The organism is Kitasatospora sp. NPDC001683 (genome assembly GCF_053596495.1).
The window spans coordinates 1-57053 of sequence record NZ_JBSFGK010000036.1 but is presented as its reverse complement, the minus strand read 5'-3'; the positions used below and the strand labels follow the sequence as shown (position 1 = coordinate 57053).

The window sequence follows — 57053 nt, the reverse complement described above, 5'->3', positions numbered from 1 at the left end:
CGGCCATCCGGGCCGAGGCGGCGGCGGAGGCAGAACGCATCCGGCAGGAGGCCGTCCGGAACGCGGAGCGGATCGTCGAACTCGCCCACGCCCGGGCTCTGCGGGTCCGCGCGGAGGCCGCCGCCGTGGCCGGGCACGCGGCATCGGCCAGGGCAGCCGAGCTGGCCGCCGACGCGGAACAGGCCGCGGACCGGATCCGCAGCCGGGCCCGCGAGCGGATGCCCGCGCTGGCCGACCGGGCGGCGGCACTGGCGTTGGAACCGGCCGACGACCCCGGGAGGCACCGGTGGCAGCAGGCTGGGTCGGCGGAGTGACCAGGGCCCGGGGACTGCTGTCCCGCTGCCTCGGCCACCGCGAAGCCGGGGAACTCGCGGCAGCAGGCACGCTCACCGAGGCCGTACGGCGGCTGGCCGCGACGCCGTACCGGCGCTTCCTCCCGCCGGACCCGGACCTGGCCGAGGCGCAGCGGGCGGTCTCGGCGGCCCTGCTGTGGCAGCTGAGGGTCCTCGCGGGCTGGCTGCCCCGCAGCGGGGCGCAGGTCGTACGGACCCTCGCCGCCGGCTTCGAGACCGCCAACATCGAGGACCTGCTGCGCTCCTTCACCGGCCCGGCCCCGCGCCGGCCGTACGCGCTCGGCGCGCTGGCCACCGCCTGGCGCCGGGCCGCCCACGCACGCACACCGGAGGAACTGCGCGCGGCCCTGGCGGCATCGGCATGGGGCGACCCCGGGGGCGCGGATCCGGCGACGGTGGCGGTGGCCCTGCGTCTGTCGGCAGCCCATCGGACGGCCGATACCGTGCCGCCCGCCCGGCGGTGGGCCCAGGGCCGGGCCGCCCTGCTGGCGGCGCGCACGCTGTTCGTCGTCGGCCGCCCGCTTCCCGGGAACGCCGGTCGGCAGGCGGCGCGCCTGCTCGGCCGCGGCGTGTTGGCCGCCGCGTCGTTCGAGGAGTTCCGCCGCGCGCTGCCCGCGGACGCGCGGTGGGCGCTGGACGGAATCGAGGCCCCCGGCGACCTGTGGCGGGCCGAGACCCGGTGGTGGACGGTCGTCGACCGGGAGGGCCGTGACCTCCTGCGCGGCGCGCAGTACGGCCTTCCGCCGGTGGTGGGGGCTGTCGCGATCCTGTCCGCGGACGCCTGGCGGGTGCGCGCCGCACTGGAAGTGGTCGCGCACGGCGGCGCGACGCCGGAGGTGGCGGATGCGCTGGGCTGAGGCGATGATGCCGGTGCGCATGCAGCGGGTGGCGATCGTCGCCCCGAGCGCCGTGCTGCGCGAGACCCTCCTGCTGGTCGCCGACGCGGGCTGCGTCGAGGTCGACCGGATCGAGGACGCCGCCCCGGGCCCGGCGGGTCGGCGGCTCCGACGGCTGCCCGCCGCACCGCGTCAGCCGGCGGCCCTGTCCGACGCCCTGCCGGATCTCGACCGCCTGGAACGGGAGGCGCGGCTGGACCTCCTCGCGGGCGAGGCCCAGGTGGAGGAGCGGGCGGCGAGTGCCGTCCACCGGGGCGAGGTGGCCGCGCTCGCCGGATGGTGCCCGGCGGACCGGGTCGCCGGGCTCGCGGAGGCGCTGGCCGTCACCGGCGGCGGCCTGGTGCCCCTTCGCGCACCGCGCGGCGTCGACCCGCCCACCCTGCTGCGCGACCGGGGACCGCTCCGCCGCGCCTTCTCGCCGCTCGTGCGCACCTACGGCACGGCGCCGTACCGGGACCTCGACCCGACCTGGCCGGCCGGGATCGCGTACGTCGTGATGTTCGGCCTCATGTTCGGCGACGTCGGCCACGGGGTGTTGCTGCTGCTGGCCGCGCTGGTGCTGCGGAGCGGACGGCCCCGGCGGCTGGCGCGGCTGCGCCCCGTGTGGCCGTTCCTGGCGGGGGCCGGGCTCTGCGGTGCGCTGGCGGGCGTGGCGTTCGGGGAGTTCTTCGGGCCGACCGGGGTGCTGCCGGTGCTGTGGCTGTCGCCGTTGGACCAGCCGGGACGGCTCCTGGCGGCGGGCGTGGGTCTGGGCGGGGTTCTGCTCGTCCTCGCCCATGTGGCCGGTGGGGTGAACCGGTGGCGCGAGGGCGGCCTCGCCAGGGCGCTGTACGCGACGTCCGGGGTGGCGGGCCTGGCGCTCTTCCTTGGCCTGGGGGCCGTCGGTGGCGGCGCGTACCTGCGGTCGCCCGGACTCGTGGCGGGCGGGGCGGCGCTCCTCCTGGCCGGGCTCGGGCTGGCCGGCGCGGGCCTGTTCGGCGCGAGCGCGGGCGGGGCGGGCGGGGTGCTGCAGACGGCCGTCGAGCTCTTCGACGCCGTCCTGCGGCTCTTCGCGAACACGGTCTCCTTCTCCCGCCTGGCCGCCTTCGGACTCACCCACGCGGCGCTCGGACAGGTGGTGTGGCGCGGCACCGCCGCACTGGCCGGACACGGCTCCTGGGGCATGCCGGCGGCCGCGCTGCTCTTCGCCGTCGGCACCGCTCTCACCTTCACGCTGGAGGCGCTGGTGGCCGGGATCCAGGCGCTGCGGCTGGAGTACTACGAGCTGTTCTCCCGCGTCTTCCAAAGCCTGGGGCGGCCGTTCCGCCCCTGGCACGTGCCCGTCCTGCGTACGGAGGTGCCCCGTTGATCGCCTGGTTGATCGCGCTGCCCGTCCTCGCCGCCGTGCTCGGAGCGGCCCGGCTGCTGGCCCGCCGTCGAGGAAGGGCGGCCCTGCGCTGGCTGCTCGGCGTCAACGCCGCCGTCCTGGCCGGCGCGCTCGCCCTGCTGGTGACCGTGCTCGCCGACCCCGCCGGTGCCGCCGGGCCGGCCGCCGCGACGGGCTCCGGGTCGGGCTCGGCGGCGCTGATCGGGGCGAGCATCGCGGTGGCCGGCGCCTCGATCGGCGCGGCGATCGCCGTCGCGTACACCGGCGCCGCAGCGATCGCCGCGCTGAGCGAACGACCCGAACTCTTCGGCCGGGCGATGGTGATCGTCGGCCTGGCCGAGGGCATCGCGGTGTACGGGCTGGTGGTGGCGGTCCTGCTGATCGGAAAGGCCTGACGGTGGGCGGCGTGGTCGCCATCGGGGCGCGGACCGAGGTGGCCGGGCTGGCCCTGGCCGGTGTCACCGTGCTCGTCGCCGAGCGGCCGGAGGAGGCCGTGGCCGCCTGGGAGGCCCTGCCCGAGGGAACGGCGCTGGTCCTGGTCGGCCGGGCGGCGGCGCGGGAGCTCGGCCCGGCCAGGCTCGACGTGACCGGGCCCCTGACGGCGGTGCTGCCGTGACCGGACGGGCCGGCGGCACCGACGCGCTGGCACCCGTCCGCGCCGAACTGCTGCGCGCCGCGCGGGCCGACGCCGAGCAGGCGCTCGCCGAGGCCCATCGCGACGCCGAGCACGCTCTCGCCGCCGCACGCGCCGAGGCGGCGGCCGTGCTGGACCGAGCTGTCCGGGCGGGGACGGAGGAGGGCCGCAAAGCCGCTGCGGAGGCGGTCGGCCGCGCCACCCGTGCTGCCCGGGCGCGAGAGCTGGCGGCCCAGGGCGAGGCCTACGCCGAGCTGTGCCACCGGGTGGCCGAGCGCGTCCGGGAGCGGTACGAGAGCGAGCCCGGTGCGGCGGAGTCGCTGGCCCGGCGGGCCCGGGACCTGCTCGGACCGGACGCCCGGATCACCGCCCACCCCGACGGCGGACTGCTGGCCACTGCCCCCGGCCGCCTGGTGGACCTCGGACTGCCCGCGCTGGTACGGCACGGGCTCGACCGGCTCGGCCCGGAGGCCGGGACGCTCTGGCAGCCGGACGACGGCGAGGGGAGGCGGGGTGGCTGACCCGGGCTCGTCGAGGGTCCTGCGCGTCGCCGGTCCACTGGTCGAGGTGGTCTGCGAGGGCGGCGTCGCCATGCACGACGTGGTGCTGCTCGGTCCGGAGGGTCTGCCGGGCGAGGTGGTGGCCATCGCCGGGGACGTGGCGAGTGTGCAGGCGTACGAGTACACCGGCGGGCTGGCTCCGGGGCACCTGGCCCGCCCGACGGGCCGGCCGCTGAGGGCGCCGCTCGGCCCGTGGTTACTCGGCGGCGTCTTCGACGGTTTGCTGCGCCCGCTCACCGGAGCCGGCGGCTGGCTGCTTCCGGGTAGCGGCACCGAGGCCGACGGGCGGACCTGGCGCTTCGTCCCCGCGGCGGCGCCGGGCGATGAGGCCGTGCCGGGCGGCGTCCTGGGGGAGTGGGCCGGGGGATCGATGCCGCTGCGGGTCCTGGTGCCGCCGGACGTGTCCGGACCGGTGGAGCGGGTCGCCCCGGAAGGACCGTACGGTGCGGACGAGGTGCTCGCCGTGGTGGGTGGCGCGCCGGTCCAGGCCGGCGCCGAGTGGCCGATCCGTCGGCCCCGGCCCGTGCGGGAGCGGCTGGACGTGGCCGAGCCGCTGCACACCGGCCAGCGGGTGATCGACCTGCTCTTCCCGGTGGCCCGGGGCGGGACGGTCGCGGTGCCCGGCGGCTTCGGCACCGGGAAGACCGTCCTGCTGCAGCAGATCGCCAAGTGGTGCGACGCCGACGTCATCGTCTACGTGGGATGCGGCGAGCGGGGCAACGAACTGGCCGAAGTAATGGCCGAGTTCACGGAACTCGACGACCCGAGGACCGGCGGCCGACTGGTCGACCGGACGGTGGTGGTCGCCAACACCTCCAACATGCCGATGATGGCCAGGGAGGCGAGCGTGCACACCGGCGTGACCGTCGCCGAGTACTTCCGCGACATGGGCCTGGACGTCGTTGTGATCGCCGACTCGACCTCCCGCTGGGCCGAGGCGCTGCGCGAATTCTCCTCCAGAATGGGCGAGTTGCCAGCCGAGGAGGGCTACCCGGCCGACCTCGCCTCGGAGCTCGCGGCGTTCTACGAACGCGCCGGGGCAGTGCGCACCCTCGGCGGCACCCGCGGGTCAGTCACCGTCCTCGGCGCCGTCTCCCCGCCCGGCGGGGACCTGACCGAGCCCGTCACCGCCCACACTGAGCGCTTCGTCCGCGGCCTCTGGACGCTCGACCGCGAACTCGCCTACGCCCGGCACTATCCGGCAGTGTCGTGGTCCGGCTCGTTCGCCCGCGACGCCGCCGCGCTCGGCGCGGCGCACGCGCGGGCGGGGGACCCGGGCTGGGGCGAGCGCCGCTCCCGCGTCGCCGCCCTGCTCACCGAGGCAGACCGGCTGGCCGACCTGGTCGACCTGGTCGGCATCGCTGCGCTCCCGGGCCCCGAGCGGGTGAGCGTGCTCGCCGGACGGCTGGTCCGGGAAGGCCTGCTTCAGCAGAGCGCGCTGTCGGCGCACGACGCGTACTGCTCCCCGGAGAAGACGGCGGCACTGGCGGACGCCGTGCTCGCGGTGGTCGCGCGGTGCCGGGAACTGGTCGACGCCGGCACACCGGCCGAGACGATCGAGGAGACCGACTTCACCCCGCTGCTGCGCGCCCGCGAGGCGGCCGGGCCCCGGGACGCCGACGCCGTGGCCGTCGGCTGCGCGGCGGTGCTCAGCGCGCTCGGGGAGCCACGGTGACGGTCTTCAGCGAGGTCGAGTTCACGAACGTGCGGGAGCTGCGCGGGCCGCTCCTCGTGGTGGGCGGCGTGGCCGGAGTGGGGTGGGACGAGTTCGTGGAGATCACCCTCGGTTCGGGCGAACGACGCCACGGCCTCGTCCTGGAGGTGGACCGGGACCTGGCGGTGGTGCAGGTCCTGGAGGACACCGCGGGTATGGACCCGGCCGCCACCCGGGCAGCGTTCACGGGCGGCCCGCTGCGCGTCCCGGTCGGTCCCGCGTGGCTCGGCCGGGTGTGCAACGGCAGAGGCGAGCCGATCGACGGCGGTCCGCCGGTCCTCGGCCCCGCGTCGGTGGCGGTCGGCGGCGCCCCCGTCAACCCCGTCCGGCGCGAGCCGCCCGCCGAACCGGTGCTGACCGGGGTCGGCGCGATCGACGTGCTCACCACCCTGGTGCGCGGGCAGAAGCTGCCGGTGTTCTCGGCCGCCGGGCTGCCCCACCTCGAACTCGCCGTGCAGGTGGCCGCCCAGGCCGTCAGCGGCGGCGAGGCCTTCAGCGTGGTGTTCGCCGGCATGGGCCTCACCCACGCGGACGCGGCCTTCGCCCGGAACGGCCTCGCCGGGCGCGCCGGCACCGGGGAGCTGACGCTGCTGCTGAACACCGCCGACGACCCGGTGATCGAGCGGCTGCTCACCCCACGCATCGCCCTCACCGTGGCCGAGCACCTCGCCTTCGAGGGCGGACGGCACGTCCTGGTGGTGATGACCGACATGACCGCGTACGCCGAGGCCCTGCGCGAGGTGTCGGCCGCGCGCGGCGAGGTTCCCGCCCGGCGGGCCTACCCGGGCTACCTCTACAGCGACCTGGCCTCCCTGTACGAGCGCTGCGGCCGGATCCGGGGCCGGCCCGGCTCGGTCACCCTCCTCCCGGTGCTCACCATGCCCGCCGGGGACATCACGCATCCGGTGCCCGACCTGACCGGCTACATCACGGAGGGGCAGATCGTGCTCTCCCGGGAGGCGCACGCACGCGGCGTCTACCCGCCGGTGGATGCGCTCTCCTCGCTCTCCCGGCTGATGCGCAAGGGTGCGGGGCCGGGCCGGACCAGGTCCGACCACCTCGACGTGGCCGCACAGCTCCTGGCCGCGCTCGCGCGAGCCCGGCAGGTGCGCGAACTCGCCGACCTGGTCGGCCGCTCGGCGCTGAGCCCGACCGACCTGCGCTACCTCGACCTGGACGAGGCCTTCCCGCAGCGGTTCCTCGCCCAGCGGCCGGACGAGGACCGGCCGCTGGCGGACGCGCTGGACCGCGCCTGGGACGTCCTGCTCACCCTGCCCCGCAGCCAGCTCGCCATGCTGCCCCCCGAGCAGCTCGACGCGCACGGTGCGTCATGACCTCGCGCCGGCACGCCCCGCCGGGCCGGGCGGCCCGGTTGCGGCTGCGGCACAGCCTGGACGTCGCCCTGCGCGGGGCCGACCTGCTCGACCGCAAACTGCGGGTGCTGCTGGAGCGGCACGGGCAGCTGAGGCAGGACGAGGAGACGGCCGAGGCACGGTGGCGGGAGCGGCTGGCGGAGGCCGAGACGTGGCTCCTGCGTGGCCTGCTGGTGAGTGGGGAGGGCGCGCTGGCCGCGGCGGCCGTGGCCGATCGGGCGGACGTGGTTGTCGAGTGGACCGTCTCCATGGGGGTGCACCACCCGTCCGGCGTCTCCTGCACCGACGCCGTCCGGGCCGCGCACGAGCCCGCCCCGGGCAACACCGCGCTGGTGCACGCCGAGGCGGCCTACCGAGAGGCGGTCCGGGCGGCCGCCGCCTATGCCGCGCACCGGACGGCGGCCCGGCTGGTAGGGGAGGAGACGGCTCGGACCCGCCGTCGGGTCCGGGCCCTGCGCCGGCACTGGATCCCACGGCTGACCGCCGAACTCGCCGCCGTGGAGCAGGCGGTGGAGCAGGCCGAGCACGAGGACGCGGTCCGCCGCCGCTGGGCGGCGGACCGGACGCGTGGTCAGGCGTGACGCCCGCGCACGATCACCACGGGGCACGGGGCGTGCTGGGCGCAGTGCCGGCCCACGGAGCCCAGGAGGGCCCCGGTGAAGCCGCCGAGTCCTCGGCTGCCGACCACCAGGAGGGTCACGCTCTCGTCGCCGGCGGCCTTCAGCAGCACCTGGGCGGGCGTGCCCTCCTCGGCTCGGGCGGTGATCGTCACCGGGGGCTTGGGCCCGACGGCCTTGTCGATGCTCTCGGTCAGGACCTTGCACGCGATGTCCCGGAGGGCCTGCGGGTCGCCGACCGAGACACCGCTGCCCGTTCCGGAGAACGGCGGCTCCCATGCGATGACCGCCTCCACCCGGGAACCGGTCAGCTCCGCCTGGTGCACCGCCCAGCGCAGGGCGCGCCGGGACGGCTCCGAGCCTCCCCCAGCCTTCGGCCGGGGGGACCCCCATCGCCGACGAGGATCGTGTCGTGGGTCGTGCTGCCGTCGGTCATGAAGTCGCCTCCTCGATCCGGGCCGGTGGCCCGGGAGTTCATGTCCACAGCTGTCCCTGAAGCGGATTCACTGGCCGTTCGTCCGGGCCGAAGGGCTGGTTCGGGCCCTGGCCGTGGCCGTCTCCGAACGGCGCGGGCGCCACCGGGACCGCCGGTATGACGGGGGTGTTCGCACCGGCTGACGTGCGTTCCTCGGCGACGAAGCGCGTCAGGGCCCGGGCGCTGTCGAGGAACTGGGCGGGGAAGACGATGGTGGAGTTCTTCTCGGCAGCGATCTCGGCGAGGATCTGGAGGTTGCGCAGTTGGAGGGCGATGGGGTGGTCGGCGATGACGTCGGCGGCCTCGGCGAGGCGCCCGGCGCTGAGGGCCTCGCCCTCGGCGGCGATGATCTTGGCGCGTTTCTCGCGTTCGGCCTCCGCCTGCCGGGCCATCGCCCGCTGCATGCTCGGCGGGAGTTCGATGTCCTTCAGTTCCACGACCAGGACGAGGACGCCCCACTGCTGGGTGAGGCCGTCGAGGATCTCCTTGATCTGCTCGTTGAGGGTCTCGGTGTCGGTGAGCACCTGGTCGAGCAGGGAGCGGCCGACCACGTTGCGGACGGTGGTCTGGGCGATCTGCCCGATCGCGCTGGCGACGTCCTCGATCTCGACGATCGACTTCACCGGGTCGACCCGGCGGAAGTAGGCGACCGCCGCGACGCCGATGGAGACGTTGTCCCGGGTGATGACCTGTTGGGACGGGATCGGCATGGTCACCGTCCGCAGGGTGACCTTCCACATCCGGTCCGCCAGCGGGATCATGAATCGGATCCCCGGCTTGCGGATCCCGCGCAGCCGGCCCAGCCGGAACACCACCCCGCGCTCGTACTGCCGCACGACGGCGACTCCCAGATTCGGCACGGCGGCCACCTCCTCGAAGCATCGGCACCTCCAGCCTGGCCCGCAGGCGGTGGACGGAGGTGGGGCCGATCGGCCCTGACGGACCGAGGCGAACGGGCACCGATGAACGACCGGACGCCGTCTCGCGGAGGCCAGGAAGCCGCCGGACGATGGGGGGGAGCGGGCCCGGACACCGGCTCGCGGTCCGGAAGGAGCCGCCGTGGACGGCGACGTGGTCCAGGAACGTGCACCGGGGGTGGTAGCCGACATGGGCGGGGGCCGGGCGCCCGGGCGAGACCCCGTCTGGGAGCGGGCCCGGGCGCAGCTCGACGGGCTGCCCGGACAGCGTGGGCTGAACATCGCGTACGAGGCCGTCGACCGGCACGTGGCAGCCGGACACGGGAACAAGGTCGCACTTCGCTGCATCGCCGCGGACCGTACGGTCACCCCGGTTTCGTACGCCGAACTCGCCCGGCGCAGCAACCGATTCGCCAACGGGCTGCGGGCCCTCGGTGTCGGGAAGGGGGAGCGGGTCGCGTCACTGCTCGGCCGCTGCCCGGAGCTGTACGTGTCCGTCCTGGGGACGCTGAAGAACACCTCGGTGTTCTGCCCGCTGTTTCCCGCCTTCGGCCCGGCGCCGGTGGCGGAGCGGCTGCGGCTCGGGGAGGTGCGGGTCCTGGTCACCACTGCGGAGCTGTACCGCCGCAAGGTGGCGGACGGACGCGACGGGTTGCCCGGACTGGACCACGTCCTGATCGTCGGCCCGGGTACCGGGGAGCTGCCCGGAACCATCGCGTTCGACGATCTGACGTCCGGCGCGTCCGAGGACTTCACGATCCCGGAGACCGATCCCGAGGACATGGCGCTGCTGCACTTCACCAGCGGGACGACCGGCAAGCCGAAGGGCGCGGTCCACGTGCACGAGGCCGTCGTCGCCCACCACGCGACCGCCGCGCTGGCGCTCGACCTGCGCCCGGACGACGTGTTCTGGTGCACCGCAGACCCGGGCTGGGTGACCGGCACCTCCTACGGGATCATCGCGCCGCTCACCCACGGGGTGACCATGGTCGTCGACGCGGGCGAGTACGAGGCCCGGCGCTGGTACGGCATCCTGGCCGAGCAGCGGGTGAACGTCTGGTACACCGCGCCGACGGCGATCCGGATGCTGATGCGGATGAGCCCCCGGGGCAGCCCGCCGGACCTGCCGCGTTCCTTCGACCTGTCGGCGCTGCGCTTCATCGCCAGCGTGGGTGAGCCGCTCAACCCCGAGGCGGTGCGCTGGGGGGCGGAGATCCTCGGCCTGCCGATCCACGACAACTGGTGGCAGACGGAGACCGGCTGCATCATGATCGCCAACGTGGCCGGTGCCGAGATCAGGCCTGGCTCGATGGGCTTGCCGTTGCCTGGTGTGACGGCGGGTGTCCTCGCCCGCGGGCCGAACGGGCGCGCGGAGGTCACCGACGGCAGGGTCCGGGTGCTGGACGAACCGGGGGCGGAGGGCGAGCTGGCTCTGCGGCCCGGCTGGCCGTCGATGTTCCGCGGCTACCTCGGCGCTGAGGAACGCTACCGGTCCTGCTTCGCCGACGGCTGGTACCTCACCGGGGACGTGGTCCGGCGTGACGTCGACGGCTACTACTGGTTCGTCGGGCGGGCGGACGACGTGATCAAGTCAGCCGGGCACCTGATCGGCCCGTTCGAGGTCGAGAGCACGCTGATGGAGCACCCTGCGGTGGCCGAGGCAGGGGTGATCGGCCGTCCCGACCCAGTGGTTGGGGAGGTCGTCAAGGCCTTCGTCTCGCTCAAGCCCGGGTTCGAGGCGGGCGACCGACTCGCCCGGGACCTCACCGCGTTCGCCCGGCGGCGGCTCGGCCCGGCCATCGCCCCGCGCGAGATCGCCTTCGACCAGCACTTGCCGAAGACCCGCAGTGGCAAGGTCATGCGGAGGCTGCTGCGGGCCCGTGAACTGGGTCTGCCCGAGGGCGATCTGTCGACCCTGGAGGAGACGAAATGACCCGCAGGACGGCGGCCGACCCGCACCGCGGTAGCCTCGGGCCGCCGGGCGGCCGCGAACACCGGCACGACCTGCTGCGGGAGATGCTGCGCATCCGCCGCTTCGAGGAGCGGTGCGTCGAGTTGTACAGCGCCGGAGAGATCCGCGGCTTCGTCCATCTGTGCATCGGCGAGGAGGCCGTCTCCGTCGGCGTTCACCAGGCGCTCACGCCCGAGGACTCCGTGGTCACCACGTACCGCGAACACGGCCACGCGCTGGCCAGAGGCATTCCCATGGCGGCGGTGCTGGCCGAGATGCTCGGCCGGGTCACCGGCTGCAGCCGGGGCCGGGGCGGGTCGATGCACCTGTTCGACGTCGGCCGCCGGTTCTACGGCGGCCACGGAATCGTCGCCGGGGGCATACCGGTGGCGGCCGGCCTGGCGCTGGCCGACCGGATGCGAGGCCGGCCGAACCTCACGTGCTGCTTCTTCGGCGACGGCGCGGTCGCCGAGGGCGAGTTCCACGAGACCGCCAACCTCGCCGCGCTCTGGGACCTGCCGCTGCTGATGGTCTGCGAGAACAACCTGTACGCCATGGGCACCCCGCTGGCCCGTGAGCACGCCCAGATCGACCTGGCCGCCCGGGCGGCCTCCTACGGGCTGGTCGCCTGGGCCGTGGACGGCATGGACGTCCTGGCCGTCGAACGGGCCGTCCGGCGCGCGGCGCAGGCCGTCCGGGAGGGAGCCGGCCCCTACTTCCTCGAACTGCGCACCTACCGCTTCCGCGCGCACTCCATGTACGACCCGGACCTCTACCGCGACAAGGCCGAGATCGAGCAATGGAAGCAGCGAGACCCGATCACCCTCCTCACCGACCGGATGCGCGCCGAGGACGGCTTCGACGACGCCGGGCTCGATCTCGTCGAGAAGGAGGTCTCCGAGGAACTGGAGCGGGCTGTGGAGGAGGCCGGGAAAGGCGGGCTGGAACCTCCGGAGGACCTGCTGCGCTTCGTGCACAGCCCGGCGGGGGAACGGCCGTGACCGGGGCGAAAGCAGCTCGGGAGCCGACCTACCGGGACGCGCTCAGGGAGGCGCTGCGCGAGGCCCTGGCGGCCGACGAGCGGGTGTTCCTGATGGGCGAGGACGTCGGACGGTACGGCGGTGCCTTCGGCGTCAGCCTCGGACTGCTCGACGAGTTCGGACCCGACCGCGTCCGCGACACACCACTGTCCGAGTCGGCCTTCGTGGGCGCCGGCGTCGGCGCGGCCATCGCCGGCCTGCGGCCGATCGTCGAGGTGATGACCGTCAACTTCAGCCTCCTCGCCCTGGACCAGATCCTGAACAACGCCGCGACGCTGCTGCACATGTCCGGCGGACAGGTCGCCGTGCCGCTGGTGATCCGGATGACCACCGGCGCCGGCCGACAGCTCGCCGCCCAGCACTCGCACAGCCTCGAAGGCTGGTACGCCCACATCCCGGGCATCCGGGTGCTGGCCCCGGCCACCCTGGACGACGCCCGGTACATGCTGGCGCCCGCGCTGGCGGATCCCGATCCGGTGGTGATCTTCGAACACGGCTCCCTCTACAACGTCACCGGCACCCCGGACCCGGGCGCCGCTCCGGTTGACCTCGACAGCGCCGCCGTCCGCCGCGCCGGGAGCGACGTCACCCTCATCACCCACGGCGGCTCGCTCGGCAAGGCACTGGAGGCCGCCGAGCGGCTGGCCACGGACAGCATCGAGGCCGAGGTCGTCGACCTGCGGACCCTCCGCCCGCTGGACGACGCGACGGCCCTGGCCTCCGTCGCCCGCACCCACCGGGCCGTGGTGATCGACGAGGGCTGGCGCACGGCGGGGCTGTCGGCCGAGGTGGCGGCACGGATCGCCGAGCAGGGGTTCTACGACCTGGACGCGCCGGTGGAGCGGGTGTGCGGGGCCGAGGTGCCGGTGCCGTACGCCCGGCAGCTGGAGGAGGCCGCCCTTCCGCAGGTCGCGGGCATCGTGGCGGCGGCCCGGCGGGCGGTCGGTTGAGATGGCCGAGTTCACCATGCCAGCCCTCGGCGCCGACATGACCGAGGGGACGCTCCTGGAATGGCTGGTTCACCCGGGGGACCGGGTGGCCCGCGGCGACATCGTGGCCGTCGTGGACACGGCCAAGGCGGCGATCGAGGTCGAGTGCTTCGAGACCGGCACGGTCGAGCGGCTGCTGGTCGAACCCGGGGCGACGGTCCCGGTGGGCGCTGCCATGGCCGTCATCGACACCGTGAAGCCCGCGCCCGAGCCGGCACCGGGACTGGCGCCCGAGCCGACGCGGGCCGGCGGGCCGGGAGCCACACCGCTCGTCCGACACCTGGCCGAGGACAGCGGGGTGGACCTCGCCGCCGTGCACGGGACCGGCCCCGGCGGACGGATCACCCGGGCCGATGTCGTGGCCGCGGTGCCGGGCAAGTGGACCGGGAAGCGGCAGGTGGCGCCACGGCGCCCGGCCACCGGTGCGCAGGCACTGCCGTCCGGGTCCCGGGTCCGGGCGACGCCGCTGGCCCGGCGCATCGCGGCGGAGGCCGGGCTCGACCTCGCCACCGTGACGGGAACGGGCACGGATGGAGCGGTCCGGGTGTCCGACGTCCGGGCCGTCATCGGCACGGCGTCCCCGCCCCCGCCCCCGCCCCCGGCACCGTCCCCGGAGAGCGCGCAGACGCGGGCCGCAGCGGACCGGCAGCAGGCGATGCGCCGAGCCGTCGGCGACCTGATGGCCCGCTCCAAGCGGGAGATCCCGCACTACTACCTCTCCACCACCGTGGGCCTCTCCCCCGCAATCGACTGGCTTCGCGCGCGCAACCGTCAACTCCCGGTGTCCGAACGGCTGGTGCCCGCCGCCCTGCTACTCAAAGCCGCGGCCCTGGCGGCTCGCGAGGTGCCGCAGCTCAACGGCTTCTGGACCGACGGCGGTTTCGTCCGCGCGCCCGCGGTCCACCTTGGCGTGGCCGTCGCACCGCGCGGCGGCGGGCTGGTCGCACCGGCCATCCACGACGCCGCCGACCTGTCGCTGGCCGAGCTGATGGCACGGCTGCGGGACCTGGTGACCCGGGCGCGCGCCGGGCGGCTGCGCGGCTCCGAGACCACCGACCCGACGATCACCGTCACGAGCCTGGGAGACCAGGGAGTGGAGGCCGTCTTCGGCGTCATCTACCCGCCACAGGTCGCGCTCGTGGGTCTCGGCAGGGTCGTCGAACGGCCCTGGGCCGTCGACGGCATGCTCGGCGTCCGCCCGGTGGTGACCGCCACCCTCTCCGCGGACCACCGTGCCAGCGACGGGGCGACCGGCGCCCGCTACCTGGCGGCGCTCGACCGGCTGCTGCAGAAACCGGAGGAGCTTTGACATCCCTCCCCGCCCTCAAGGGGCGGGTATTCCTCCCGCGCCTGCGGCACGGACGCCCGTGGACCGCTGGTCGCCGAGGTGGGTTCCCCGTTCAACGGGCCGTGCCTGGCGTGGGATCGCCGCACCAGGACTGACCGGCCCTCCAGGGGCGTTTAGCCTGTCCGCCTGCCCGGCGGCCAGGATGTTGCGAGCAGCATTGAGGTCACGGTCATGCAGCACACCACACGCACCGCAGGCCCACTCGCGCACCGCGAGGGGTTTGGGTCCGTCGCGGTGCCCACAGCCCGAGCAGAGCTGGGAGGACGGGAACGCGCGGTGCACGATGCCGACCGTGCGCCCGTACCGGGCGGCCTTCTCCTCGAGGAGTCGCCGGAAGGTGGACCATCCGGCGTCGTGGACGGACTTGGCCAGGCGGCCTCGGGCGAGGCCGTGCACGTTCAGGTCCTCCAGGTACACCGCTTGGGTTTCGCGGATGATCCTGGTGGTCTGCTGGTGCAGCCAGTCCATGCGGGTGTCGGCCACCTTGGCGTGGGCCTTGGCGACCTTGCGCCGGGCCTTGGCCCGGTTCTTCGACCCCTTGGCCTTGCGGGACAGCTCCCGCTGCGCGGCCTTGAGCCTCTTCTCCGCCTTGCGGAGGAAGCGAGGGTTGTCGATCACCGAGCCGTCGGAGAGGACGGCGTAGGTGGTCAGCCCGAGATCGATGCCGACCTCGGCATCGATCTCGGGAAGGTGGACCGGTTCCACGTCCACGACGAAGCTCGCGTGATAGCGGCCGGACGGGTCCAGAACGATCGTCACGGACGACGGGTCGGCGGGCAGCGCCCGCGACCACTTCACCCGCACATCGCCGATCTTCGCCAGGTTCAGCTTGCCGTTGGACCGGATGCGGAACCCGTTGTGGGTGAACCGCAGGCTCTGCCGAGAGTGGCGCTTCGACTTGAACCGTGGCAAGCCGACCGGCCGGCCCTGCCGCTTGCCGGACACCGAGTCGAAGAAGTTGCGGTAAGCCGATGCCAGGTCCCGGAGGGACTGGATCAGCGGGTCCACCCCGACCGAGGCCAGCCACCCCCGCTCGGCGGTCCTCTTCGCCGACGTGATCACCAGCTTCTGAAGATCCGCGCTCTTGGGGTACGGCGCCCTGTCCTTGCGGGCCTCCTTCCGCACCGCGAGAGCGTCGTTGTACACCACCCGCGCACACCCGAACGTCCGGGCCAGCGCAGCGCGCTGACCCGACGTCGGGTAGATGCGATAGGAGTACCTCAGGTGCACACGATCAACCTACCGACAGGCACTGACAACGGCTCACGTCAGAACCTCCGAAGACCACTCCGCCGCTTCGCGGCTCCGAGCCAAGGACCTTCCCCCACCCTCCGGGTGGGGGACCCCCATCTCCCCGGCCTGGAGGCCGGGGCATCCTAGGAGATCAAAGGTGAACCACGACCAGGCCCTGGCCCTCCTCCAGGAGGTGCTGACTGAGATCGTCCCGGACGCGGACTTCGGGCGGATCGGACCGGACATCGACCTGCGGGAGACGCTCGAACTCGATTCCATCGACTTCCTCACCCTCGTTGAGCGGCTGTCCGAACGGGCGGGGTGCCGGATCGACGAGGACGACTATCCGCGCCTGACCACCCTCGCGGACGGCGCGGCCCTCCTGGCCGAGCGAACCTGAGCGCGCGGCCGGGGCGGTGCCGCTCGTCGACGACCGGCACGGCGGAGATGCCGTGGCGGTGGAACAGCCCGGCAATCTCCTTGAAGGTGGTCTCGCGGTGCGCGACGACCATGTTCCGGGTCATCACGTCATGAATGGTGCGCTGCTACCTGGTCTCCTCTTCCGGGACGGGCCGGTCAGACCAGGCGGGCGCCCCAGGCGCGGGCTCGGTCGAGTTCACCGGCGCGCAGCGGGCCGTCGGTGCCCTCGACGATGAAGCCCTCGGGTTCGGCGACCACGTCGTAGTGGTGTCGGGAGAGCCGCTGGGCGATGCCGTCGGCTGCGCTGCCGGCCAGTGGGGTGCCGACGCGGGTGTCGAACGCGGCGGCGTAGGTGCCGGGTTCGGTGTTCGGGAGGTCGTGGAACCAGGAGCGCAGGCCCGGTCCCTCGGCGGTCTGCCGGGCTTCGGCGGTGGCGTTCTCGCGGCCTTCCTTGCGGTTCTCGGCCGCGACGGCCATCCGGCGGCTGAGCCCGGAGGACATGCCGTGGATGTGGGTCGGGCCGCCGACCACCAGCAGGTCCGCGGACCGGGTCACGTCGGCGATGGCTTCGGCCACCGGGAGGCAGTCGACGGACGCGGTGGGGTCGGCCTGGTGGACGCCCTCGGCGATGGCCTCGGCGATCTCGCGGGTGTTGCCGTACATGCTTTCGTACACGATCACGGTGTGCATGGTCTCCACCTTTCGTCACCACCAGGCTCGCGCCGTGAGCGCGGTCCGCAGGTGGGCCGTTCGGCCCGGATCGGCCACCGGACGGTCTTGCGGCGGTCAGCCGTGCGGGACGACCTCGACCGGGCAGTGGACGTGGTGGATCGCGGCATGGGCCACCGGGCCGAGGTGGGTGCCGAGCGGTAGCCAGCGGGTGCGGCGGCCGACGACGAGCAGCCGGGCCGTCGCCGCAGTGTCCACGAGGACGGCTGCAGTGTGGCCCCGGACGAGGTCGGCGGCCACGTCCAGCTGGGGGCAGCGGGCCCGCCAGGGCTGGCACGCTGGTAGGTCTCGTCGCTCCCGACCACGTCCCGCGCCGGCCCGGGCCAGGCGTGGAGAAGTACGAGAGAGCACCTGCGGCACTGCGCCTCGTGGACGGCCTACGCGGTGGCGGCGAGGCTTTCGGGCGAGTTGTCGAATCCGACGACGACGGGAGGGTTCACGGTGTGCTCCTCAGTCCCGTGGCGAGTCGATCGTGGCGGCCAGGCTCCAGGCCGCCTGCGGGAACGGCCGGTCGAGCCGGATGCCGAGACCGTGGTCCACGACCGAGGATCGGCGGGAGCGACGACCGCTGCCTCCCGGCGTCGGCTCGGCTCAGCGCCGGGGAGTGGGCACGATCACGATCGGGCAGTGCGCGCGGTGCAGCAGGCCGTGCGGGACGGAGCCCAGCCGCATGCCGGTGAAACCGCCCTGCCCGCGGCGGCCGACGACCACGGCGAGGGCGTGCTCGGACGCGGCGCCCAGCTCCTCGACCGGGTGGCCGTGCACCAGTTCGTGGGTGACGGTCACGTCGGGGTGGCGCTCGTGCCGTCCGGCGGTGGACTCGACGAGCAGCCGGCGGAGGATCCGTTCGGTGGCAGGCTCGTCGAGGTTGCCGACTGGTGGGCGCTGCCACACCCAGATGGCGCGCAGGGCGGCCCGCCGTTCGGCGGCGAGGTCGAGTGCGAAGGCGACGGCGGCCTGCGAGGACGGGCTGCCGTCCACACCGACCACGACGTACGGCGGGTCCTGGGTGACGTGCTCGGGGTCGCGGACGACCACGACCGGGCAGGGGGACTGGGCGCTCACCGGGACGGTCACCGAGTAGGTGCTCAGCAGCTCGGCCGTCCGCCCCAGCCGACGGGAGCCCAGGACCATCAGCTCGGCGTGGACGGACTCCCTGTACAGCACCAGGGCCGGGAAGTCCTCGTCGACGGCCGTGATGAGCTCCAGACCGGGGTGCCGTTCGCGGGCCGTGCTGGCGGCCCGGTCGAGCGCCTGGTCAGCGCGCTGGCGCAGGGCCTTGCGGTAGCGGCCCTCGTCGAAGACGCCGAACTCATGGAACAGGGAGGGGGCGGCGTGCACCAGCCGCAGCGGCAGTCCGCGGCGGTGGGCTTCGTCGGCGGCCCAGACGGCGGTCATCCGGCCGGTGTCGAGCGCGTCGACGCCGAGGACGACGGGACGGCGCGGGCCGTCCGAACTCACGGGTGTCATGGCTCCTCCTCGGACCAGACGACCGGACCTCGCTCCCACGTTAGGCAGGCCCGGTGCCCGGCACGAGGGCCGACCGGCTCAGGGCCGTGAGCCTGGCGGCCCCGCCTGTGACATCCCTGACCGGCGACTCAGGCCGGCTCTTGGAAGCCTGGGGACGGACGGTCGACGGCGGCAGAGTGGAACACGGGCCGAACGAGGAGGTGGCCACTACGCTCCGGATCGAGGTTGTCGCCCGGCCGACCGGTCCAGGCTCCCTGGTGTGCCAATTCCCGAACCCGCCGTGAGAGCTGCGCTGGACTGGTTCATAGGGAAGGGTGACCAGCGGCTTGAGCGGGGCGTTCGTCCGAACATGCTGCTCTACGCCGCTGTTCCCATGGCATCCCATGATCCGTTGGCCTGGCATCGCATGTCCGCATTACTGGTCATGGTTCTTGTGGAGGATCACGAGTACCGGAAGGCTCTTGATGAGCTTGCCGCCGCCGCGGTCCCTCGGCTGTTCGGCTCGGGCCGAAGCCAATGGGACTCCTGATCCGAGGTGACCGGCGTTTCCGGGCGGCGCGTGCTTACAGGACGAGCACCCGCTCGCCCGAGCGCGGGACCACGGCCGTCCAGCCGAGTTCGCGATCGATCCGGTCTCGCAGGGCTTCCGAGCCCTCGGGCTCGCCGTGGACGAGGTAGACCGCGCTCGGTGGCGGGGCCGTCCGCAGCCATTCGATGATCTCGGCGGCGTCGGCGTGCGCGGAGAAGGCGGGGACGTTGACGACCTCGGCGCGCACCGGCACGTAGGTGCCGTACATCTTCAGCGTGCGCGCGCCGTCCACCAGGTCGCGGGCGCGGGTGCCCTCGGCGGCGTAGCCGACCACGACGGCGGTGTTGCGGGCGTCGGGCAGCAGGCGGGCGAGGTGGTGGACGACGCGGCCGCCGGTGGCCATGCCGGAGGCGGAGACGATGACGGCCGGGCCGTGGGCGTGGTCCAGGGCGAGCGAGTCCTGGAGCGAGTGGATGAGGGTGAACGGTTCCGGGTCGAGGGCGGTCGGGCCCTCGGCGAGGACGTCCGGGCGCAGCTGGTCGGAGGCGGCGGTGAAGGCCTCCCGGTAGATCTGCAGGGTGGCGAGCGCCATCGGACTGTCCACGTACACGGGCACGTTGGCCGGCAGGCGGCCGGCCCGGCGCAGTTCGGTGAGCTGGTGCAGGACGACCTCGGTGCGGTCGACGGCGAAGGACGGGATGACCACAGTGCCGCCGCGCGCGAGGGTCCGTTCCAGCGCGCGGGCGAACCATTCGCGGGCGGCGGTCTCCTCGTGGTGCCGGTGGCCGTACGTGGACTCCATGAGCAGGACGTCGGCGCCGGCGAAGGGCTCGGGCGGGCGCAGTAGCGGGTGGACGGGGCGGCCGAGGTCGCCGCTGGCGGCCAGCGTGTGGCCGTCCTCCAGGGTGAGGTGGGCCCAGGCGGAGCCGAGGATGTGCCCGGCGCGGTGCAGGCGGAGCACGATGCCCGCGGTGATCTCGACGTCGGTGTCCAGCGGGACGGGGTCGAACATCCGCAGCGCGTTCTCGACGTCCTTTTCGTCGTAGAGCGGCTCGGCGGGCCGGTGCTTGGACCAGCCGTGTTCGTTGGCGTGGTCGGCCTCCTCCTGGAGCAGGTGGGCGCTGTCGCGCAGGATCAGCTCGGCGATCCGGGCGGTGTCGGGGGTGGTGAGCACCGGCCCGCGGAATCCGTCCCGGACGAGGCGGGGCAGGTAGCCGCAGTGGTCCAGGTGGGCGTGGGTGAGCACGACGGCCTGGACGTCGGCGGGGTCGAGCGGCAGCGGGCGCCGGTTGCGGCGGCGGAGCTCGGCCAGGCCCTGGAACAGGCCGCAGTCGATCATCAGGCGGGCGTGGTCGGTCTCGACCAGGAACTTGCTGCCGGTGACGGTGCCCACGCCGCCGAGGAAGGTCAGCAGGCCCGGTCGGGGCTGTGGTCGGGGCTGCTGCGGTTTGGATTGGCCGGTGTCCGTGGTCATGGCCGCCTCCAGCACGGTACGAGGTTTCCCCATCGTCCCGCCGCCAGGCCGCGTTGTCCTGGGCCGAACCGGCCCTGGCGGCAGGGACCGTCCGGCCCTGTGCGGGCGCCCGCGGCGGGCGGACAGTGAAGGCGGGACCACCGGAGAAGGAGTGAGGACGATGCAGCACCGCAGCGTCGGCGACGTGATGACCCGTGAGGTCGCCACGGCCCGGCCCGACACGCCGTTCAAGGAGATCGCGGCGCTGTTCCACCGCAACGACATCACCACGATCCCGGTGATCGACGACCAGGGCTGCCCGCTCCGCGGAGTGGCTGGAACGGCCCACGGCCGCCGACAGGCGCTGCTCTCGGTCGGGCTGGCGCGCTGGAACGAGATGCTGGACCTGCCCCACCTCCACGAGGTCCAGCGGATCGTGGCCGCCCTCGCCGAGCTGGGCGAGAACGTGAGCCGCACCCGGCCCGCCCTCTACGGAGCGGCCGGGTTCGGCGCGCGTCTGCGGTCTGTCGAAGCCCATGGCGAGCTGATCCTGGTCGATCTCCCGCGTCTCTACTTCGGTGCCTAGGACCTGACCTCACGCTGAGGACCCCGAACATCCCAGCCGGGAGAGCCGAACCGTGGAACGCAACCGCTACGCGGACCTCCTGCGCGTGGGGGCGATCGGCACGGTCGTCCTCGGCCACTGGCTGGTGACGAACCCCACCTACCGCGACGGGCGGCTCTCGGGCCAGGACGCGTTGCAGTACGTCGTCTGGGGACGCTGGCTGACACTGCTGTTCCAGGTGATGCCGGTCGTCTTCCTGGTCGGAGGCTTCGCCAACACGGCCTCGTGGACCGAGCACTGCGGCCACGGCGGGGACTGGGTGAGCTGGGTGCGCCGACGTGCCCTCCGGCTGCTCTGGCCCGCCACGGTGTATCTGGCCGCGGCCTTCCTCGGGGTCGCCGCGGCCCGGGCGAGCGGCACAGGTCGGGGTGAACTGGCGCAGACCGGTTGGTACATCGCCCTGCACCTGTGGTTCCTGCCGGTCTACCTGCTGCTGATCGCTCTCACTCCCGTGCTCCTCGCCGCGCATCACCGGTGGGGTCTCCGGCTGCCCTTCGTGATGGCGATCGCCGCCGCGGCCGTGGATCTCGCGGTACTCGGCCCGCGTCTGCCAGTGGTCGGCTTCGCCAACTACCTGCTGGTGTGGGGCTCCATGCACCAGTAGGGATTCGCCTGGCACGACGGTCAACTCACCAGCGGTCGCCGCCCGTTCGTGATGGCCGCGGCCGGTGCGGCTCTCCTCGCGGGCCTGCTGGCCTGGGGCCCGTTCCCGATGGACATGGTCGGTACCGGCAGCCGCGCCGGCAACACCACGCCGCCGTCCATCGCCCTGCTCGCCTTCGCCGCGACCCAGTGCGGCCTCCTCCTGGCGGCGGAGCCCTCCGGGCAGCGTCTGCTCGCCACAGCGAAGCGGCGGAACCGGCTCGCCCGCCTCAACCGGGCGGTGATGACGGTCTACCCGTGGCACCCCGTCCCGGTGGTGATCGTCACGATCACGCTCTACCCGCCGGGGCTCGTGTCCCAGCCCGCTGTCGGCTCCTGGCAGTGGTGGGCACTGCGCCCGCTCTGGCTCGCCGTCCTGGCCCTTCTGCTCGCCCTACTGACCCTGGCCGTGCAACGGGCGCAGCGACCGCTGCGTCGCCTTGCCACCGACCCGGGAGACGGCGGGCGCAGGTCCCCGCGAACTGCCCAAGCGTATGCGCCCGCGACTCGTCGGAATCGACAGCAGCGGCCCGGACGCCGAACCCGAGCGCGCGCTGTTGGAAGAGGAACTCGGCTACCTCTTCCGCGGCCGGCTATCCGCCCGTGGCCAACGCCTGCGTGGAACGGTTCCGGCCCGCCGTGCCCGCGGCAGCGGCGCGGCCGAGGGGCTCACGGACACGATCGCCGCCCTGCGCCGGGGCCAGGCCGAAGCCGTCCTGATCGATGACCCGTTCGACCTGCACCGGCGGCTGTGGGTCGGCATGACGCCGAAGCAGATCGGCCTGACAAGGTATGAGTTGACAGACATCGGAATCGAGTCCAGCTGGGAGGAACCGGCCGACGCCGCACTGATCCGCGCGGTCGTAGGCACCGGCGCGGAACTCGTCGTCGTCCCCCACGACGAACTCCCCCTCCCCGACGCGCTGGGGGCGCTTCTGGGGTACCCCGACGCCGCCGGGTGAACTTGACACAAGGGTCGGACGAGCGCGACCCGCCCTGGGCGCGCGAACGGCCCGACGCCGATCCCGCGGGCACCGGGGGACCGGCACCGGGCCGTCCTACCTTCGCCATGATGGAACCTGCAAGGTGGGCTCCCTACGCCGGAATTGCCCGGATCAGGTGGTGGAGGTCGCCATCGGGGGCTCGTCGACACCCTTCCGGCCTCTCAGCCCGACCGTCGAGATCGGCCCCGAACAGCGCAGTTTGACCATCCGGAGCCGCTCCGGCCGAGCTCCCTCGCTCGCCCTGCAGGCCAACTCCCATGCTACTCGCGCCCCGTCGCGGTACCAGGGCCGAACGGCCCGCCGTACCGGCCGCCCGGCCCCGCGCGAGAACGGGTCGGTCGGGTCGCGCGCCTGCGGGGCGATGTGCTGGGCCATGGCCTGGCTGACCCGTCCATGCACGGCGCGCAGTACCGGTCGGTCTCGGCGTCTGCGGCCATCGCCGTCGAAGCCGCGGCTGTGCCCGGCGGCAGGGCCGCGTCGAGATCGCGGATCCGTCCTTTCTCAACCGGCTCGCCCTGCCGGTCGCCCTGGCCGACACGGTCGGCCCGGACTCTCCGCTGACCAACAAGAGCTCAACCTCTCCTCCGCTGGCAACGGCCCCTGATCGCGCACGTCCTAGGGTGGTGGGTGTTGGGCGAGCGTGCCGGACGGGAGCCGCGATCATGTGTGAGGTGTTGCTGCGGGCGAGAGCCCCGTGTACTCGGGGCGGTCCCTGGGTGACCATGGCCGCCGCGGTGGGGCTGCTCGCGTCCGTCGCCTACAGTTCGTTCCTGCTGCAGTGGGTGGTGGGCTCGCGGCTGAGCGTGATCCGGTCGTACGTCAGCGAGCTGTCCGTGGCGGGCCAGCCCGGGGCCGTGGTGTTCCGTGTGGGCGACACGATCGGCGGGGTGGGCCTGGTCGTCCTCGCGTCGGGCCTCGCGACCTCGTGCGTCCGGGGGAGCCGGCGGGCGGTGGCCGCCGCGATCGCCCTCGCGGTCACCGGGCTGAGCTCGGCCGCCGACGGCGTGTGGCCGATGCCCTGCGCGCCGTCGGCCGACCCGGTCTGCCGAGCCCTGGACCGGAGCACCGTCACGGCGCAGCTCGCCCAGACTCACACGTTGACCAGCCTGCTGGAGTTCACGGCTGCGGTGATCGCCGCCGTACTCTTCGGCGCCGTGCTGCTCGGGCTGCCGGGTCACCACCGGCTCGGCCTGTTCACCCTGGCGGCCGGGCTCGCGGTGGGGGCCCTGGGGCTCGGGGAGATCGCGATGGTGCTGGTCGGCTCGCGGGCGGTCGGCGTTCCCGAGCGTGCCCAGGTCCTGTTCGTCTCCCTCTTCTGTTCGGTTCTCAGTTTCCACGTCCTGCGCCGCCGCCGACCCTCGGCGCGGCGGGTGCCGACGAGCCGGTCGGCCGTCGTGGGCCCGTCCGCGAACCCGGAGTGATGCCGAGGGAACCGGCGGGCCCGGTATCCGCCCGGCGGTCGTTGGCGGACGGACCGCCGACCCGTGGCCGGGTCCCGGCAGGCGGGGGTTATCAGCCTCCGAGCCGAGTGATCCGCACCGCGGGGCGGAGGGACTCGGCCACCTCCCGATCGAACGGTTCGATGCCGGGGGTGAGCATCGATGCGACAGCTGTGGCCACCCCGAGCGCGCAGGCGTCGACCGGATCGTCGCCTTCGGCCAAGCGGGTGACGATTGCGGCGATCATGGCGTCCCCGGCTCCGGCGTCGCTGAGGGGCTCTCCGGGCGGTGGCGGCGCATGCAGCTCCATGTGCCGCTGAACGGTCGAGCACAGCGCTCCGAGTTCCCCGAGGGTGGTGATGGCGATCTCGGATGCTCCGGCGGCGAGCAGCTGCTCGTTGACTGCGCGGGCGTCGTCGAAGCTCCGCACGGCCCGGCCGGCGAGGTAGGCGGCCTCGCTACGGTTGCATCTACGCAGGAAGACGGCCTCGTGCAGCGACTCGCGCAGGGCCGGTCCCGAGGTGTCCAGTAGCAGTCTGGAGCCGGCTCCCCTGACCCGGCGGGCGACGGTCGTGTAGAAGTCGTCGGGCAGGCCGCCGGGCAGACTGCCACTGGCTACGACATACGGGTGAGCGCCCGCTGCCCGCTCCAGCACGTCCAGGCAGCGCCGTCCCTCGTCGTCGTCGAGTCGCGGGCCGTGCGGCACGATGTGATAGCTGCGGCGTGACTCGGTCTCGAACAGTACGAACGCTTCGCGGGTTTCACCCGCGATCCCGAGGGCGAGGTGGTCGACGCCCTCCTCGTCCAGTAGCCGGTTCAGGCGCTGGCCGATCTCCTGGCCAGCGGTGTGGAAGGCGGTTGCCCGCCCCCCGAACCGCGCCACGCCGCGGGCGACGTTGATCCCTCCGCCGCCGGCGGCCACGTACCTGACCCGGGCGCGGGTCTTGCCGATGTCCACCAGATGGCCGACGTCGCAGCAGATGTCGACCGTAGGGTTCAGCGTGAGGGTGAGAATCGGTGGCGCACTCCCGGGCGGCGAACTTCTTCCTTCGCTCCCCGCCGCGGGCTGACCAGGTACCCCGGCGACGCTCATCGCAGTGGCCCGGCGGTTGTTGTCACCACAGCCACCGCCTGACGTCCCGACTGCTCAGCGCTGGCCCACCCGTTGTCGTAGTCGGCCACGACTTTCAGCAGACCGTCGGTGACGTTGATGGTGGTCAGCGTGAGGTGGACGATGGATGCCCGGAGGTTCGCCGCGATGCCAATACGTGCCGGCGGGCTGCCGACCGGGCGCGGGAACGAGCACCACCGGCACAGGCGTCCGCGCAGCAGATCGCCAGCCATCTCCAACCTCCTCACTCAGGCCGGATACGCCTTCCATACTGGTGCGCGAGCCGGGATCGCGCGATCTGGAGTGCGCTTCCGTTGGCGGCGGCGCGTGCGCTGGCCCGTGAATCGGGGTGACTGGCAGCGCGCAGCATCGGTTACTAGCACTAGGGCCTGTTGCGAAAGTGTTGGCCGTGATCACTTCGCCTATGCGTCGAGCGATCTACTGTCACTCCGTCATGCAAGGATCCTTGACCATGATCTCCGCCGAGCAAGTGATCAACCGTGCTGGTGACGAAGGCGTGATGCCGTTGCTCACTCTGGACGAGTTCTTCGACGGTAACGACAACGAAGGATGCATCGCGCCGAACCAATGGGGCTATGGGCGGTCTGCTCTCGCGGAACTGGCCGAGCGTTTCCGCGCCATCGAGAGGCGCGAGGACGTCGCCTGGGTCCGGGTGCAACTGCACCCGGAGACATTGGAGATGGATGAACTCGCCGGTGAGGCCGTCGCCATCTGCACCACGGCGGACGAGAGTGTCTGCGCTGCGTGGATCGAGGGGTTCGAGGCCAGCGGTGTGATCCCAGAGCTGGTAGATGTCTTTCGTGACATTCCGGAGGTGCCACCCGGCGCGACTGTGTGGTCCATTGTGTGGGACTAGGCTCGGCGGCGATGGTGCTGGTCACAGCCACTCGTTGATGACGGCGACCAGCACCGTCGCCTCGTAGCGGACGGCGAGCTTGTCGTACCTCGTGGCCACGGCCCGGTGGCGCTTGAGGCGATTGATCCCGCATTCCACCGCGTGGCGCTCGCGGTAGTCGGCCTTGTCGAACTTCGGCGGCCGACCGCCGCGCGAGCCGAGCTTGAGGCGGTTGCGGATCTGGTCCTTCTTCTCGGGGATGGTGCAGCGGATCCCGCGTCTGCGCAGGTAGGCGCGGTTGGCGCGGGACCCGTATGCCTTGTCGGCACGCACCTTGTCCGGCTTGGTGCGTGGGCGACCCCGGCGGAGCCGGGGCACCCGAATGCGCCCCAGCACCGTCTGGAACTGCGGGGAGTCACCGCGCTGCCCGGCGGTGACGACCAGCGCCAGGGCCCGCTGTCCCTGCTCGACTGCCAGGTGCAGCTTGGTGGTCAGCCCGCCCCGCGACCGGCCCAGCCCATGGTCGGCCGGCTCGACGACGACACCGCCGGGCGGCTCCTTCTGCAGGTCCCCCTTTTGCGTGCCCCGGCGGCGTGCTGGTGGCCCGGGCCACCGTGGAGTCCACGGACACATCCCAGGTGATCAGCCCCTTGGCGTCGGCGTCGGCCTGCAACTGCTCCAGGATCCGCTGCCAGGTGCCGTTACGCTGCCACCGCCGGAACAGGTCGTAACACCGGTCCCACGGCCCGTACCGCTCAGGTATGTCTCGCCAGGGCGCCCCGGTCCGGGTTCGCCACCGTATGCCGTCGATCAGCTGCCGACGGGTCCACACCGGCGGGCGGCCCGGCTTCTTGCCCATCGGCAACAGGGGCTCCAGCAGTTCCCACTGGCCGCTCGTCAGATCACCACGCCACACAGAGCAAGATCATCTCACGGCCAAGACCGACTTTCGCAACAGGCCCTAGCTCGGTTCCGTCGCTGCTTGGGCAGTGTTCAGTGGGCTCTGCCTTCTGAGCCGGAGCCGGTGGACCCTGTTGGCCGGTGCGGCGACGTCGGGTGTCCGTGCGTCGGCTGTCGGCTCCCGGCAGACGGAGCGGGCCGGACCGCCGAGCTCGGTTGCCGAGCTCGGCGCCTGGTGATCTACTCGAAGAAGTACGTTCACCCGTATGGAGCACTCGCCAGGTGCCCGGCGAAGCACGGCGCACGAAGCCGCCTGTCGGCCATGGGGCCTGGGTTCCACCAGCCCGCGGTGTGGTGAGAGGCCGTGCTGCTCAACTCAACCAGAGGAGAGGAGCGCGGTCATGACGACCACGGCCACGAGCAGCGGCCCCGCGCGGCAACTGCGCCACGACTGGCGCCACGAATACGCCTACACCCTCGGAGAACAGGCCTTCGTCTACGGCTTTCCCTACATCTACAACGCCCGGCTCCGCTACGACTGGGTGACCCGGAAGCCCGAAACGGACATGACCCCGCACTCCGCGGTCAACCACTTCTGGCACGCTCGCAAGCTCTTCGACGACTCCGACCGGGAAGGCCGGGCCCCCAACAACGACACTCTCTACTCGGCTGCCTGGGTCGATCTGAGCGAGGGCCCCGTCATCCTCTCCCACCCGGAGATGGGCGATCGCTACTTCACTTTCGAACTGGTGGCCATCACCTCGGACAACTACGACTACGTCGGTAGGCGAGCGACGGGATCCCGGGCCGGTGACTTCGCACTCATCGGCCCGGGCTGGCGGGGGACGCTGCCCGAAGGAGTGCGCCGCACCGCGACGGCCGCCAGCCCCTGGATCATCGTCCTCGGCCGTACCCTCATCGAAGGCGAGCACGACCTGCCCGCCGTCCACGCGTTGCAGGACCAGTACCGACTGACTCCACTCCAGCTGTTCGGTAAAGACAACGCCACGCTGCCGGAGCGCCACGACGTGCTGGAACCCGTCGATCCGGCGCAGGATCCGCTCGGGGCGTGGAAGACGCTGAACGCGATGCTGGCCGAGAACCCTCCTCCGGAGCACCACGAACTCCTGCTGAGACAGTTCGCGCAGCTCGGCGTCGGGCCTGGCCTGGACGTCGAGTCCCAGCCCGAATCGGTCAAGGCGGGCCTGGTCGCTGCCGCCGCCTCCGGCCTGCCCATGCTCGAACAGCAACTGCTCAGCGGCGACTGGGCCAAGACGATCAACGGCTGGCGTTACCCGCCGCCGCAGATGGGCCACTTCGGGGACGACTTCCTCAAGCGTGCCGCCGAGCAGGCCCTCTTCGGTGTCGCCGCCAACGATCTCGACGAAGCGATCTACCTCGTCGCCTTCCACGACGCCGCAGGCGAGAGGCTCTCCACCGGCCGCTACGAGATCCGTTTCGAACCGGGACAGCTGCCCCCGGTCGACGCGTTCTGGTCCCTCACCGCCTACGACGAGAACCGGAACCTGATCACCAACCCGATCGACCGCTACTCGATCGGCGACCGCACCCCGGGGCTGGCCACCGACCTCGCTGGCGGCCTGACCATCTCCATGCGTCCCGACTCGCCCGGCCCCGGCCGGGAGGCCAACTGGCTGCCGATACCGTCGCAGGACACCTGGTTCGTCATCCTGCGCATGTACCTGCCGCGCGCCGAGGTCATCGACGCGCACTGGTCCTGTCCGCCGATCACGCGTCTCCCCTGAGGGCGCCCGGACCGGAGATCCGCCGGGCCGAGCACAGCGGTGAAGGTCCGGGCGACCTGCCAGCCGCAGCTCGACGGTACCGGACTTCACAGCACGCCGGGGCGAGCACCGCCCCCAAGGAGCTCCGAGGAACGTTTCTGTCTGAGCATCCAGGAGGAACCCGATGTCCGGTCCACCGCTGCCACCACCGCGCGGCCCGATCTCCGAGGCGGTGTGCGCCCGGCTGTCCGGCGGTTCGCCCGGGATCGGCACGGCGCCGGATGTCCGCGACGCGCAGAAGTCCGATCCGTGGGCCGAGGACTTCCAGCTCGCCCTCTACGTCTGCCACGAACTGCACTACCAGGACTTCGCGGGGGTGGACACGGAGTGGGAGTGGGATCACGGACTGCTGCGGCTGCGCCGGGAACTCGAGCGTTCCTTCCTGGCCGGACTGCGGGAACCGCGAGCACGTCGAAGCCGACGCCGTCCACGAGCAGCTCGTGCGGCACGGTGTCATCCGCCCGCTGCTGCAGGACGAACCGGAGCTGGAGCCGGACATCGCCTTCGGCCTGGCGTCCGGGTGTCCGGTGGAGGGCGACCTCGGCGACCATCTGCTGCAGAACTGGCGGCAGGGCCTCAGCTCACTGCGGGGCGGGCGGCTCGACGGACGGGCCCGGCGTCCGGCGGAGGCGGTGGCTGGTGTCGCAGAACGGGTACCGCCGGCTGCGTCGGCAGGTGCACAGCGCCACGACGGGGCGCTCGGAGCGGACCGTCGAGCCGTCAGGCAGGACGACCTCCACCGGCCCCTCGACCAGCACAGGCCCTGACCCGGTCAGCCGCACCAGCCGCGGCTCGCGTTCACCCGAGGCGGACAGCGCGCACCACCGCCAGCTCCTCATCGCGCCGGCCGGGCGGTATCAGCCCGCGTTGCTCGAACCATTCGGCCCGGGCGGACATCACCGGCCCGAACGCCTGCCGACGGCGGGCGACGACCGAAGCGGCCAGACCGGACCTCCGAAGCGCGGCCGTGGTCCGGTCGATGTCCGCCAGCGACGACTGGACCGGCAGCAGTACGCCCCCGGGCCTCAGCAGGCGCGGGGCCTGGACACAGATCCGGTCCAGCAACAGTCGACCGTCCCAGCCGGCTGCCCAGGACCGGGCGGTGCCGCGTGGCGGCGCGTCCCGGCTCGGTGCGGGGACGTAGGGCGGATTGCTGACCACCAGGTCGAACCACCGTCCAGCCACGGGGGTGCCGAGGTCCCCGTGGCGCGGCCGGATCCGGCAGCGGTTCAGCTGAGCGTTCGCCCAGGCGGTGGCCAGAGCCAGCCATGACACGTCAACGGCGGTCACCCGGGCCCCGGCCTGGGCGGCCACGACGGCGACCGCCCCAGTGCCGGTGCCCAACTCCAGGAGCAGCGCAGTCCCGCTCGCAGGCCAGGCAATCGATCAGCAGAGCGGTGTCACCCTGCACCGGATACACCCCCGGCAGCTGCGACAGGCGCATACACCTGCCCCGAAAGGATCCGTTCCGTCGCCACCGGCCCTACGCCCGGAGCCCCTTGCGCCGGGGCATGACCACATGGGCCGTGACCGCCACCACGAGCGGCAGCAGGCTGACGGTCAGCATGGTCAGCCGCAGCCCGTCGGCGACGTCCGGTCCGAGGCTCAGCTCGGCCGTCTGCCGGAGCAGATTGGAGTCGTATCCGGCGCTCCCCGGGCTGAGCGCCATTCCGCTGCGCACGGCGTCCACGGCCTGTACGGCCTGGGTCACCGACAATCCACGCGACTTGGCGTCCGCCAGCAACCGCCGGTGGAAGAAGGCGTCGAAGAGCAGCAGGTAGACGGTGGGTCCGAACGCGTAGCCCGTCATCCCGAACGCCGACTGCACCGAGGCCACCGTCCCGGAATGCCCGGGCGGCGCGTGGGACAGGACCGTCTCGGACACCGCCGTGGCGGTGACCAGCGACCCCAGACCGCACAGCCAGGTGGTCGGCACGAGCAGCCAGAGCGCCATCGCTGGGCTGACGGTGCCTGCCATCAGCAGCCCGCTCGCCGCCATCAGCAAAAGGCCGGCGACCATCACCGGCCGCGGGGAGCACTTCCCGACCAGGCGGCCGGCCAGCACCACGGCACTGGCGATCAGCAGTGTGCCGGGCAGGTACAGCAGGCCGATGGCCTGGGGGGACAGCGACAGCACCATGCTGCCGAACTGGCCCAGGACGACACCGTACCCGGCAACGAGGAAGTTCAACGTGAGGGTCGCGGCCAGGGCCACAGCGAACGCGGGGCTGCGGAACAGCGCCAGATCCACGGCGGGCTCGGCGGCGCGGCGTTCATGGAGCACGAAGAGCGCGGCGGCGGCCACGCTGATCACCAGCGGCAGCCAGGCCCCGGGCTGGGAGACGCTGTTCTGCGCCGCGGCCAGACCGATGACGAGGGCCAGTAGGGCCACTCCGACAAGCGCGACTCCGACCACGTCGAGCCTCCGGCGCTGCTGGACACGGGACTCCGGAACATACCGGGCCGTCAGCCGGAGCGAAACCAGGCACAGCAGCGGGGCGACCAGGAACAGGCACCGCCAACCGACGGCCGCCACCGCCCAGCCCGTGAACGCGGGGGTCACCCCGCACATGATCGTCTCGACCGCCACGAAGACGCCGATCGCCGCCGGCCGCTTCTCCGCGGGCAACGACACCTTCAGCAGGGCCAGCGGCACTCCCAGCAGCGCGGTCATCCCCAGACCGTCCAGGAAGCGTATGGCCAGCAGGAAGCTGTAGCCGGGAGAGAACACGGAGAGCAGGTTGACGACCGTGACGGTCACCAGCCCCAGCCTCAGCAGCCGCTTCAGCCCGTAGACGTCCCCGAGGCCGCCCACGGCGAGGACGGCAGCGGCCATCACCAGCGTCGCCGCTCCACCCAGCAACCCGACGAGCTGCGGCGGCACCTGGAACGCCCGGCTCACCTGCGGCAGGTTCAGGTTGAGCACCAGCGGGTCGACGGCCGTGACCGCGTAGGCGGCGGCGAGCCCGAGGACGATCGGCAAGTTCGTCGCACTGGTCCGTGAGCGAGCCGCTGGCACCGCAACCTCCCGTGCTCCCCACATCACCTGCCGGTCGACGTTAGCCTGGCCACTGCGCCCCGTCGGGTCTTTCAGGGGCCGACACGCGCGGCGGACGATCGTTCGCGTAGCTCGGGGACGCCGCACGACAGCCGGTCGCCGATGTCGGGGGCGGTCGCGGCAGGGCACCCGCCGGGTGGTGCCGCCGAGCTCCGACCGGGGTGCGCACAGGCCTCAACCCGGTGTGAGCGTCACCACCAAAACATCGCGATACGCGGGACGACCTCGGTCCACGGGGCGTACCGGCGACACGCTGTGCAGGGTCCGGCGGTCGTCTCCGAGCAGCACGGCTCCCGGCTCGCCGAGCGTGGCAGTCAACAGCAGCCCTCCGTCCGGATCGAACACGGAGCTCTCACCTCCGACGGCGTTCTGCCGACCGATCAGGAGGGAGGACACCAAGGTGACACCGTCGCGGTGCGGGCCCTCCGGTGTGGGCAGTCCGTCCACCTCCGGGGAAGCGACGACCCGGAAGGGGTGCACCTTCGCGTTCCACACCGCCGGGTCGTCCAGTGCCGTCGCCACCTGTCCCAACAGTCGCAGCACCGCTCGGAACAAGGGGTCGGCTACGAAGGAGCCGGTCAGGGGCTCGAAAGTGCGCTCCACGCCGACGTAGAGCGGATTGCTGTCCTCCGGCTGCACGAAAGCGGCCTGCAGCAGCAGCCTGATCCGCTCCACCGCAGGCGTGAGCAAGAACTGCCCGTAACGGCGCAACCGGCGCGCGCCCAGAGCCGAGGAGCAGCTGTCCACGCTCAGTTGGTCCCAGTGGGTACGGAAGCGTTCCCAGTCCCCCTCCCGCACACCGAGGCACGATGTCGTGACGGCGGCGGGCACGAGGTGGGCACCGCCGGAGATCAGGGCTGCTCGGGCGGCCTCCAGGGGATGGTCCGAATTCGGCTCTTTCGTCTGCGGCGAAGACTTCCGCGTCATCGGGGACTCCTCGATGGGGCATGCCGGGCTCATCGTCGCTGTGCATGGCGGGGCGGTCAGGGGCGAGTGGGCGGCGAGGACTTCCAGCAAGTCCGGCTCGGTGACGGCGCGCTGGATACGGGGCGCCGGCCGCGTGAGACGGTCGGCGAAGACCAGCGCAATCTCGGCGTCTGCTGCGGAATGGCCGACCCCCATCAGACGCGATGGGCCGTACCGCGGTTCTTCACCGATTTCACGTACAGGAGGAAGTCTTTCGCCATGGCAAGCACCTGTCGGTTGGTCATGGCCGACGCGAGGTCGGTGCGGTAGTCGGGGTACTGCAGCACGTCCCGGGCACTGAATTCCGAAGCAGCCCGTGCGTAAACGCGGTACGCGTTGTCGGTGGACGGGTAGGAGGTGACCGACGGGGTCTGGACAGGCTTGACTCCGTCTGTGTAGAAGGGCTCGTTGACCACTCTGCGCCCGAAGTCCTCGTTGCCCCCGCCAGGTCGTGGTAGTAGCTGAAACCGATCTCGTCACCGGCGATGGGGCGAGGTGAGGTGAAGCTCATCGTCTGAGCCTTGGTGGCCCGGCGCATGCGGTGAACCGGCTTGTTCTCTCGAACAGTTCGTCGAACTCGGCGGCCATCGGCTCCCGTCACGGGGAGGCCCGCTCCAGCTGCCTTCCGAGCCCTTATCGCACAACCAGAGTCATTGCGACTCACTCCATCGAGGGATGGATCGGGACTGCTGTCCTGGCCCTGGCAGATCGCACGCATGGCCCCGGTGGCGGCGGCGTCGAAGACGTGCATGGTCAGGTGGTGTTCGGCGGTGAGGACCAGGGCGAGTTCGCCCGCGGTGGTCGTCGGTTACGACGTGACGTACGCGCACGAACGCTACGTGCGCTCCGGGAAGATCATCACGGCGGCGGGAGTGTCGGCCGGACTGGACATGGCCCTGTACCTGGCGTCGCTGATCGCCGGGGACACCACGGCGAAGGCGGTCCAACTGGCCGTGGAGTAGGCTCCGCAGCCCCCTTCCACTCCGGCGACGCCACGCAGGCCACGCCCCGGCTCAAGGAACCGGCCCTACGGCTGCTCGCCCAGTCCCAGGTGTGACGAGACGGAGGCACGACGGCTCGGCAACGGCACCCGCCTGACCCACGCCTGCGGTCCGCTCAACTGAGCCCGTGCGCCCGGTCGTTCGGGCCCCACACCCGGCGGCCGGGCGCCGGTCGGTCGGCGGCGCTGCCCTGGCCTCGCGACACACCAGAGTGGGCAGCTGAGGTCAGCTCCGGAGGAACTCCAGGAGGTCCTGGTTGAACCGCTCCTTCTCCCCGGGGACGACGGAGATGCCGTGGCCGGCGCCCTCGTAGACCTTGAGGACGGCGCCGGGGACGATCTGCGCGGTCTTGCGGCCGGTGGCGTCGATCGGCACGATCTGGTCGTCGTCGCCGTGCACGACGAGGGTGGGGACGTCGAACTTCTTCAGGTCCTCGGTGAAGTCCGTCTCCGCGAAGGCGGTCACGCAGTCCACGCCCGCCTTGATGCTCTGCTGCATGGCCAGCAGCCAGTAGGTGTCCAGGTTGCCCTGGGTGACGCTGTTCCCGGGGCGGTTGGCGCCGAAGAACGCGGGCGCGAAGTCCTTCCAGAACTGGGAGCGTTCCTTGAGGATGCCACCCCGGATGCTGTCGAAGACCTCGGCCGGGACCCCCTCGGGGTTGCTGTCGGTCTTGAGCATCAGCGGCGGGATCGCCGACAGCAGGAGCGCCTTGCCGACCCGGTCGGTGCCGTGGCGCCCGATGTACCGGGCGAGTTCGCCGCCGCCCATGGAGTGGCCCACCAGGGTGACGTCCCGCAGGTCGAGCGCGTTGATCAGGTCGTTCAGGTCGTCCGCGAAGGTGTCGAAGTCGTATCCGGTCCAGGGCTGGGCGGAGCGGCCGTGGCCCCGGCGGTCGTGGGCGACGCCGCGGAAGCCGTGGTCGGCGACGAGCTTCAGCTGGTCCTCCCAGGCGTCCGCGTTCAGCGGCCAGCCGTGGATGAAGACGACCGGGCGTCCGCTGCCCCAGTCCTTGTAGAAGATCTCGACACCGTCGCGCGTCGTCACAGTGGGCATGGAGTGCTTCTCCTCGTCGGGTCGGCCGGCCGTCCGGGGGAGTGTCCTGTGGACGCGGAGGCGGCCGCGGTCAACGGGGACAGCCTGGCGGTGCCGATCGGAACCCCACGGGAGGTTCCACCGAACGTGGCGTGTCGTCTCCCCGGACCCGGCCGGTGTGTGCCGGCCCGCTCCCGGTGACGTCCGCTCCTGCCTACCCTGCCGCTCCCCGCTAATTCACCGATAAGATGACCAAAGGTGTGCCGGGAAGTCTGGTCGGCTCGGGGGACGACTGCGGCGAGCGTGCGGCAGTGACCCCGCTCGTCGTGATGAGGTTTTCGCCCCGATGCACGTTGTGGGGATCGTTCTCGTCCTGGTGGTGCTGGCCACGGCCGTGGCCACTTTCGCCCGGCGCCTGCGGGTGCCCGCGCCCTCGCTGCTGGTCCTGGCCGGTGTCGGGGTGGCGCTGATACCCGGCGTCCCCGCGCTGCACGTCCCGCCGCAGGTCATCGGCATGGTGGTCCTGCCCCCGCTGCTGTACGCCTCCGCCGAGGAGCTGTCCCTGCGGGACCTGCGCACGGTCTGGCGTCCGGTGACGATCCTCTCCTTCGGCCTGGTCTTCGCCTCCGCCGCCGCCGTCGGCTTCACGGCCGTCGCCGTCGCCGGGCTGCCGCCCGCCATGGCGTTCGTCCTCGGTGCCGTACTCTCCAGCACCGACCCGGTGGCCGTCACCGCGCTCGGGCGCCGGCTGGCGCTGCCGGGGCGCGTCCAGGTGCTGGTGCAGGCGGAGAGCCTGTTCAACGACGCCACCTCACTGGTGCTGTTCAAGGTGGCCGTCGGCATCGCGGTGGCCGTCGGCGCCTCGGCGAGCATGCCCGCGGCCGGCGGGGAGTTCCTGCTGCTCGGCGGCGGCGGAAGCCTCGTCGGCGCCGCCGTCGCGGGCCTGGTGTGGCTGCTGCGCCGCCGCACCACCGACCCGGTGCTGGAGACGGTGATCGCGCTGGTCACCCCGTACGCCGCCTACGTGCTGGCCGAATCCGTGCACACCTCCGGCGTCACCTCGGTGGTGGTCGCGGGCGTGCTGCTCGGCCGCTCCGGCCACCGCCTCACCGACGCCCACATCCGCCTCCAGCTGGGTGCCGTGTACGCGGTCGTGGTGTTCCTGCTGGAGAGCGTGGTCTTCTCGATCGTCGGCCTGGAGCTGCCCACCCTGGTCCGTGCCCTGCCGGCCGGCACCGGGCTCTGGCCGCTGCAGGCACTCGCGCTCGCCGCCGTGCTGATCGCGGTCCGGGTGCTCTCCACGCTGCCGCTGACCCGCGCGGTCAAGCCCACGCAGGGTCGGCTGTCGTGGCGGGTCGCCGGGGTGGTCACCTGGGCCGGTACCCGGGGAGTCATGCCGCTGGCCGCGGCCCTGTCCATCCCGCTGGTCGCCGACGACGGGACCAAGCTCGCGGGACGTCCCCTGGTCCTGGTCCTGACCACCGCTGTCGTGGTGTTCACCCTCGTCGTCCAGGGGCTCACCCTCGCTGCCGTCGTCAACCGCTCCGGCCTCGCCCTCGAACCCGAACACACCGTCCGCGAGGAGGACGACGCCCGCGACGCCCTCAACCGGGCCGCGCTCGACCACGTCGAACACCTCGCCGAGCTGGAGAGCCTGCCGGACACCGCCATCGACCGGGTGCGCCGGGGGCTCACCGCCCGCCTCGACCGCACCCCCGGGACCCCGGACGGCACCACCGCCGACGCCGCCTACCGGCAACTGCGGCACGAGGTCATCGCCGTCCAGAGCACCGAGCTGCACCGCCTCTACGACGAACACCGCATCAGCGACACCACGCGCCGCCGCCTCCAGCACGACCTCGACCGGGAGGAAGCCGCCCTCGGCATCCGGTGACGGCGGGCCGGGCGGCCCGCGGCCTGTGGGGCAGCTCATCTGCCTGAACCCCAGCCCACCCCCCGGCCTCAAGCGTGGCCCTGCCGGTCGAGTGGATCCGAGCCCTGTTCTCCGGTCCAGTCGACCGTCAGCCACTCCTCCCGCTCGCCCACCTCGGTGCCGAACGCGGCGCAGGCGGTGGTGAACCGTGTGCGGATCCACTCCCACTCCTCGCCGCGGGCGGGGCGGGTGTGGCAGAAGTCCAGGACCAACGGCAGCGCCTCCAGGCGGACAGGTGCCAGGTGCGCCCGGTCCGGCCCGTCCAGGGTGACCAGGAAGAGCAGGCCGAGATCGTTGCGCAGCACCGGATCGACCGCGTAGTCGTCGATGAAGTCGCCCAGGTCGTACAGCACGCGGTCGGCGACGCCGTGGAACACGTGCGCGGAGTGTCCGGCGACCAGCGTCGCCCCGGCGGCCAGCAGCTGCGGGGCCGCCGCGCGCACGTGCGGCGGCGGCCGGGAGGTCATGTTGGGGCCCCAGTGCGGGGTGACCAGCACCGCGTCGGCCTCCTGGGCGGCCCGGGCCACCAGCGCGGTGAGCCAGTCGGGCACCCCCGTCCACAGGTCGGCCCACGCCACTCCCGGACGCTCCGCCGCGGCCGCGTAGTCCACCGGGTGGTCGGTGACCCCGACCACCGCCAGCCGCACCCCGCGGGCCTCCAACACGGCGAACTCCCGCGCCTCGGCCACGTCCCGCCCGGCGCCGACCGCCCGGACCCCGGCCCGTTCCAGCAGCTCCCCGGTGTCGAGCAGGGCGTCGACGCCGTAGTCCAGGGCGTGGTTGTTGGCCAGCGTCACGCAGTCCACCCCCAGCTCGGCGAGGACGGCGGCCGCCGAGGGCGGGGCCCGGAAGAAGAACGGCTTGCGCGGGTCAGGCCACCGCTCCCCGCGGCCGGAGAGGCAGCACTCCAGGTTGAGCACGACCAGATCGGCCCCCGCCAGTGCCTGTTGCACCTCCGGGGAGAGCACCGTCCCCGGTGTCGGCGAGCGCCGCAGTTCCTCGGCGACGGCGCGCCCGAGCATCGTGTCGCCGGCCAGTGCCACCGTGAGCGCCATCGGTGAGCGTCGCCTCCGCTCTTGTGCCTGCGGATCGGGGGTCGCGGATCGCGCCCCGCCACTCAAGGCTCGGCCCGTACTCCGTCACAGGCAAGCTCCCCCCCGGGGCAGGTCAGGGCGAGGACGAACCTGCTGCCGCGCGAGCGCCGGAGGCTACGGACGTGGACCGGGCTCCGGGAGTCATTCGAGGTCGTCCCAGGTCCATGGAGGGGCGGCGCTTCCGTCGGGTTCACGCCCGAACCGGAAGCGGCTCCTGTTGTCGCCGAACTCCATGAACTGGTCGATCATTCCTGCGGCGGGAAGGCGCGCGACCAGGGCGGCGGCCTGCTCGTGCGCGTCGATCCACTGCAGGGTGTTCAGCAGTTCGGTGACCGCGTCCGGGTCATCGAGGACAACCCGGTCGGCGGCCCGTGCGGCCGGCGTGGCGATCTGCTCCTTCGCCGGGACCTCCCACAGCAGCTCGATCAGCGCGTACGGGTCGTCGAGGCCGGTAGGCGGGGCAGGGACCTGGCGTGCCGGGGGCCGGGCCTGCTGCGGCGTTCCGGGCTCTTGCGGGCGTTCGAGGGCGCCGGACCCGCCTGAGCGGTGGTCCGAACCCGCGCGGGCCGCGGGGCTCCTCGCGGCCAGGGCTCCGGCCTGCTGGTCCGCTCCGAGGTCGAGCAGAGTGCGCACCAGCCAGGCCACTCCGGACGGGTCGTCGAGGCCGGCGTGTGCGGCGGGATCGCGGGCCAGCAGTCGAGCGACCTGCTCCGTTTCCCCCAGCTCCGACAGGCCGTTCAGGAGGGCGGCCACTCCGGACGGGTTGTCGAGGCCGGCGTGGGCGGCGGGATCGCGGGCCAGCAGTCGAGCGACCTGCTCCGTTTCCCCCAGCTTCCACAGGTCCTTCAGGAGGGCGGCCACTCCGGACGGGTCGTCGAGGCCGGCGTGACCGGCGGCCCGTGCGGCCAGGGTGGCGGCCTGCTCCTTCGCCCCGAACACCCGCAGGCTGTCCAGCATTTCGGCCAGCCCGCCCGGGTCGTCGAGGGCCACGTGGGCGGCGGCCCGTTCGGCCAGGGCGGCGAACTGCTCCTTCGCCCCCGCGACCCACAGGCTGTCCAGCAGCCAGGCCACCGCCGAGGAGTCGGCGAGTCCGAGATGATCGGCGACCCAGCGGGCCGGGCGGTGATCGGTCGGATCGAGGTGTTGGAAGTGACCGAGGAGGCTCCGTGCGGCCTTGGGGTCGCCTTGTGCGGCGGCCAGTTTGTGGAGTTGGGCAGCGTCCCGGTAGAGGCCGCGGTCCCGGGCACGGTTTCCGAGCACGACCAGATCGCGCTGGTCGGCGTGCTGGGCGGCGGAGGTCCAGAAGTCGACGGGTGGTATCCGGTCGGAGCGGTGGTGGCGACCGTACTGCTCGAGGTGGTCGGCCAGCCGGTAGTGCGAAGCGGGGGAGGACCGCTTCGCGGGGGTACCGGTGGCGGCCGCGCGGCGGCCGCGCTGGTTGCGGGTGTCCGTTCTGACCGGACTCAGGATGCCCGGGATGCCGTTGCCTCCAGCGGCGGCGTACTGCAGGGCGTGCTCGAGCCAGTCGTCGTCGAGGGCATCGAACTCGGTTCCCGTGAGGTAGGCGGGGACGGCCGCCTCCAGCCAGGCCATTGGGATGTCGGGGCCCGCTCCCAGCCGGCGGGCGTCCATCGCGGCGTGGATCAGGGCACGGGCCGCTCCTCGGGCCCGGGAGTAGCGCTCCATCAGGAACGGCGTGCCGGCGAGGTACTGGGTCACCTGGGCGTCGCGTGCTCGTTCGGCGGCCTCCGTCAGCCGTGGATCGGCGTCGGCGGCGCCGGTGAGGGCCGCCAGGTCGGTGCGGGTGAACGCGTCGGGCACGTCGATCACGTGCCCCTGCAGCAGGCGGCGGGTGTCGATGCGCGGATCCGGCTGGTTCGGCCGATCCGGCTCGGCGCGGGCGGTCAGTCGCTTCCAGTGGTCGGGCCACAAGGTGGCCAGCACCAGGACGGGAGCCCGCGACGCGTCGTTCAGCAGCTCGCGCAGGGCCCGTGCGACCCGCTCACCGGACGGTTCCGGGCCGAGGTACAGCTGCGCCTCGTTCATCCACACCACGGTCCTGGGCGCGACGTCCGAAAGGCCGGCCAGGAGGGCATCGGGACGGTCGGGGCTGATGGGGTGCCACAACCGCCAATCGCCGGGCAGCGCTCTGACGGCCTCCCACAGGGCGCGGGACTTGCCCGTGGCGGACGCCCCGACCAGAACCGCGGTTCCGCTGGTGCCGGCCAGCGCGGCGGCGACGACCGTCCGCAGGCGGGTGTCGTGCTCGCGCGGAACGTAGCGGGGCAGGACCCCGAATCGGGTCCGGGCATCACCGGTCTCGAGAGCCGGGTGCACCTCCAGGTCGGCCAGGACGAGGTTGTCGTCGAACTCGCCGATCGGCCGTCCCACCCCTTTGGCCATCCCGGCTCGCACCCACAACTCGCCCACCTGCCGGGCCAGTTCTCCTTCGTCCCGACGGGCGCGGCGGGCCAGGACGGTGGCGACGGCGACGACGTCGGCCTGCTGGGGTGGAAACGTCGGTTCGCTGATGACCCGTCGGACGGTGTCCCGGCTCGGTGCCCCCGGCAGCCGGTCGTCCTCGGCGACGTCTCCGGCGATCTCGTCCAGACTCGGTGCGCCCGCCGCCAGGTACACCTCGAACAGCGAGTCCTTCAGTTCCCGCAGCGCAACCGGCCACCCCACCCGCGCGCGCCCCAGCACTCGAGGCCGCCGTGAGCCCGTACGGTTTCCTCCCTCGTCGCCATTCATCGCACCATCATCCTCCAACTCGGCACGCGGGTAAGCCTGACCGGTGCCGAGATGGCGGGTAGTCGCCGTTGCGTCGCAACTCGGAGTCGATCTTCGCGGCGCGGTCAGTGTGGACGGTGAGCCGGCCGCCCCACCCGCGAACCGCATTCCCGTGGAGGTCCCCATGTTCCGTACGCGTCTGACCCGCCGCGAGCGCCTGTCCCTGGCCGGTGCCCTTCTCCGCGGCGCCGTCTCCGGCATCGCCCGGTCCGTCACCACCTGGTTCCTGGACCAGCACGTCCTGTGACCGAACTCTGGTTGGGCGGCGTCAGTGCTCGGCGGGTGCCGGGACGAGTCCGTCGGCGACGAGCCCGGCGTGGACCGCCTCGCCAAGGGCGTGGACGGCGGACTGCGGGCGGACCATGACCGTGAACTCCTTGATCCGGCCGTCGGCGGCGAAGTGCAGCAGGTCGATTCCGTGGATCTGCTTTCCGCCCGCCGTGGCGCGGAACAGCAGGACGGCCGAGGGAGCGTCGGTGCCGCCGGCGCTGGTCTGCGCGGTGCCGGTGTGGTCGCCGAGGTACCGGAAGTCCTGGAAGGTCCTCAGCAGGACCCGGAACAGGCCCAGCACCATCGGCTTGCCCTCGAAGGGGGTGAACTTCACGGGGCTGTAGAAGCGGACGTCGTCGCTGAACAGGTCGTCCAGCGCGCCGATGTCACGGGCCTCGACGGCGGCACGGAAGCGGTCGGCGGTGGTCATGGTGCGCCCTCCTGACTCGTAGCGAGGCTAGTCATAAATCTGACTAGTCAGTTTCAGGAGTACCCTAGGGGAGCGTGTCCCCGGCAACAAGGGGCCGGGGGCCGGCGAAGGAGACCGACCGATGGCACTACGGCACGCCGTACTGGCCGCCCTGCTCGACGGCGAGACCAACGGCTACGAGCTGGCCAAGACCTTCAACCTGGGCGTGGCCAACTTCTGGTACGCCCAGCCGCAACAGCTGTACGCCGAGCTGACCCGGCTGGAGAAGGACGGGCTGATCAGCGGGCGGGAGGTCGTCCAGGACAACCGCCCCAACAAGCGGGTCTTCCGCGTCACGGACGCGGGCCTCGCCGAACTCGACGGCTTCGCCGCGGCCGCCGCGAAACCGTCCTTCGTCCGGGACGACCTGCTGGTCAAGGTCCAGGCCGCCGACCACGTCGACCCGGCAGTGCTGATCGCCCAGCTCGAGGAGCGGGCCGGCTTCGCCCAGGCCAAGCTCGACCTGTTCGACCGGCTGCTGCTCACCATGCGCGGCGACCGCACGGAGGACGAGTTCCTGCGCGAGGGCGACCGCATCGGCCCCTACCTGACCTGCCTGCGCGGCCACGCCTTCGAAAGGGGCAACCTCGACTGGTGCCGCAGGACGATCACCATCCTGCGCGATCGGCAGGCGGCCCGTACCCGGGGATGACGGCCTGGTGACCGGCAAGCGACGGCCGCCCGCCACGTGTCGGAGCGCTGGCGACGGGCCAGGCTCTGTCATCGGCGGCCAGCCATGGCTCCTGCGCGGCGGCGGCGGGAGTTGTCCCGGTGAACGCGCGGACGTCGCGGTGGAGGTGGGACTGGTCGGCAAAACCGCCGTCCGCTGCCACCTGCGCGGGGGTGTCTCCAAGGACCAGGCGGTGGATGGCGTGATCGAAGCGGACCAGCATGGCGGCGCGTTTGGGCGCCAGGCCGATCTGCGAACCGAAGCGTGACCACGTGCGCTGCCGGCTCCAACCGATCCGGCCCGCGAGCTCGCTCACGCGGGCCTGTCCGCGGCTGGCGACGACACGGCGCCAGGCCCAGGCCACTTCGGGATCGACCTCCCTGCCCGCATGCACTTCGCGGCCCGAGCACGCCTCCTACGACTTCCACGGCTACATGGAGGGCGGTGCCGAGACCGGCGCCCGGGCGGCCCGGAAGTCCTGACGGCGATCGGCGCCCGAACCGCGGCCTGACGGCCGGTGTCGGGGCGGACCGGGAGCCGGGCCGCCCGACACCGGCCCGGCCGGCGTGTGCGCCGGGTCCGGAACCGCGGCGGGTCGTCTCCGGCCTCGGCGGCGGCCTGGGCGACGGCGACAGCCCGAACCGGGCTCGTTCGGCGGTTGTCACGTTCCGCGGTTGTCACGTTCCGCGGTCGCCGCGTTCCGCGCAGGAGAGTGCCGGCCCGAGCGGGCCCCGCCCACGCGTCCGGGGGTACGCGCCGACGGGGACCTGTCCTCCCGCGGGCGTCGTCGGGCGCCCGACGGGGGCCTGGTGGACGGCAGCCGGGTTCTCGGGCACCCGCGGGGTCCTGAGCTCGGCGGCCGCGCCGGCGCCGGAACGCCGGAACGATGGGATGTCGGAACGACGGGACACCCGGACGCCCGGACGACGGGACGCATGGGGCCGTCCGGGCGAATATGGAGGGAGGCTGCCAGTGCGCTTGTCGGCCGGGACGCGGCTCGAACGAGGTTTTGTGATGACCATGTCAGGGATGTCGCCGTCGAGGCCCGGGGGAGGGGCCGCCGAGGCGATGGCAGGGCGCGCGGTGGACGTGCGCGGCATCGAGGCGCTGGCACGGATCCTGCGGTCGGTGCCGGAGCGGCTCGGCGCGCACATGGGCGGCGTCTACCTCCTGTCGGACGACCGGCAGGTGCTCGAGCTGGCCCTGACGCTGGGGGCCGCCCGGCAGTTCACCAGGCCGTGGCGGCACATCGGCCTGACCGCGCCGATCCCGGTGGCCGAAGCCGTGCGCAGCGGCCGGGTCGTCTGGGTGGGCGGCGGGGATGACATGGCACGCCGGTACCCGAGGGTCGCCGTCGCCATGCCGTACGCGTTCTGCCTCGGGGCCGTTCCGCTCGTCGCGCGCCGGACGACGTACGGCGCGCTCGTCGTCCTCTGGCCCGCCGCGCACCCCCCCGTACTGTCGGCCCTCGAACGTGACCGGCTCGGTGCGCTGGCGGCACGCCTGACCGAGGTCGCGGCGGAGGCGGCCGGGGCGGGCCGTCCGATCCGGGCCGGACCACGTCCTGCGGTGGCGGAGGAACGTGTCGCCGACCCCCTCGCGGCGGCGGCCTCGCGGCTGCCGGAGGGCCTCTGCGGCATCGACCTGGACGGCCGGTTGGCCGCGGTCACGCCCGCCGCCGCGGAACTGCTCGGCGAACCGGCGGAACGACTGCTCGGCGAGCGACCGTGGGTGGTACTGCCCTGGTTGCGGGACCCGGTGTACGACTACCACTATCGGGCGGCGGTGATGAGCGGGCAGTCCACTTCCTTCGTCGCGCTCCGGCCGCCGGACCGGTGGCTGTCGTTCCAGCTCTTCCCGGACGCCTCCGGACTCACCGCGCGGATCGCCACCGCTGACGCGGCCGCCACCGCCGAATTCCTCGCCGATCCCGCCCTCGACCCCACCCGGCACCACCTGCACTCCGGACTCTCGGCCGAGCGGGCGGTGCACGCGCGACCCGGAGCGTTCTACCACATCCTCCACCTCGCGAGTGCGCTGACCGAGGCCATCAGCGTGCAGGACGTGGTGCGCATGGTGTCCGAACAGATCGTGCCGGCCTTCGGTGGCCAGGCCGTCGCCGTCCTGATGGCCGAGGGAGGCCGGCTGCGCACCGTCGGTCACCGTGGCTACCCACCCGGCCAGGTCGACCAGTTCGACGGCACCCCGCTGACGGAGCCCACCCCCGGTGTCCAGGCGGCGACCAACGCCGTGCCGGCGTTCTTCGAGACCCGGACGGAGCTGGAAAGGCTGTACCCGAACCGCCCCGAGACCCAGGACGGGATGGCCGCGTGGGCCTACCTGCCGCTGGTCACCTCGCGAAGGCTGATCGGCACCTGCGTGCTGGCCTTCGCCGAGCCGCACCGGTTCGACGTGGACGAGCGCGCCGTCCTCACCGCGCTCGGCGGTCTGATCGCCCAGGCCCTGGACCGCGCCCGGCTGTACGACACCAAACTCGGCCTCGCCCAAGGCCTCCAGGAGAGCCTGCTGCCCCACGTCCTGCCGGCCGTCCCGGGCCTGGAGGTCAGCGCCCGCTACCTGCCGTGCACCGAGGGCATGGACGTCGGCGGCGACTTCTACGACCTCATGCGGGTCGGGCCCGACTGCGTGGGCATCGTCATCGGCGACGTCCAGGGCCACAACGTCAACGCCGCCGCGCTGATGGGCCAGGTGCGCACCGCCGTCCGCGCCTTCGCCGCCGCCGACGCCGATCCGAGCACCGTGCTGGCCCGGACCAACCGCCTGCTGGCCGACCTGGACACGGCCCTGCTGGCCACCTGCACCTACCTGTGCGTCGACCTCGCCGGCCGCACTGCCACGATCGCCACCGCCGGCCACCCCGCACCCCTGATCTACCGCCCGGACGGCCGGGCGGCGCTCATGGAGCCGCCCACCGGCCTGGTCCTGAACGTCGACCCCACCGCCGAGTACCCGCAGCTCCGCGTCGGTCTGCCGATCGGCACCACCCTGGCCCTGTACACCGACGGCCTCATCGACACCCCCGGAGCCGACCTCGACCAGGCCCTGGGCGACCTCACGGCCACCCTCGCCCGCCACGGAGCCCACCCCCTCGACCGGCTGGCGGACGCACTCACCGGCCGCGCCGGACACGCGGACCACCGCACCGATGACATCGCACTCCTGCTGATCCGCTCGGTCCCGCGCTGAACGCGACACGAACCGGGTCACCGGTGGGCCGTATTCGGTGGCCTTCGGCACCCTCACCGACGTCATCGGCCGCGGCGGGTTCTGGCTCTGCGAGACCCACCTCGTGGCATTGGCGTTCGACGGCCAGGTGCTGGTACCGGCGGTCGCGGCGGGCTGGTACGCCCGCCACCAGACTTGCGCGGCAGGGCACTTCGTGCGCCGACGGGCCCATCCCCGGCGGCACGCGGCCGCCCGGATCGCCGCCATGCCCAGTGCCAGGGTGCAGACGGTGGCCAGGGCGATGGTGGCGGCGCCTGCGGGCCGCAGGGCTCATGTGCCGATGCTCATGACGTGCGTTCCTCGTTTTGTAGACTTCTTCGGAATGGCACTGTGGTGATGCTGTGTCACGTTTCGCGTGGAGAGACCCCGTGCGCCACGCCGTTCGGCGCACAGGAACCTTCACCCAGTTTTCATGAAGCCCGGCGCGGGCGCAGCGGAATCCGGATGTCTGTGCGGGATTCGTCGTGCGACCAGAGTGTCGTCCCTCCCCGTCGTTGAGCGCCCACCGCCGGCCGGTGTGTGCGGGGGGCGGCCAACCCGTTGGTTGGCGCCCCCCGCCCTTCACTGGCGCTTCGCTTGCCCGCCCCAGGCCCCTCGGGCGTGCGGCCCGAAGAGATCCGGGCGCGTGGCGGCTCTGGCGGCACGCCAGGTGTCGAGCAATGCCCCACCTGGAATCAGGAGCAGGTCCAAGAATTCCTGGATCGAGTCAGTGCCCTAGAACCAGTCAGTTTTCGGAATCCTCTCAAACGCATTGGATATGAAGTCATTTGCATAGTTCGAGGCGTAGTACGTCACAACCGCGCCGGCCGCCGCTCCGGCCACCCCACCGACTATGGCACCCGGGGCGCTCTCCGTCACGCCACCGGCGGCTATCCCGGCTCGCGTCCCCACGTTGGTTGCCACGTAGCCGATGGCAGTATCGACGGCAGCCTCCGTGATGCCGATTGCCGTAGACCTGAGGAACGTATCGCCGTTGTCCCTCGCACCGTCGTAGCCTGATACGGTCGCCTGAATGGCCCCCAGCCACGAGGTCATCGTGCTGCCGCGCTTCCAGGCATCGGATTTCGACAGGCGTCCGAGGTCTCGAAGTTGCGGATTCTTGCGGAGGTAGTTCATTCCTTGCGAGCCTCGCGAGCGAATCTCCGGAGTCTTTCCCGTCCTCATTTGCTTGCTGAAGTACGTACCAGCACTTCCGATCGCGTTGATTGCTCCTTGCTCCGCACCCACGTTGAGGGCTGCCCCGCCGGCCGCAGTGCAGGCCATCTCCGCATAGGTTCCCTTGTTGCCGCATTCGAAGGTGTCACTGAGCACCTTCGACGGGTCGGGGAACAGCGATTTCTTCTGGGGGATGACGGGCCCGGCGCACCCGGGCGTGCGGGGCTTGCAGATCGCAGTGGACGTCGATACCGGGACGACGGGGCCGGCGCAGCCCGGCGTGCCCGGGGTGCAGATCTGGGACGTGGGGAAGTACTCCTCCGAACGGTCCTCGTGGTACTCGTCCAGCTGGCCGACCGTGCCGAAGCCGAGGCCCGTGACGGGGTCGTTGACCATAAGGCCGCTCGGGTCACTGAGGTTCACTGGGTCGTTGTCGCTGTAGGCGTACCCGTTCCACTGCTGGGGATCAGCGGTGTTCATCAGGGGGTCCGGGTTGAGGAACCGGCCGGTGCTGGGCTGGTACTCGCGGGCGCCGAGGTTGGTGAGGCCGGTGGCGTCGTCCTTGGTGCCGCCGACGAAACCGTGGTCGCCGGCCCAGGTGGTGGGCTGGGTGCCGCGGGGGTTGCCGAACGGGTCGGTCGGGCGGCGGCTCTCGTTCAGCGTGGTGCCGTCGAGGGCGAGTGCGCCGGTGCCGTGCGGGTCGTTGATCTGGTAGGTGGCGGTGCCGCCCTGGCGGACCAGGGTGATGCCGCCGGGGATCTGGTAGTAGCGGACGCCGGTGGTGGACTTGGTCGTGGTGTTGTAGACCAGTTCGTCGCCACCGAGGGTGATGGTGGTCTTGCCGGGGTCGTGGCGGACGAGCTGGTTGCCGTCCGCGTCGTAGACGTAACCGGTGTGCTGGTCGCCGACGTTCCAGTGCTGGCCGGCCGGGACGGTGGTGCCGCAGTCGGCGAGGGCCAGCAGGGTGCCGTCGGCCGTGACGTCACCGGGGACGGCGAGGCAGCGGCTCGCGGCGGCGTTGAGCAGGGTGCCGTCGGAACGGCTCGTCCAGGTCTGCGAAGCGGTCCCGTCACAGGACTGGAGCTGGATCGCGGAGCCGGCCGCGGTTCCCATGGCGGTCAGGCACTTGCCGTAGACCTTGAGGACGTTGCCCGTGGTGTTGAACTTCTCGGCGGGCGTGCTGGTGCAGCCGGCGATCGCCGCCGGGGTGCCGGAGGCGCTGCTGCTGTTCTGCAGGTAGAGGCACTTGCCGCCGACGCCGGTGATCTGGACGGCCGGGTTGAGGGTGTCGAGCCTGTCCTCGGCCGTCCAGCCGAGGGTGGTCGAGCCGTTCGCGTAGGTGTAGAGGCCCGCGGTGTTGCCCGCGGCGTCGTAGGTGTCGTGGGCGTACACGGTGGTGTTGCCGTTGACCACGGTGGTGCTGGTGGTCAGGGAGTGGGGTCCGCCGCTGCCGGTGTTGGTGGTGCCCGCGGCCGGGAAGGTCTGGGTCGTGGTCGCGTCCTTTGTGGTGTCGCCGGACGGGTCGTGCTGGACGAGCTGGGTCCGGTTGCCGGTCAGATCGTAGCCGTAGCTCTGCCAGTAGGCGGCCGGTCCTCCGACGGTCGTCTTGGCGGGCGACTGGGCGCCGCTGGTGGGTGTGCTGTTGGTGCAGGAGCCGATGCCGCCGACCGTGGGCTGGGCGGCCTGGGTGAGCGTGCCGGTGTCCGACCAGGCCGTGTTCAGCCGGTTGAGGTAGTCGTAGCCGAAGCACTGCAGATCGGTGGACGACGGGGTGTTGTCCGGGATGTTGCGGACGGCCGTCAGCTGCCCCGCCGTGTTGTACGCGTAGGTGACCTGCTGGACGGCGCCGGTGCTGGCGGTCTGCTTGTCCACGAACTGCGAGAGCGGGCGGCCGGTGGATTCGTCGTAGGTGTTGGTGACGACGATCTGGGTGCCCCACGGGTTCACCGTGGACCGGGTGTTGCGCCCGTAGGCGTCCCAGGCCGAGCCGACGTCGTACGAGGCACCGCCGAAGGCGCCGAAGGTGAGCAGCGGGCCGTTGACGTCGTACGTGTAGTCGACCTCCTCGGCGGCGATGTCCCCGACCGCCGCGCGGTTGTCGGAGGTGAGCGCGCCGGTGATGGGGTCGTAGGTGGCGTTGTAGACGTACTTGAACGCGGTGGCGGAGCCGACCTCGGATCCGGGGATCGTGGTGGTGGTCTGGGTGGGGTGGTAGGTGGTGTCGTAGGCGTCGATGGAGGTGGTGTAGGCGTTGCCGGAGGCTCCGCCCGTGTACCGGGTGGAGGTGGCCGGCTGGCCGGGCAGGACGGTGTCGTAGGTGAAGCCGGTCAGCTGGTTGGCCGGGCTCACCGACCCCGCGTAGGAGCCGGTCTTTCGCCCGAGCAGGTCGTAGGTGTAGGTGATGGTCTGGTTGCGGGCGTCGGTGACGGAGGCCAGGCGGCCTGCCGTGTCGTACGCCTTGCCGGTGGTGCCGGTGTCCGGGTCGGTCGCGGAGACCTCGCGGCCGCGCAGGTCGTAGCTGCGGCTCCAGGTGTTCCCGGCGGCGTCCTTCTGCGTGGCCGGGTGGCCGTCCGCCGTGTAGGTGTAGGAGGTCACGTCCGCGTCCGTCTGGACACCGGTGGCGGTGGCCGTCCGGTACTGCCACAGCTGAGCCTTCTGGCCGCGGGCGTCGGTGACGGTGGACGTCGGCGTGGCGCCGGCGGGCGGCGTCACGTCGATGCGGTCCGCACCCGGGTACGCGGTGCTGGTCGTGCTCTGCACCACGCCGAAGGCGATGAACTGGCTGGTCACCGGGCGGCCGAGGCCGTCGTAGACGTTGTAGGTCTGGTTCGGGACCTGGTTCGTGGTCGTCTGGTACGGCGTCGTGTTCGGCGCGGTGTCGTTGTTGTACCAGCCGGCGTTCGCGCGGGTCACCCGGCCCTGCGAGTCGTACACCGTGTCGGTGATTACCCGGCCGCTGTAGGCCGAGATCGCCGGTGTGGACTGCGTCTGGACCGGTCGGCCCAGGCCGTCCATGATCTGGACACTGACGAGGTAGCTGGTCCCGTTCTGCTTGAGCGTGGACGTGGTGACCGTCGGAGGCACCGCGTTGCCGTTGACGACGCCCGGAAGCGAGTAGGCGAAGGTCTTGTTCGCGTTGGACGTGGTGGGCTGGCCCGGCAGCCAGACGCTGGTGACCCGGCCGAGCTGGTCGTAGGCCTCGTGCACCGTGCGGCTGTTGGGGTCGGTGACCGCGGTCGGCAGCGCGCGGGCGCTGTCCAGGGTCGTGGTCGTGGTCCGGCCCGTGCTCGCGTCGCTGGCGCCGGCCGGGGCCGGGGTGGTGACGGTCGTGCTGGTCGGCAGCTCACCCGCCTGGCCCGCGGTGAAGGCGGTCGTGATGGTGGCGCCGTTGGTGTGGGCGCTGTCCGTCGCGTTGGGGTCGGTGGTGCTGGTGGTGCGTCCGTATCCGTCGAACCCGGTGTTCACCGTGGTGGTGAACTGGGGGTTGCCGCTGGCGTCGAAGTGGTCGAGCACCACGCCGGAGGTGGGGTTGTGGGCGGTGCCGAGCTGTCCGAACCCGAGGCCGTCATAGGCGGTGCGGGTCCAGGAGGTCGTGTTGGCGGCGGTCGGCGTGGCGGTGCACGCACTCGCGCCGTTGACCGTGATCTCCTCGGACGGCAGGGCCAGGACCTGCGGGTCGGATCCCGCGGCGTAGTTGGTGCGGGTGCACACGTCCGGCAGGCCGTCCGCGCTGGCCAGCGAGGTGACGACGCGGTTGCCGTGCGCCGAGTCGGTGCCGGTGGTCGTGCTGGTGGTCTGCCAGGTGTTGTCGGCCTTCAGCGCCTTCGAGGTCCTGACCGCCGTGGTGGCCGAGTAGCGGGCGGTGAGCGCGGGCAGGCTGCCCTGGGCGTGGGTGGCGGTGGTGACCGGGCCGCTGGAGGTGTGCACCGCGTAGCCGACGACAGTCCCGCCGGCCTGGTTGTAGGTGTCCGATTCCAGGGTCGCGCCCGAGAGCCAGTCGGAGTCCGTCACCGCCGCGCTCATCGGCCCCGCGACGGTGACGCTGCGGGTGCTGCCGTTGGCGAGCAGGTCGCCGTCCATGCCCTGGTAGAAGGTCGTGGACTTCTGCGACTTGGGCCCGTCGGTGCCGCTGCCGGCGACGGTGGTGACGCTGGCGTAGCCGCGGAACTGGTCCCAGGTACGGGTGACGTCCCGGGTGAGCGGGGAGTCGTTGCGGTGCCAGGCCGCCTTGCCGTAGGTGTAGGCGGTGGTCTGCGGGACCGAGCCCGGGGTGCCCGGGTTCACCGTGACGCTGGTGACCGGGTAGCGCAGGAACCAGTCGTCGACCGGCGCGGCGCCGACGGCCGAACCCGGCGGGTACCACTTCACGTTGTAGCAGGACAGCGTGTCGCTGTCCGCGCTGGACGGCATCACGTTGCTGGTGCGCGAGCACGCGGCGGAGGCGTAGTTGACGCCGATGGTCGAGCCGGTCTCGGTGGTGATCAGCTGGATGCGCGGCCGGTTGTACGCCGGCGGGGCCGGGACCAGGTTGGAGCCGTCGACGCGGTTGGCCAGGAGCTGCGCGGTGAACGACACCGGCGGCAGGGTGACCGCACCACCGGAGGCCTGGCCGTCCTGGCCGGTCCGCTGGACCGAGGCGAGCCACGGGACCTGGGTGTTCTCGGTGGCGTTCTGGACGTTGACGAACTGGTGGTTCAGTGCGTACGAGTCCACCGTCTGGTAGGCGCCCTTGACCCGGACCTGGGTGCTGACGCCGGTCAGCCACTTGGTGGTCCAGAACGACGGCCCGTAGTTGGTGCAGGTGCTGGTCCCGTCGCACTGCTGGTCCAGCGGGACGTCGGGCCAGTTGGCGGCGTTCGCGAGGGTCCGTTGCGAGGGGTCGCAGGCCGTCGTCGAGGTGACGCAGCGCTCGCCCACCGTGAAGAGGATCTTCGCGGCCGGGTTGTACGAGCCGTTCGCGCCCAACTGGTCGGAGAGCAGCTGGCCGTAGCCGATCGTGGCCGGCACGCCCGCGCGGGTGTAGCCGCGGTTGGTCCCGGTGCCGTTGTTCTGGCCGCCGCCCAGGGCGTAGTCGTTCGTCTCGGGGGTGTAGGTGTAGGTGGTCAGGTTGCTGTGCGGGTCGACGACGAAGTCGAGGTTCCACCGCCAGGCCGTCTGGCACCAGGACGCCTTGCCCTTGGTGCTGTCGTAGCACGGGTCGCCGGAGTTCGGGGAGAACACCGGGACGGTCCACGCCGAGCCGCTGTCGGCACCGAGCGTGGTCGGGTTGCCGTTCGCGTCCGGCAGGTGGGCGAGACCGAAGTAGAACGCCGTGCCGCCGGTGTCGGTGAGCTTGACGTAGGAGCCGTTCCAGGTGCCGTTGGTGGCGCCGGTCAGGAACTGCACCTTCGTGCCGTCATCGCCCTTCAGCCGCCAGGTGCAGGCCGACTGCTCCATCGCGGCCGGCGCACCGGAGGTGCAGGAGGCGTCGTCCGGGACGAGCTGGCCGGAGTGGCCGGCCATCGAGAGGGTGAGGTTCGCACCCGCCCAGCACTCGTCCGAGGAGCCCGTGATCCCGTCGTTCGAGCACGACTGGTAGGAGCGCTCGACGAAGCCGGGCTGGTAGTCCCAGCCGTCGCCGATCCAGGAGGCCTGGGAGTTCGTCGAGGAGGTCTTGCCGTCCACCGACGACGAGTCGTAGCCGAGCGAGACCACCGGCGCCGACCCGCCCAGCGCCGGCGGGGTCTGCACCGGGTAGCCGTAGGTGAACGCCCCCGACGAGCCGCCGGCCGTCCACGCCTGCGACGGGTTGAGCGAGGTCGCGGAGTACGTGCCGGCGCCGCTGGAGGTGCCGGAGACCACGCCCACGGTGGTCGAGGTGGCGGCGGTCGTGGCGCTCAGCGACTGGATGCTGGTGTGCGGTTCGCCGTCGTTGCCGGGCAGCGCGACATCGGCGACGATCTTCTTCGTCGCCGGGTCGAAGTGCGACTCCAGCGGGGTCTGCTTCAGGCAGCCCGCGATCTTGGGAGCGACCACCGCACAGTCGGGCAGCAGGACCAGGTGCGCGCGCGAGGCCCAGTTCGCGCCGAAGAGCCCGTCGACCCCGGCCGCGTCGATCGACAGGCGGACCTTGCCGGCCTCGGCCTTGCCCGGCTGCGACAGCTTCACCACCATTCCGGCGATGCCCGCGGCCGACGTGCTCCGGCTGTCCGCGACGTCGACGTCGACGCTCTGTCCGGCCACCGGTGACCCGGCGAGCGGGGCGAGCGCGACCGGGAGCCCGGTCGCCGCGCTCTCGTCACCGGCCGCGGACCCGGCAGCGGAGCCCGCGTTCGCCGAGGGCGCGCTGCCCAGCCGGACGCCGGCGTGCCCCTGCGGGTACGGGTGCTTCGCGGACGGCGGCTGCCAGGTCGGCGGCACCGGGTGCGCCGGCTTGGTCACCGGAACCGGGGTGACGTCCTTGCCCTTCACCGACGCCGTCTTCGGCAGCGGCGTGTTCGGCGGCTGCCAGGTCCGCGAGTAGTCCGGGCCGGAGGCCGCGGCGAACGGCACCGGCGCGAGCATCGAACCGAGCAGGGCCGCGGCGGTGACCGCCACGACCCTGTTTCTGACACCACGAATCGTTCGTGAGCGTAGCTCAGGAACGTGCGACAGTGGCACAGTTCCTCCCCATGATTTGACGGACGGATCGTCGCGCGTGCCCGCTTCCCGGGCGGTTGCGCGCGGCCCGTCATCGTCGCGCGCCGCGTTCACGATCCGATCACCGCCGCGGTGATCGGATCGTTAGAGCGGCGCGTCACCATCGGTCGCGTGAACAGACAACGCAGACCCGGGCACGCGCTCTCGCGGCCACTGGCCGCCGCGGCGGCCCTGTTGGTCGCCTCCGCCGTCCCGCTACCCTCGGCAGTCGCCGACGCGCCGGCGACCCGGCCGTCCCCCAGCGCCGTCGCGGCGGCCGACGCACAGCACCGCAAGGACATCCCGGAGGCCGACGAGGCGGGCCGGGCGATCGCCAAGGCGAAGGCCACCCACCAGGACGTCCCGATCGACTCGCTGACCACCGAGTCCAGCGAGACCGTGGCGACGCCGGAGGGCCACCTGCGGCTGACCTCGCACCCCGAGCAGCAGCGGGTCAAGCGGAGCGGCACCTGGACGACCCTGGACGCGGGCCTGGCCGCCAACCCGGACGGCACCTTCTCGCCCAAGGCCTCGGTCGCGCCCCTCGTCCTGTCCAAGGGCGGTGACGGCCCGCTCGCCACGCTCACCGACGCGGACGGCAAGAAGCTGTCGGTCACCGCGCCGTTCCGGCTGCCGGCCCCGACCGTCAGCGGCGACAGTCTGCTCTACCCCGCCGTCGCGCCCGACACCGACCTCAAGGTCACCGCCACCCGGGCCGGCGGCCTGCGCACCGTCCTGATCGTGAAGACCCAGGCGGCCGCGGCCAGCCCGCAGTTGGCGAAGCTGCACTTCGACGTCGCGGGTGACGGCATCTCGGTCAGCGGCGACAAGGACGGCAACCTGGTCGCCAAGTCGGCGGACGGCAAGGCGCGTTGGGCATCCGCCGCGCCGTCGATGTGGGACAGCTCGACCACTTCGGGCGGCGCCCGCCCGCGGACGACGGGCGCGTCCCCGGCGGACAGCGCCCCGGCGGCCGGCACCGCGGCGCACGAGGTCAGCGACCCGGCCGCGCCCGGCCGCAGCGCCAAGGTCGCCCAGCTGCCGGCCACCGCGAGCGCCAAGGGCATCGACCTGGCGCCCGACCGGGACCTGCTGACGCACGGCACGGCGCCGTACTACATCGACCCGGACTTCCAGCCGGTCACCGCCAACTCGTACGCGTACACCTGGGTGCAGTCCTCGCACAGCACGCCCAACTGGATGCACACCGGCCCCAACGACTCCGACTACCCCGGCGTGGGCCTCTGCGGCTACTACGCCGCCGGTGGCAGCTGCTCGCCGACCGACATCGAGCGGTCCTTCTACCAGTTCAACGTCAGCGGCCTCACCGGCGCGGTCATCGGCTCGGCCACGGTGAACCTCCAGGAGTACAGCTCCGCCAGCTGGAGCTGCGACACGACCTACCCGCTGAGCCTGTACCAGACCGGCCCGATCGACGGCAACACCGTCTGGAGCAACCAGCCGTCGCAGATCAGCGGTTCGCTCGGGACGGACCAGGTCCCCGGCTCCGGCCACACCGGCTGCTACCCCAACGTCCCGTTCAGCTACACCGCCACCAGCGCGGTGCAGTCGAACGCCAACGCCAACAACGGCACCATCACCTTCGGCGTCTACGGCAACGAGAGCGACGCCAACGGTCTGAAGCGGCTGGCCTACCAGCCGTCGCTGGCGGTCACCTACGACCGCACGCCCAACGTCCCGACCAACGAGGCGATCTCGCCGAGCCCGCGGACGGTCAGCCCGTCCGCGACCAACCAGGCCTGTGACAGCAGCCCGATGAGCAGCTGGGGCTGGCTCGGCGCGGGCAGCGACCAGGCGAACGCCGTCAGCCTCACCGCCACGGTGTCCAGCTCCGTCCAGCAGCAGCTGTGGGGGCAGGGCAGCGTCTGGGACGACAGCGTCAGCGGCTCCCCGAACGTCTTCTGGGGCCAGACCGGCCTGACCGCCAACAACGGCACGGCCGTGGCCACCCTCCCGGCGGGCACCCTCAAGGACGGCCACGCCTACGGCTGGTACATGTACGCCTTCGACGGCGTGTCGGGCGTGCCGTGGTCCGGCCCGGGGGCGGTCTGCCACTTCCGGGTCGACCTGACCCCTCCGCAGCTGGCCTACACCGCGGTGACCGACCCGACCAAGCAGTTCGTGCCCTCCGGCAGCGGTCAGGCCCAGCAGATCTACGTCGGCCAGCAGGGGTACATCCCCTTCACCGCGACCGACCCGGCCCCGAGCGGCTTCGACTCCTCCGGCGTGGCCTGCGTCCGCTACGGCTGGGACCCGCAGATCGCCGACGGCCCCTGGCAGTGCGGCTCGTCCATGCCCGGCGGCCAGCTCCCGGTGACGCCGTCGCACTGGGGCACCAACATCGTCTACGCCCAGGCCGAGGACAACGCGGGCAACCTCTCGCCGATCGCCGCCTACTCGTTCTACGTGCCGTGGAACCCGAACGGGAAGCCCCCGGTCTTCGGTGACGTCACCGGCGACGGCGTCCCGAAGATCGTCACCCCGGACACCGTCGGCAACCTCCGTGCCTACACCGTCCCGGGCAACCAGACGGAGACCACCGCGCCACCGGCCGTCCTGTCCGCCAAGCCGGCCAACACGCCCAACTACAACGCCGCCAACCCCGGCGCCGACCCGTGGTCCGGCTACCAGACCACCCACCGCGGCAGCCTGACCGGCGGCAAGAACGTGGACGACCTGATCGTCCACAAGCCGGGCGACAAGAACCTCTACTGGTACCCGAACGCCCCGGCCAACAACACCGGCGTGCCCGGCGTCCTCGACAACCACACCGCCCTGACGAAGCCGGCCTGCGACCCCACCGTGGCCACGAGCGGCGGCGGCACCGCGGCCCCGTGCACCGGCTACGCGTCCGACTGGTCGAGCGTCCTGGAGATCGCCGCCAGCGGCGACCCCCTGCACACCGACCTCAACGCCGGTACCTTCTACGACCGCACCGGCCTGTTCACCATCGAGACCGGCCCGGACGGCGACGGCGCGCTGTGGTTCTACCCGGCGGTCGGCGACGGGGTCCTCGGCTCGCCGACCAACCTCGGCTACACCGGCTGGAAGGGCTGGAACCTGATCTCGCCCGGCGACTGGTCCGGCCAGGGCCACCCCGGCCTGTGGGCGCGCAACAACTGGTCCGGTGACGTCCGCGGTTACAACTTCAACACCGGAAACATCACCGTCACCGGCAAGTCCGGCGCCACCGCCACCTTCCCGACGTTCACCGGCCTCGTCAGCAACACCCTGATCGGGTGCGGCGTCACCGGCGCCAGCTACCCGCTCGTCGGTTCGGACGGCGACCTGACCGGCAGCGGTCACCCCACCCTGTGGGCCATCACGCCCTCCCACGACGTCCGGATCTGGACCGGCTACCCCAACTCCCCGGTCACCGGCTCCACCTGCAACCCCGGCTACACCTGGACCGCCACCAACGTCGTCCTGAACACCGGCTTCGGCGCCGACCGCTGGCAGCTCACCGCGGCCAGCACCAACAACGGCGTCGCCACCGACACCAGCGGCCTGAGCCCCGCGACCATCTACGGCAACGTCGGCTGGACCACCGGCCGCAACAACACCGCCAACGGCGCGGCCAAATTCACGAGCGGCAGCGGGTACCTGCGCACCTCCGCCCCGGTGGTGGACACCGCGCAGAGCTACACGGTGTCCGCCTGGGTCAACCTCACCTCCACCCCCACGGCCGACCAGACGATCCTGGCCGAGGGCGGCACCAACCACCAGGCGTTCTACCTGTGGTTCAACGCGGAGGGCGGGGCGAACAACAGCAACTGGGGAGTCAGCGCCACCACCAGCGACAACCCCAGCACCTCCTGGGTCGGGACCGTCGCCAAGGGCAACGCGCCCCTCGGCTGGAGCCTGGTCACCGCGACCTACAGTGTCGACACCCACGTCCTGACGCTGTACGTCAACGGGCAGTACGCCGGCTCGGTGTCCCACACCAGCCCCTGGCACGCCCCCAACGGCCTCTCCATCGGCGCCTCCGCCGGCAACGGCCTGGACACGACCGGGTACAACAACTTCACCAGCGGAGCCATCACCGACGTCCGGACCTATCCGTACGCCCTGACCGCTGACGAGGTGAACAAGCTCTACACCACCACCTGACCGTCCAGCACACGGCGAAGGGGCCCGCGGAATCCGCGGCACGATCACGCTGGCCGCCGCCGGCGGCGAGCTGAGCGCCCTCGGCGGGCGCGGCGAGGTGCGCCAGGCCATCCTGGCGACCCGTCCCGCCAC

48 protein-coding genes and 3 pseudogenes (1 of these 51 running past the window's edge) are annotated in these 57053 nt (G+C 72.3%); 29 read left to right on the top strand and 22 right to left on the bottom strand.

The window, feature by feature from the left end:
- The 9 genes in view from ACWCYO_RS20745 to ACWCYO_RS20705 are tightly spaced (at most 11 nt apart) and all read left to right on the top strand, a layout consistent with a single transcriptional unit that may run on beyond the window.
- Positions 1–314, top strand: partial view of a hypothetical protein gene (locus tag ACWCYO_RS20745; RefSeq protein ID WP_270140016.1) — the 3' portion only. Its footprint begins 151 nt before the window's first position; 314 of the gene's 465 nt are visible here — the last part of the coding sequence; the start codon falls outside the window, past its left edge; the stop codon is at positions 312–314.
- Entirely contained in the window at positions 287–1210 is a 924-nt protein-coding gene (locus tag ACWCYO_RS20740) for a V-type ATPase subunit (protein ID WP_449785031.1), read from the top strand. The genes ACWCYO_RS20745 and ACWCYO_RS20740 overlap by 28 nt, the downstream gene beginning before the upstream one ends.
- The gene (locus ACWCYO_RS20735) at positions 1197–2597 is read left to right on the top strand and encodes a V-type ATPase 116kDa subunit family protein (protein WP_449785030.1); all 1401 of its coding nucleotides are present in this window, start codon (positions 1197–1199) and stop codon (positions 2595–2597) included. Before ACWCYO_RS20740 ends, ACWCYO_RS20735 begins: the two co-directional genes overlap by 14 nt.
- Positions 2594–3010 (top strand): ATP synthase subunit C, encoded by a 417-nt coding sequence (locus ACWCYO_RS20730; protein WP_270140010.1) that lies wholly within the window; start codon positions 2594–2596, stop codon positions 3008–3010. The genes ACWCYO_RS20735 and ACWCYO_RS20730 overlap by 4 nt, the downstream gene beginning before the upstream one ends.
- An 11-nt stretch (positions 3011–3021) precedes the next feature.
- Positions 3022–3231, top strand: a complete 210-nt coding sequence (locus tag ACWCYO_RS20725; protein WP_270140008.1) for a hypothetical protein — start codon at positions 3022–3024, stop codon at positions 3229–3231.
- Positions 3228–3770: a hypothetical protein gene (locus tag ACWCYO_RS20720; RefSeq protein ID WP_270140007.1), complete on the top strand. Its 543-nt coding sequence runs from the start codon at positions 3228–3230 to the stop codon at positions 3768–3770. Before ACWCYO_RS20725 ends, ACWCYO_RS20720 begins: the two co-directional genes overlap by 4 nt.
- Positions 3763–5484: a V-type ATP synthase subunit A gene (locus tag ACWCYO_RS20715; RefSeq protein WP_270140005.1), complete on the top strand. Its 1722-nt coding sequence runs from the start codon at positions 3763–3765 to the stop codon at positions 5482–5484. Before ACWCYO_RS20720 ends, ACWCYO_RS20715 begins: the two co-directional genes overlap by 8 nt.
- On the top strand, positions 5481–6857 hold the full coding sequence (locus ACWCYO_RS20710) for a V-type ATP synthase subunit B (protein ID WP_270140003.1): 1377 nt from the start codon (positions 5481–5483) through the stop codon (positions 6855–6857). The genes ACWCYO_RS20715 and ACWCYO_RS20710 overlap by 4 nt, the downstream gene beginning before the upstream one ends.
- A complete protein-coding gene (locus ACWCYO_RS20705; RefSeq protein ID WP_270140001.1) occupies positions 6854–7477 on the top strand; it encodes a V-type ATP synthase subunit D in 624 nt (207 codons plus the stop codon). Before ACWCYO_RS20710 ends, ACWCYO_RS20705 begins: the two co-directional genes overlap by 4 nt.
- On the opposite strand, the gene ACWCYO_RS20700 is transcribed toward ACWCYO_RS20705, so the two are convergent.
- Complete coding sequence (locus ACWCYO_RS20700) at positions 7468–7851, bottom strand: universal stress protein (protein ID WP_449785058.1); 384 nt, start codon at positions 7849–7851, stop codon at positions 7468–7470. The two genes, ACWCYO_RS20705 and ACWCYO_RS20700, sit on opposite strands and share 10 nt — an antisense overlap.
- A gap of 136 nt (positions 7852–7987) precedes the next feature.
- Positions 7988–8848, bottom strand: a complete 861-nt coding sequence (locus ACWCYO_RS20695) for a slipin family protein (protein ID WP_449785029.1) — start codon at positions 8846–8848, stop codon at positions 7988–7990.
- Positions 8849–9095: 247 nt separating this feature from the next.
- Here ACWCYO_RS20695 and acsA point away from each other — a divergent pair, with 247 nt between their 5' ends.
- Genes acsA through ACWCYO_RS20675 form a run of 4 tightly spaced genes read left to right on the top strand, consistent with a single transcriptional unit; the run spans position 9096 to position 14194 of the window.
- Entirely contained in the window at positions 9096–10838 is a 1743-nt protein-coding gene (gene acsA / locus ACWCYO_RS20690) for an acetate--CoA ligase (RefSeq protein ID WP_449785057.1), read from the top strand.
- Positions 10835–11857, top strand: coding sequence for a pyruvate dehydrogenase (acetyl-transferring) E1 component subunit alpha (pdhA, locus tag ACWCYO_RS20685; RefSeq protein WP_449785028.1), 1023 nt, complete (start codon positions 10835–10837; stop codon positions 11855–11857). Before acsA ends, pdhA begins: the two co-directional genes overlap by 4 nt.
- Positions 11854–12846: an alpha-ketoacid dehydrogenase subunit beta gene (locus ACWCYO_RS20680; RefSeq protein WP_270139996.1), complete on the top strand. Its 993-nt coding sequence runs from the start codon at positions 11854–11856 to the stop codon at positions 12844–12846. Before pdhA ends, ACWCYO_RS20680 begins: the two co-directional genes overlap by 4 nt.
- 1 nt (position 12847) lies before the next feature.
- Complete coding sequence (locus ACWCYO_RS20675) at positions 12848–14194, top strand: 2-oxo acid dehydrogenase subunit E2 (RefSeq protein ID WP_449785027.1); 1347 nt, start codon at positions 12848–12850, stop codon at positions 14192–14194.
- 15 nt (positions 14195–14209) lie between these two features.
- Here ACWCYO_RS20675 and ACWCYO_RS20670 read toward each other — a convergent pair whose 3' ends face one another.
- Complete coding sequence (locus tag ACWCYO_RS20670) at positions 14210–15463, bottom strand: RNA-guided endonuclease InsQ/TnpB family protein (protein WP_449785026.1); 1254 nt, start codon at positions 15461–15463, stop codon at positions 14210–14212.
- Between the two features lie 160 nt (positions 15464–15623).
- Between ACWCYO_RS20670 and ACWCYO_RS20665 the strand changes: the two genes are divergently transcribed.
- Positions 15624–15866, top strand: a complete 243-nt coding sequence (locus ACWCYO_RS20665; protein WP_270139991.1) for an acyl carrier protein — start codon at positions 15624–15626, stop codon at positions 15864–15866.
- Here the strand turns inward: ACWCYO_RS20665 and ACWCYO_RS20660 are convergent.
- From ACWCYO_RS20660 to ACWCYO_RS20645, 4 genes are all read right to left on the bottom strand, one after another.
- A complete protein-coding gene (locus ACWCYO_RS20660; RefSeq protein ID WP_449785056.1) occupies positions 15754–15990 on the bottom strand; it encodes a CBS domain-containing protein in 237 nt (78 codons plus the stop codon). The genes ACWCYO_RS20665 and ACWCYO_RS20660 overlap by 113 nt on opposite strands.
- Before the next feature lie 52 nt (positions 15991–16042).
- Positions 16043–16576 (bottom strand): flavodoxin family protein, encoded by a 534-nt coding sequence (locus ACWCYO_RS20655; protein WP_270139989.1) that lies wholly within the window; start codon positions 16574–16576, stop codon positions 16043–16045.
- 96 nt (positions 16577–16672) lie between these two features.
- On the bottom strand, positions 16673–16966 hold the full coding sequence (locus tag ACWCYO_RS20650) for a universal stress protein (RefSeq protein WP_333493413.1): 294 nt from the start codon (positions 16964–16966) through the stop codon (positions 16673–16675).
- A 240-nt stretch (positions 16967–17206) separates the two neighbouring features.
- On the bottom strand, positions 17207–18085 hold the full coding sequence (locus ACWCYO_RS20645; RefSeq protein ID WP_449785025.1) for a universal stress protein: 879 nt from the start codon (positions 18083–18085) through the stop codon (positions 17207–17209).
- A gap of 349 nt (positions 18086–18434) precedes the next feature.
- On the opposite strand from ACWCYO_RS20645, the gene ACWCYO_RS20640 reads away from it, so the two are divergent.
- Entirely contained in the window at positions 18435–18614 is a 180-nt protein-coding gene (locus ACWCYO_RS20640) for a hypothetical protein (RefSeq protein WP_449785024.1), read from the top strand.
- A 34-nt stretch (positions 18615–18648) separates the two neighbouring features.
- Here ACWCYO_RS20640 and ACWCYO_RS20635 read toward each other — a convergent pair whose 3' ends face one another.
- Positions 18649–20088, bottom strand: a complete 1440-nt coding sequence (locus tag ACWCYO_RS20635; protein ID WP_449785023.1) for an MBL fold metallo-hydrolase RNA specificity domain-containing protein — start codon at positions 20086–20088, stop codon at positions 18649–18651.
- A gap of 160 nt (positions 20089–20248) precedes the next feature.
- Between ACWCYO_RS20635 and ACWCYO_RS20630 the strand changes: the two genes are divergently transcribed.
- The 4 genes from ACWCYO_RS20630 (at position 20249) to ACWCYO_RS20615 (ending at position 23759) form a co-directional block, all read left to right on the top strand.
- Positions 20249–20653: a CBS domain-containing protein gene (locus tag ACWCYO_RS20630; protein WP_449785022.1), complete on the top strand. Its 405-nt coding sequence runs from the start codon at positions 20249–20251 to the stop codon at positions 20651–20653.
- A gap of 52 nt (positions 20654–20705) precedes the next feature.
- Positions 20706–21296: an acyltransferase family protein gene (locus ACWCYO_RS20625; protein WP_449785021.1), complete on the top strand. Its 591-nt coding sequence runs from the start codon at positions 20706–20708 to the stop codon at positions 21294–21296.
- Between the two features lie 532 nt (positions 21297–21828).
- Complete coding sequence (locus tag ACWCYO_RS20620) at positions 21829–22296, top strand: hypothetical protein (RefSeq protein WP_449785020.1); 468 nt, start codon at positions 21829–21831, stop codon at positions 22294–22296.
- Positions 22297–23060: 764 nt separating this feature from the next.
- Positions 23061–23759, top strand: coding sequence for a DUF998 domain-containing protein (locus ACWCYO_RS20615; protein ID WP_449785055.1), 699 nt, complete (start codon positions 23061–23063; stop codon positions 23757–23759).
- Positions 23760–23850: 91 nt separating this feature from the next.
- Here the strand turns inward: ACWCYO_RS20615 and ACWCYO_RS20610 are convergent, their stop codons facing one another.
- The gene (locus tag ACWCYO_RS20610; protein WP_270139978.1) at positions 23851–24870 is read right to left on the bottom strand and encodes a 1-phosphofructokinase family hexose kinase; all 1020 of its coding nucleotides are present in this window, start codon (positions 24868–24870) and stop codon (positions 23851–23853) included.
- A complete protein-coding gene (locus ACWCYO_RS20605) occupies positions 24867–25121 on the bottom strand; it encodes a hypothetical protein (RefSeq protein WP_449785019.1) in 255 nt (84 codons plus the stop codon). The genes ACWCYO_RS20610 and ACWCYO_RS20605 overlap by 4 nt, the downstream gene beginning before the upstream one ends.
- A 239-nt stretch (positions 25122–25360) precedes the next feature.
- Here ACWCYO_RS20605 and ACWCYO_RS20600 point away from each other — a divergent pair, with 239 nt between their 5' ends.
- Positions 25361–25765, top strand: coding sequence for a hypothetical protein (locus ACWCYO_RS20600; protein ID WP_270139972.1), 405 nt, complete (start codon positions 25361–25363; stop codon positions 25763–25765).
- Between the two features lie 21 nt (positions 25766–25786).
- On the opposite strand, the pseudogene ACWCYO_RS20595 reads toward ACWCYO_RS20600, so the two are convergent.
- Positions 25787–26660 (bottom strand): annotated as a pseudogene (locus ACWCYO_RS20595) (IS5 family transposase).
- A gap of 385 nt (positions 26661–27045) precedes the next feature.
- On the opposite strand from ACWCYO_RS20595, the gene ACWCYO_RS20590 reads away from it, so the two are divergent.
- Together ACWCYO_RS20590 and ACWCYO_RS20585 are read left to right on the top strand one after the other, a co-directional pair.
- Positions 27046–28410, top strand: coding sequence for a DUF1254 domain-containing protein (locus ACWCYO_RS20590; RefSeq protein ID WP_449785018.1), 1365 nt, complete (start codon positions 27046–27048; stop codon positions 28408–28410).
- Positions 28411–28853: 443 nt separating this feature from the next.
- A pseudogene (locus tag ACWCYO_RS20585) lies at positions 28854–29039 on the top strand (iron-containing redox enzyme family protein); the annotation flags it as partial.
- Here ACWCYO_RS20585 and ACWCYO_RS20580 read toward each other — a convergent pair.
- From ACWCYO_RS20580 to ACWCYO_RS20560, 5 genes are all read right to left on the bottom strand, one after another.
- Positions 29031–29288, bottom strand: a complete 258-nt coding sequence (locus ACWCYO_RS20580) for a CDGSH iron-sulfur domain-containing protein (RefSeq protein WP_270139966.1) — start codon at positions 29286–29288, stop codon at positions 29031–29033. The pseudogene ACWCYO_RS20585 and the gene ACWCYO_RS20580 overlap by 9 nt on opposite strands.
- Entirely contained in the window at positions 29248–29793 is a 546-nt protein-coding gene (locus ACWCYO_RS20575) for a methyltransferase (RefSeq protein WP_449785017.1), read from the bottom strand. The genes ACWCYO_RS20580 and ACWCYO_RS20575 overlap by 41 nt, the downstream gene beginning before the upstream one ends.
- Positions 29794–29932: 139 nt before the next feature.
- Positions 29933–31432, bottom strand: coding sequence for an MFS transporter (locus ACWCYO_RS20570; RefSeq protein ID WP_449785016.1), 1500 nt, complete (start codon positions 31430–31432; stop codon positions 29933–29935).
- A 249-nt stretch (positions 31433–31681) separates the two neighbouring features.
- On the bottom strand, positions 31682–32434 hold the full coding sequence (locus ACWCYO_RS20565) for a 2OG-Fe dioxygenase family protein (RefSeq protein WP_270139962.1): 753 nt from the start codon (positions 32432–32434) through the stop codon (positions 31682–31684).
- 194 nt (positions 32435–32628) lie between these two features.
- Positions 32629–32889, bottom strand: coding sequence for a hypothetical protein (locus ACWCYO_RS20560; RefSeq protein WP_270139960.1), 261 nt, complete (start codon positions 32887–32889; stop codon positions 32629–32631).
- A gap of 354 nt (positions 32890–33243) precedes the next feature.
- Here ACWCYO_RS20560 and ACWCYO_RS20555 point away from each other — a divergent pair, with 354 nt between their 5' ends.
- Entirely contained in the window at positions 33244–33435 is a 192-nt protein-coding gene (locus ACWCYO_RS20555) for a type 1 glutamine amidotransferase family protein (RefSeq protein WP_333493412.1), read from the top strand.
- A 264-nt stretch (positions 33436–33699) separates the two neighbouring features.
- Here the strand turns inward: ACWCYO_RS20555 and ACWCYO_RS20550 are convergent, their stop codons facing one another.
- Positions 33700–34527: an alpha/beta fold hydrolase gene (locus ACWCYO_RS20550; RefSeq protein WP_449785015.1), complete on the bottom strand. Its 828-nt coding sequence runs from the start codon at positions 34525–34527 to the stop codon at positions 33700–33702.
- Positions 34528–34852: 325 nt separating this feature from the next.
- On the opposite strand from ACWCYO_RS20550, the gene ACWCYO_RS20545 reads away from it, so the two are divergent.
- Positions 34853–36400, top strand: coding sequence for a Na+/H+ antiporter (locus ACWCYO_RS20545; RefSeq protein WP_449785014.1), 1548 nt, complete (start codon positions 34853–34855; stop codon positions 36398–36400).
- A 68-nt stretch (positions 36401–36468) separates the two neighbouring features.
- On the opposite strand, the gene ACWCYO_RS20540 is transcribed toward ACWCYO_RS20545, so the two are convergent.
- Together ACWCYO_RS20540 and ACWCYO_RS20535 are read right to left on the bottom strand one after the other, a co-directional pair.
- On the bottom strand, positions 36469–37494 hold the full coding sequence (locus ACWCYO_RS20540) for a CapA family protein (RefSeq protein ID WP_270139954.1): 1026 nt from the start codon (positions 37492–37494) through the stop codon (positions 36469–36471).
- 180 nt (positions 37495–37674) lie between these two features.
- Positions 37675–40218, bottom strand: a complete 2544-nt coding sequence (locus ACWCYO_RS20535; RefSeq protein ID WP_449785013.1) for a hypothetical protein — start codon at positions 40216–40218, stop codon at positions 37675–37677.
- A 229-nt stretch (positions 40219–40447) separates the two neighbouring features.
- On the opposite strand from ACWCYO_RS20535, the gene ACWCYO_RS20530 reads away from it, so the two are divergent.
- The gene (locus tag ACWCYO_RS20530) at positions 40448–40570 is read left to right on the top strand and encodes a hypothetical protein (RefSeq protein ID WP_270139950.1); all 123 of its coding nucleotides are present in this window, start codon (positions 40448–40450) and stop codon (positions 40568–40570) included.
- Between the two features lie 21 nt (positions 40571–40591).
- On the opposite strand, the gene ACWCYO_RS20525 is transcribed toward ACWCYO_RS20530, so the two are convergent.
- Positions 40592–41023 (bottom strand): nuclear transport factor 2 family protein, encoded by a 432-nt coding sequence (locus tag ACWCYO_RS20525; protein WP_449785012.1) that lies wholly within the window; start codon positions 41021–41023, stop codon positions 40592–40594.
- 121 nt (positions 41024–41144) lie between these two features.
- Here ACWCYO_RS20525 and ACWCYO_RS20520 point away from each other — a divergent pair, with 121 nt between their 5' ends.
- A complete protein-coding gene (locus ACWCYO_RS20520; protein WP_270139946.1) occupies positions 41145–41714 on the top strand; it encodes a PadR family transcriptional regulator in 570 nt (189 codons plus the stop codon).
- Here the strand turns inward: ACWCYO_RS20520 and ACWCYO_RS20515 are convergent.
- A pseudogene (locus tag ACWCYO_RS20515) lies at positions 41671–42147 on the bottom strand (helix-turn-helix domain-containing protein); the annotation flags it as partial. The gene ACWCYO_RS20520 and the pseudogene ACWCYO_RS20515 overlap by 44 nt on opposite strands.
- 614 nt (positions 42148–42761) lie before the next feature.
- On the opposite strand from ACWCYO_RS20515, the gene ACWCYO_RS20510 reads away from it, so the two are divergent.
- Both ACWCYO_RS20510 and ACWCYO_RS20505 read left to right on the top strand, forming a co-directional pair.
- Entirely contained in the window at positions 42762–44939 is a 2178-nt protein-coding gene (locus tag ACWCYO_RS20510) for a SpoIIE family protein phosphatase (RefSeq protein ID WP_449785011.1), read from the top strand.
- A gap of 37 nt (positions 44940–44976) precedes the next feature.
- On the top strand, positions 44977–45315 hold the full coding sequence (locus ACWCYO_RS20505; RefSeq protein WP_449785010.1) for a hypothetical protein: 339 nt from the start codon (positions 44977–44979) through the stop codon (positions 45313–45315).
- A 377-nt stretch (positions 45316–45692) separates the two neighbouring features.
- On the opposite strand, the gene ACWCYO_RS20500 is transcribed toward ACWCYO_RS20505, so the two are convergent.
- Complete coding sequence (locus ACWCYO_RS20500; protein WP_449785009.1) at positions 45693–52709, bottom strand: ricin-type beta-trefoil lectin domain protein; 7017 nt, start codon at positions 52707–52709, stop codon at positions 45693–45695.
- A gap of 213 nt (positions 52710–52922) precedes the next feature.
- Here ACWCYO_RS20500 and ACWCYO_RS20495 point away from each other — a divergent pair, with 213 nt between their 5' ends.
- Positions 52923–56921, top strand: coding sequence for a LamG domain-containing protein (locus tag ACWCYO_RS20495; RefSeq protein WP_449785008.1), 3999 nt, complete (start codon positions 52923–52925; stop codon positions 56919–56921).
- The last annotated feature ends 132 nt before the right edge of the window (positions 56922–57053 follow it).

Coding starts and splice junctions, on each gene's coding strand:
- ACWCYO_RS20545 (WP_449785014.1), top strand. CDS start 34,853: ATGCACGTTGTGGGGATCGTTCTCGTCCTGGTGGTGCTGGCCACGGCC.
- ACWCYO_RS20550 (WP_449785015.1), bottom strand. CDS start 34,527: ATGCCCACTGTGACGACGCGCGACGGTGTCGAGATCTTCTACAAGGAC.
- ACWCYO_RS20630 (WP_449785022.1), top strand. CDS start 20,249: ATGCAGCACCGCAGCGTCGGCGACGTGATGACCCGTGAGGTCGCCACG.
- ACWCYO_RS20590 (WP_449785018.1), top strand. CDS start 27,046: ATGACGACCACGGCCACGAGCAGCGGCCCCGCGCGGCAACTGCGCCAC.
- pdhA (WP_449785028.1), top strand. CDS start 10,835: ATGACCCGCAGGACGGCGGCCGACCCGCACCGCGGTAGCCTCGGGCCG.
- ACWCYO_RS20655 (WP_270139989.1), bottom strand. CDS start 16,576: ATGCACACCGTGATCGTGTACGAAAGCATGTACGGCAACACCCGCGAG.
- ACWCYO_RS20735 (WP_449785030.1), top strand. CDS start 1,197: ATGCGCTGGGCTGAGGCGATGATGCCGGTGCGCATGCAGCGGGTGGCG.
- ACWCYO_RS20640 (WP_449785024.1), top strand. CDS start 18,435: ATGCTGCTCTACGCCGCTGTTCCCATGGCATCCCATGATCCGTTGGCC.
- acsA (WP_449785057.1), top strand. CDS start 9,096: ATGGGCGGGGGCCGGGCGCCCGGGCGAGACCCCGTCTGGGAGCGGGCC.
- ACWCYO_RS20610 (WP_270139978.1), bottom strand. CDS start 24,870: ATGAGCGTCGCCGGGGTACCTGGTCAGCCCGCGGCGGGGAGCGAAGGA.
- ACWCYO_RS20525 (WP_449785012.1), bottom strand. CDS start 41,023: ATGACCACCGCCGACCGCTTCCGTGCCGCCGTCGAGGCCCGTGACATC.
- ACWCYO_RS20675 (WP_449785027.1), top strand. CDS start 12,848: ATGGCCGAGTTCACCATGCCAGCCCTCGGCGCCGACATGACCGAGGGG.
- ACWCYO_RS20520 (WP_270139946.1), top strand. CDS start 41,145: ATGGCACTACGGCACGCCGTACTGGCCGCCCTGCTCGACGGCGAGACC.
- ACWCYO_RS20635 (WP_449785023.1), bottom strand. CDS start 20,088: ATGACCACGGACACCGGCCAATCCAAACCGCAGCAGCCCCGACCACAG.
- ACWCYO_RS20580 (WP_270139966.1), bottom strand. CDS start 29,288: ATGAGGAGCTGGCGGTGGTGCGCGCTGTCCGCCTCGGGTGAACGCGAG.
- ACWCYO_RS20510 (WP_449785011.1), top strand. CDS start 42,762: ATGTCGCCGTCGAGGCCCGGGGGAGGGGCCGCCGAGGCGATGGCAGGG.
- ACWCYO_RS20620 (WP_449785020.1), top strand. CDS start 21,829: ATGCGCCCGCGACTCGTCGGAATCGACAGCAGCGGCCCGGACGCCGAA.
- ACWCYO_RS20605 (WP_449785019.1), bottom strand. CDS start 25,121: ATGGCTGGCGATCTGCTGCGCGGACGCCTGTGCCGGTGGTGCTCGTTC.
- ACWCYO_RS20615 (WP_449785055.1), top strand. CDS start 23,061: ATGGCCGCCGCGGTGGGGCTGCTCGCGTCCGTCGCCTACAGTTCGTTC.
- ACWCYO_RS20600 (WP_270139972.1), top strand. CDS start 25,361: ATGATCTCCGCCGAGCAAGTGATCAACCGTGCTGGTGACGAAGGCGTG.
- ACWCYO_RS20565 (WP_270139962.1), bottom strand. CDS start 32,434: ATGACGCGGAAGTCTTCGCCGCAGACGAAAGAGCCGAATTCGGACCAT.
- ACWCYO_RS20705 (WP_270140001.1), top strand. CDS start 6,854: ATGACCTCGCGCCGGCACGCCCCGCCGGGCCGGGCGGCCCGGTTGCGG.
- ACWCYO_RS20530 (WP_270139950.1), top strand. CDS start 40,448: ATGTTCCGTACGCGTCTGACCCGCCGCGAGCGCCTGTCCCTGGCCGGT.
- ACWCYO_RS20540 (WP_270139954.1), bottom strand. CDS start 37,494: ATGGCGCTCACGGTGGCACTGGCCGGCGACACGATGCTCGGGCGCGCC.
- ACWCYO_RS20660 (WP_449785056.1), bottom strand. CDS start 15,990: ATGACCCGGAACATGGTCGTCGCGCACCGCGAGACCACCTTCAAGGAG.
- ACWCYO_RS20645 (WP_449785025.1), bottom strand. CDS start 18,085: ATGACACCCGTGAGTTCGGACGGCCCGCGCCGTCCCGTCGTCCTCGGC.